57 protein-coding genes and 2 riboswitches (3 of these 59 only partly in view) are annotated in these 54,968 nt (G+C 69.6%); of the genes, 28 read left to right on the forward strand and 29 right to left on the reverse strand.

Features of this window, described 5'->3' with window-relative positions; genetic code table 11:
* Nucleotides 1-20, reverse strand: partial view of a hypothetical protein gene (locus APAU_RS00750; protein WP_006299733.1) — the beginning only. 895 nt of this gene lie to the left of the window's left edge; 20 of the gene's 915 nt are visible here — the first part of the coding sequence; the start codon lies at nt 18-20; the stop codon falls past the left edge of the window.
* Nucleotides 1-697 carry the 5' portion of a precorrin-2 C(20)-methyltransferase gene (locus APAU_RS00755; protein WP_040345228.1) on the reverse strand. 8 nt of this gene lie to the left of the window's left edge, so 697 of the gene's 705 nt are visible here — the first part of the coding sequence; its start codon is at nt 695-697; its stop codon lies off the left edge, out of view. The genes APAU_RS00750 and APAU_RS00755 overlap by 28 nt, the downstream gene beginning before the upstream one ends.
* Before the next feature lie 144 nt (nt 698-841).
* Nucleotides 842-965: riboswitch (cobalamin riboswitch) on the reverse strand.
* Nucleotides 966-1,299: 334 nt separating this feature from the next.
* On the opposite strand from APAU_RS00755, the gene APAU_RS00760 reads away from it, so the two are divergent.
* Nucleotides 1,300-3,789 (forward strand): M14 family zinc carboxypeptidase, encoded by a 2,490-nt coding sequence (locus tag APAU_RS00760; RefSeq protein WP_006299735.1) that lies wholly within the window; start codon nt 1,300-1,302, stop codon nt 3,787-3,789.
* Nucleotides 3,790-3,879: 90 nt separating this feature from the next.
* On the opposite strand, the gene APAU_RS00765 is transcribed toward APAU_RS00760, so the two are convergent.
* From APAU_RS00765 to APAU_RS12340, 10 genes are all read right to left on the reverse strand, one after another.
* A complete protein-coding gene (locus APAU_RS00765) occupies nt 3,880-6,432 on the reverse strand; it encodes a precorrin-6A/cobalt-precorrin-6A reductase (protein WP_006299736.1) in 2,553 nt (850 codons plus the stop codon).
* Nucleotides 6,429-7,202, reverse strand: coding sequence for a precorrin-4 C(11)-methyltransferase (gene cobM, locus APAU_RS00770; RefSeq protein WP_006299737.1), 774 nt, complete (start codon nt 7,200-7,202; stop codon nt 6,429-6,431). The genes APAU_RS00765 and cobM overlap by 4 nt, the downstream gene beginning before the upstream one ends.
* Nucleotides 7,199-8,488: a precorrin-6y C5,15-methyltransferase (decarboxylating) subunit CbiE gene (gene cbiE / locus APAU_RS00775; RefSeq protein WP_006299738.1), complete on the reverse strand. Its 1,290-nt coding sequence runs from the start codon at nt 8,486-8,488 to the stop codon at nt 7,199-7,201. The genes cobM and cbiE overlap by 4 nt, the downstream gene beginning before the upstream one ends.
* On the reverse strand, nt 8,485-9,603 hold the full coding sequence (gene cbiD, locus APAU_RS00780) for a cobalt-precorrin-5B (C(1))-methyltransferase CbiD (RefSeq protein WP_006299739.1): 1,119 nt from the start codon (nt 9,601-9,603) through the stop codon (nt 8,485-8,487). Before cbiD ends, cbiE begins: the two co-directional genes overlap by 4 nt.
* Nucleotides 9,600-10,622 carry an ABC transporter substrate-binding protein gene (locus tag APAU_RS00785; protein WP_006299740.1) on the reverse strand — a complete coding sequence of 341 codons (1,023 nt, stop codon included), beginning with the start codon at nt 10,620-10,622 and terminating at the stop codon, nt 9,600-9,602. Before APAU_RS00785 ends, cbiD begins: the two co-directional genes overlap by 4 nt.
* Before the next feature lie 74 nt (nt 10,623-10,696).
* A complete protein-coding gene (locus tag APAU_RS00790; protein ID WP_006299741.1) occupies nt 10,697-11,599 on the reverse strand; it encodes a sirohydrochlorin cobaltochelatase in 903 nt (300 codons plus the stop codon).
* Between the two features lie 107 nt (nt 11,600-11,706).
* Nucleotides 11,707-12,342, reverse strand: coding sequence for a precorrin-8X methylmutase (locus APAU_RS00795; RefSeq protein ID WP_006299742.1), 636 nt, complete (start codon nt 12,340-12,342; stop codon nt 11,707-11,709).
* A gap of 134 nt (nt 12,343-12,476) precedes the next feature.
* Nucleotides 12,477-12,598: riboswitch (cobalamin riboswitch) on the reverse strand.
* 39 nt (nt 12,599-12,637) lie between these two features.
* A complete protein-coding gene (locus APAU_RS00800; RefSeq protein WP_006299743.1) occupies nt 12,638-13,444 on the reverse strand; it encodes a ZIP family metal transporter in 807 nt (268 codons plus the stop codon).
* 62 nt (nt 13,445-13,506) lie between these two features.
* On the reverse strand, nt 13,507-14,376 hold the full coding sequence (locus APAU_RS00805) for a metal ABC transporter solute-binding protein, Zn/Mn family (RefSeq protein ID WP_006299744.1): 870 nt from the start codon (nt 14,374-14,376) through the stop codon (nt 13,507-13,509).
* Nucleotides 14,376-14,879, reverse strand: coding sequence for a Fur family transcriptional regulator (locus tag APAU_RS12340; RefSeq protein WP_006299745.1), 504 nt, complete (start codon nt 14,877-14,879; stop codon nt 14,376-14,378). The genes APAU_RS00805 and APAU_RS12340 overlap by 1 nt, the downstream gene beginning before the upstream one ends.
* A 150-nt stretch (nt 14,880-15,029) precedes the next feature.
* On the opposite strand from APAU_RS12340, the gene APAU_RS00815 reads away from it, so the two are divergent.
* The 3 genes from APAU_RS00815 to APAU_RS14455 all read left to right on the forward strand — a co-directional run bounded on the left by APAU_RS00815 (nt 15,030) and on the right by APAU_RS14455 (nt 19,400).
* Nucleotides 15,030-16,007: a threonine ammonia-lyase gene (locus APAU_RS00815; protein ID WP_006299746.1), complete on the forward strand. Its 978-nt coding sequence runs from the start codon at nt 15,030-15,032 to the stop codon at nt 16,005-16,007.
* A 124-nt stretch (nt 16,008-16,131) separates the two neighbouring features.
* Nucleotides 16,132-17,229: an ABC transporter substrate-binding protein gene (locus APAU_RS00820; RefSeq protein WP_006299747.1), complete on the forward strand. Its 1,098-nt coding sequence runs from the start codon at nt 16,132-16,134 to the stop codon at nt 17,227-17,229.
* Complete coding sequence (locus tag APAU_RS14455) at nt 17,226-19,400, forward strand: HD domain-containing phosphohydrolase (RefSeq protein WP_006299748.1); 2,175 nt, start codon at nt 17,226-17,228, stop codon at nt 19,398-19,400. The genes APAU_RS00820 and APAU_RS14455 overlap by 4 nt, the downstream gene beginning before the upstream one ends.
* Before the next feature lie 78 nt (nt 19,401-19,478).
* On the opposite strand, the gene APAU_RS13435 is transcribed toward APAU_RS14455, so the two are convergent.
* A complete protein-coding gene (locus APAU_RS13435; protein ID WP_198004018.1) occupies nt 19,479-19,655 on the reverse strand; it encodes a hypothetical protein in 177 nt (58 codons plus the stop codon).
* A 143-nt stretch (nt 19,656-19,798) separates the two neighbouring features.
* On the opposite strand from APAU_RS13435, the gene APAU_RS00830 reads away from it, so the two are divergent.
* Both APAU_RS00830 and APAU_RS00835 read left to right on the forward strand, forming a co-directional pair.
* Nucleotides 19,799-21,040, forward strand: a complete 1,242-nt coding sequence (locus APAU_RS00830) for a right-handed parallel beta-helix repeat-containing protein (protein ID WP_006299750.1) — start codon at nt 19,799-19,801, stop codon at nt 21,038-21,040.
* A gap of 157 nt (nt 21,041-21,197) precedes the next feature.
* Nucleotides 21,198-21,695, forward strand: coding sequence for a rubrerythrin family protein (locus tag APAU_RS00835; RefSeq protein ID WP_006299751.1), 498 nt, complete (start codon nt 21,198-21,200; stop codon nt 21,693-21,695).
* Nucleotides 21,696-21,804: 109 nt separating this feature from the next.
* On the opposite strand, the gene APAU_RS00840 is transcribed toward APAU_RS00835, so the two are convergent.
* Both APAU_RS00840 and APAU_RS00845 read right to left on the reverse strand, forming a co-directional pair.
* Nucleotides 21,805-22,635, reverse strand: a complete 831-nt coding sequence (locus tag APAU_RS00840) for a UDP-2,3-diacylglucosamine diphosphatase (protein WP_006299752.1) — start codon at nt 22,633-22,635, stop codon at nt 21,805-21,807.
* Nucleotides 22,632-23,780 (reverse strand): MGDG synthase family glycosyltransferase, encoded by a 1,149-nt coding sequence (locus APAU_RS00845; RefSeq protein WP_006299753.1) that lies wholly within the window; start codon nt 23,778-23,780, stop codon nt 22,632-22,634. Before APAU_RS00845 ends, APAU_RS00840 begins: the two co-directional genes overlap by 4 nt.
* Nucleotides 23,781-23,968: 188 nt before the next feature.
* Here APAU_RS00845 and APAU_RS14460 point away from each other — a divergent pair, with 188 nt between their 5' ends.
* The 3 genes from APAU_RS14460 (at nt 23,969) to arcD (ending at nt 28,585) form a co-directional block, all read left to right on the forward strand.
* Nucleotides 23,969-25,606, forward strand: coding sequence for a methyl-accepting chemotaxis protein (locus tag APAU_RS14460; RefSeq protein ID WP_006299754.1), 1,638 nt, complete (start codon nt 23,969-23,971; stop codon nt 25,604-25,606).
* 261 nt (nt 25,607-25,867) lie between these two features.
* Entirely contained in the window at nt 25,868-27,073 is a 1,206-nt protein-coding gene (arcA, locus tag APAU_RS00855) for an arginine deiminase (RefSeq protein WP_269490204.1), read from the forward strand.
* 90 nt (nt 27,074-27,163) lie between these two features.
* A complete protein-coding gene (arcD, locus tag APAU_RS00860; protein ID WP_006299756.1) occupies nt 27,164-28,585 on the forward strand; it encodes an arginine-ornithine antiporter in 1,422 nt (473 codons plus the stop codon).
* A gap of 86 nt (nt 28,586-28,671) precedes the next feature.
* Here the strand turns inward: arcD and APAU_RS00865 are convergent, their stop codons facing one another.
* Complete coding sequence (locus tag APAU_RS00865) at nt 28,672-29,100, reverse strand: DUF1036 domain-containing protein (RefSeq protein ID WP_006299757.1); 429 nt, start codon at nt 29,098-29,100, stop codon at nt 28,672-28,674.
* A gap of 309 nt (nt 29,101-29,409) precedes the next feature.
* Here APAU_RS00865 and APAU_RS13165 point away from each other — a divergent pair, with 309 nt between their 5' ends.
* Together APAU_RS13165 and APAU_RS13170 are read left to right on the forward strand one after the other, a co-directional pair.
* Nucleotides 29,410-29,856, forward strand: a complete 447-nt coding sequence (locus tag APAU_RS13165) for an AbrB/MazE/SpoVT family DNA-binding domain-containing protein (RefSeq protein WP_156789387.1) — start codon at nt 29,410-29,412, stop codon at nt 29,854-29,856.
* Between the two features lie 281 nt (nt 29,857-30,137).
* Nucleotides 30,138-30,461, forward strand: coding sequence for a hypothetical protein (locus tag APAU_RS13170; protein WP_156789388.1), 324 nt, complete (start codon nt 30,138-30,140; stop codon nt 30,459-30,461).
* 2 nt (nt 30,462-30,463) lie between these two features.
* Here the strand turns inward: APAU_RS13170 and APAU_RS00870 are convergent, their stop codons facing one another.
* Nucleotides 30,464-30,973: a DUF1036 domain-containing protein gene (locus APAU_RS00870; protein ID WP_006299758.1), complete on the reverse strand. Its 510-nt coding sequence runs from the start codon at nt 30,971-30,973 to the stop codon at nt 30,464-30,466.
* A gap of 200 nt (nt 30,974-31,173) precedes the next feature.
* Here APAU_RS00870 and APAU_RS00875 point away from each other — a divergent pair, with 200 nt between their 5' ends.
* Nucleotides 31,174-32,862 carry an FAD-dependent oxidoreductase gene (locus APAU_RS00875; protein ID WP_006299759.1) on the forward strand — a complete coding sequence of 563 codons (1,689 nt, stop codon included), beginning with the start codon at nt 31,174-31,176 and terminating at the stop codon, nt 32,860-32,862.
* Between the two features lie 65 nt (nt 32,863-32,927).
* Here the strand turns inward: APAU_RS00875 and APAU_RS00880 are convergent, their stop codons facing one another.
* The 5 genes from APAU_RS00880 to nudC form a co-directional block, all read right to left on the reverse strand.
* Nucleotides 32,928-33,374: an Lrp/AsnC family transcriptional regulator gene (locus APAU_RS00880; protein WP_006299760.1), complete on the reverse strand. Its 447-nt coding sequence runs from the start codon at nt 33,372-33,374 to the stop codon at nt 32,928-32,930.
* Nucleotides 33,375-33,447: 73 nt separating this feature from the next.
* Nucleotides 33,448-34,218, reverse strand: a complete 771-nt coding sequence (locus APAU_RS00885) for a sulfite exporter TauE/SafE family protein (RefSeq protein WP_006299761.1) — start codon at nt 34,216-34,218, stop codon at nt 33,448-33,450.
* A 62-nt stretch (nt 34,219-34,280) separates the two neighbouring features.
* Nucleotides 34,281-34,511 (reverse strand): TlpA family protein disulfide reductase, encoded by a 231-nt coding sequence (locus APAU_RS00890; RefSeq protein WP_040344790.1) that lies wholly within the window; start codon nt 34,509-34,511, stop codon nt 34,281-34,283.
* Between the two features lie 78 nt (nt 34,512-34,589).
* Nucleotides 34,590-34,769: a hypothetical protein gene (locus APAU_RS00895; protein ID WP_006299763.1), complete on the reverse strand. Its 180-nt coding sequence runs from the start codon at nt 34,767-34,769 to the stop codon at nt 34,590-34,592.
* Between the two features lie 74 nt (nt 34,770-34,843).
* Nucleotides 34,844-35,629, reverse strand: a complete 786-nt coding sequence (nudC, locus tag APAU_RS00900) for an NAD(+) diphosphatase (RefSeq protein ID WP_006299764.1) — start codon at nt 35,627-35,629, stop codon at nt 34,844-34,846.
* A gap of 72 nt (nt 35,630-35,701) precedes the next feature.
* On the opposite strand from nudC, the gene APAU_RS00905 reads away from it, so the two are divergent.
* From APAU_RS00905 to dapF, 5 genes are all read left to right on the forward strand, one after another.
* Nucleotides 35,702-36,202, forward strand: coding sequence for a hypothetical protein (locus tag APAU_RS00905; protein ID WP_006299765.1), 501 nt, complete (start codon nt 35,702-35,704; stop codon nt 36,200-36,202).
* Nucleotides 36,203-36,265: 63 nt separating this feature from the next.
* On the forward strand, nt 36,266-37,114 hold the full coding sequence (gene speE, locus APAU_RS00910; RefSeq protein WP_006299766.1) for a polyamine aminopropyltransferase: 849 nt from the start codon (nt 36,266-36,268) through the stop codon (nt 37,112-37,114).
* 4 nt (nt 37,115-37,118) lie between these two features.
* Nucleotides 37,119-40,034 (forward strand): cobyric acid synthase, encoded by a 2,916-nt coding sequence (locus APAU_RS12350; protein ID WP_006299767.1) that lies wholly within the window; start codon nt 37,119-37,121, stop codon nt 40,032-40,034.
* Nucleotides 40,031-40,438 (forward strand): translation initiation factor, encoded by a 408-nt coding sequence (locus APAU_RS00920; protein ID WP_006299768.1) that lies wholly within the window; start codon nt 40,031-40,033, stop codon nt 40,436-40,438. The genes APAU_RS12350 and APAU_RS00920 overlap by 4 nt, the downstream gene beginning before the upstream one ends.
* Before the next feature lie 5 nt (nt 40,439-40,443).
* Nucleotides 40,444-41,277, forward strand: a complete 834-nt coding sequence (dapF, locus tag APAU_RS00925; protein ID WP_006299769.1) for a diaminopimelate epimerase — start codon at nt 40,444-40,446, stop codon at nt 41,275-41,277.
* Here dapF and APAU_RS00930 read toward each other — a convergent pair.
* Nucleotides 41,274-42,239: a potassium channel family protein gene (locus APAU_RS00930; RefSeq protein ID WP_006299770.1), complete on the reverse strand. Its 966-nt coding sequence runs from the start codon at nt 42,237-42,239 to the stop codon at nt 41,274-41,276. The two genes, dapF and APAU_RS00930, sit on opposite strands and share 4 nt — an antisense overlap.
* A gap of 156 nt (nt 42,240-42,395) precedes the next feature.
* Between APAU_RS00930 and xth the strand changes: the two genes are divergently transcribed.
* From xth to APAU_RS00950, 4 genes are all read left to right on the forward strand, one after another.
* On the forward strand, nt 42,396-43,181 hold the full coding sequence (xth, locus tag APAU_RS00935) for an exodeoxyribonuclease III (RefSeq protein WP_006299771.1): 786 nt from the start codon (nt 42,396-42,398) through the stop codon (nt 43,179-43,181).
* A complete protein-coding gene (locus tag APAU_RS14465) occupies nt 43,178-44,050 on the forward strand; it encodes a GHMP family kinase ATP-binding protein (RefSeq protein ID WP_006299772.1) in 873 nt (290 codons plus the stop codon). The genes xth and APAU_RS14465 overlap by 4 nt, the downstream gene beginning before the upstream one ends.
* Before the next feature lie 62 nt (nt 44,051-44,112).
* Nucleotides 44,113-44,724, forward strand: coding sequence for a zinc ribbon domain-containing protein (locus tag APAU_RS00945; protein WP_006299773.1), 612 nt, complete (start codon nt 44,113-44,115; stop codon nt 44,722-44,724).
* 22 nt (nt 44,725-44,746) lie between these two features.
* Nucleotides 44,747-45,181 (forward strand): lysozyme inhibitor LprI family protein, encoded by a 435-nt coding sequence (locus APAU_RS00950; RefSeq protein WP_006299774.1) that lies wholly within the window; start codon nt 44,747-44,749, stop codon nt 45,179-45,181.
* Between the two features lie 266 nt (nt 45,182-45,447).
* Here the strand turns inward: APAU_RS00950 and APAU_RS13440 are convergent, their stop codons facing one another.
* The 5 genes from APAU_RS13440 to APAU_RS00975 all read right to left on the reverse strand — a co-directional run bounded on the left by APAU_RS13440 (nt 45,448) and on the right by APAU_RS00975 (nt 48,792).
* A complete protein-coding gene (locus tag APAU_RS13440) occupies nt 45,448-45,636 on the reverse strand; it encodes a hypothetical protein (protein ID WP_198004019.1) in 189 nt (62 codons plus the stop codon).
* Between the two features lie 133 nt (nt 45,637-45,769).
* Complete coding sequence (locus tag APAU_RS00960; RefSeq protein WP_006299775.1) at nt 45,770-46,045, reverse strand: type II toxin-antitoxin system TacA family antitoxin; 276 nt, start codon at nt 46,043-46,045, stop codon at nt 45,770-45,772.
* Nucleotides 46,046-46,118: 73 nt separating this feature from the next.
* The gene (locus APAU_RS00965; RefSeq protein ID WP_006299776.1) at nt 46,119-46,454 is read right to left on the reverse strand and encodes a PH domain-containing protein; all 336 of its coding nucleotides are present in this window, start codon (nt 46,452-46,454) and stop codon (nt 46,119-46,121) included.
* 122 nt (nt 46,455-46,576) lie between these two features.
* Nucleotides 46,577-48,484, reverse strand: coding sequence for a DNA topoisomerase (ATP-hydrolyzing) subunit B (gyrB, locus tag APAU_RS00970; protein ID WP_006299777.1), 1,908 nt, complete (start codon nt 48,482-48,484; stop codon nt 46,577-46,579).
* A gap of 74 nt (nt 48,485-48,558) precedes the next feature.
* Nucleotides 48,559-48,792 (reverse strand): hypothetical protein, encoded by a 234-nt coding sequence (locus tag APAU_RS00975; protein ID WP_006299778.1) that lies wholly within the window; start codon nt 48,790-48,792, stop codon nt 48,559-48,561.
* A 187-nt stretch (nt 48,793-48,979) separates the two neighbouring features.
* Here APAU_RS00975 and APAU_RS00980 point away from each other — a divergent pair, with 187 nt between their 5' ends.
* The gene (locus APAU_RS00980) at nt 48,980-50,155 is read left to right on the forward strand and encodes a glycosyltransferase family protein (protein ID WP_006299779.1); all 1,176 of its coding nucleotides are present in this window, start codon (nt 48,980-48,982) and stop codon (nt 50,153-50,155) included.
* A complete protein-coding gene (locus APAU_RS13175) occupies nt 50,152-50,604 on the forward strand; it encodes a YhcH/YjgK/YiaL family protein (RefSeq protein WP_006299780.1) in 453 nt (150 codons plus the stop codon). The genes APAU_RS00980 and APAU_RS13175 overlap by 4 nt, the downstream gene beginning before the upstream one ends.
* Nucleotides 50,605-50,614: 10 nt before the next feature.
* Here the strand turns inward: APAU_RS13175 and APAU_RS00990 are convergent, their stop codons facing one another.
* On the reverse strand, nt 50,615-51,166 hold the full coding sequence (locus APAU_RS00990; RefSeq protein WP_006299781.1) for a macro domain-containing protein: 552 nt from the start codon (nt 51,164-51,166) through the stop codon (nt 50,615-50,617).
* Nucleotides 51,167-51,330: 164 nt separating this feature from the next.
* Between APAU_RS00990 and APAU_RS14470 the strand changes: the two genes are divergently transcribed.
* From APAU_RS14470 to APAU_RS01010, 5 genes are all read left to right on the forward strand, one after another.
* Nucleotides 51,331-52,059, forward strand: coding sequence for a Rossmann-like domain-containing protein (locus tag APAU_RS14470; protein ID WP_006299782.1), 729 nt, complete (start codon nt 51,331-51,333; stop codon nt 52,057-52,059).
* Nucleotides 52,060-52,181: 122 nt separating this feature from the next.
* Complete coding sequence (locus tag APAU_RS01000) at nt 52,182-52,733, forward strand: DUF6305 family protein (RefSeq protein WP_006299783.1); 552 nt, start codon at nt 52,182-52,184, stop codon at nt 52,731-52,733.
* Between the two features lie 9 nt (nt 52,734-52,742).
* A complete protein-coding gene (locus APAU_RS01005) occupies nt 52,743-54,041 on the forward strand; it encodes an SLC13 family permease (protein WP_006299784.1) in 1,299 nt (432 codons plus the stop codon).
* A gap of 14 nt (nt 54,042-54,055) precedes the next feature.
* Nucleotides 54,056-54,202, forward strand: coding sequence for a hypothetical protein (locus APAU_RS13180; RefSeq protein WP_006299785.1), 147 nt, complete (start codon nt 54,056-54,058; stop codon nt 54,200-54,202).
* 10 nt (nt 54,203-54,212) lie between these two features.
* Nucleotides 54,213-54,968 carry the 5' portion of a succinylglutamate desuccinylase/aspartoacylase family protein gene (locus tag APAU_RS01010; protein WP_006299786.1) on the forward strand. Its footprint extends 393 nt past the window's final position, so 756 of the gene's 1,149 nt are visible here — the first part of the coding sequence; its start codon is at nt 54,213-54,215; the stop codon falls past the right edge of the window.

Below are 54,968 nucleotides of genomic sequence, written 5' to 3' on the forward strand. Positions count from 1 at the left end.
TCCGGCCAGGAGATCGCCACAGCAGCAGCACCGAGAGGTAGTCCTCCGTGGGCAGGATCGCCTCGGGCCCCGAAACCGTCCGCTCCTCCGGCAGCCCCGCCCGATGGACCCGCACCGTCCGGGCCCAGGGCCCCGTGGCGCGGACCAGCTCGGGAAGGCGTTCCCGGAGGGCCGAGGGCTTGTACAGCGCCGCCGCGTCCGCCCCCGACAGGGCCTCGGTCAGCCTGTCGAAGGGGGCGCTGGCGGGAGCCACCAGAAAGGACTCCTCCCCCATGGCCAGGAAGGAGCGGGCGGAACAGGCCGCCAGGGAGTGGGCGGAAAGCCCCGGCACCAAGCGCAGCTCCAGGTCCGGCCGGCTGGCCCGCCACACGTCGAAGAGGCTTCCCACGGTGGCGTAGAGGGCCGCGTCGCCGATCACCGGCAGGGCGACGGACCGGACCCCCTCGAGGAGGGGAGCCAGGGTCGCGAGCTGGGCCTTCAGGGCCTCGTCCCGCTCCTCCGGCACCCCGGACATGGGGAACACCAGGGGGTGAAGGGGGGCCTCCAGGTGGCGGCGTACTACCGAACCGGCCACGCTGGTTCGGCCGGGGGCGGAGAGGGGTTCCAGCAGCAGGTCCGCCTCCCGAAGCACGCGGAGGGCCTTGAGGGTGACGAGTTCCGGGTCGCCGGGGCCGACGCCCACGCCGTACAGGATCATCAGGGGATCCCCTTTCGGGGGACCTTCGGGAAGGGGGGACACCGGAGCCTCCGGTCCGAGAGGATGAGGAGGACGAAGGGGGACGGGAATGCCGCTGCCGGTGGGCCCTGCCCTCGCAGGTCCCGGTTCCATGACGCCGCGGGCCGGTCTCCTGGCTCCCGTTCCTCCTACTCCCGCGCCTTCCCGGGGGGGGACCCCAGTGGCATCCGTGCGGTTTCGTCCCGGTCACAGTGGCGGGGCCGCTCCGGCTTCGGATCCCGGATTCCCGTGCCCCCGGCGGTTCGTGGTCGGGGAGATTATAGCACCCTGGAGGACGGGGGGCCCCTGCGGGGAGGCTCCCTCACCGCCTAAGGTCCCGGAAGAAACAGGGACAAAAGATCCGTTTCCTGACTGGCCAAGGGAAGGAGTATTTGCAATACTGTGCAAGGAAGGGAGCTGTTCTCCTCTGTCCTTCTTTCGTGGGAAGAAGCACCGCCATGACGCATGAATCGTTTCATGAAAGGGGGGGTGAGGCTTCGTCCTGGGTCTTCGGGGGTACGAGCGGCGCAGTCGGTTCGGATCGGCGGTTTGGAAAAAGAGAACGGCAAAGGAGAGGTGAGTTCATGTCCCGCTTCGTAAGGCGTCTTCTCGCGGCGACCCTTGGGGTCTTCATCCTGGCGGTTCCCGCCCTGGCGGCCCCCGTCCGCTCCCTTCCCCGGGACGGCTTCGGGGCTCCGGGAGCGGGGGACTCGCAGCAGCAGATCCTCCAGATCCTCCGGCAGGGCAAGGGCGCGATCCCCACGACCCCCTACGGAGGGGTCAACATCGCCAGCGACCCCGTCCTGGCGAAGCTGCTTTACCCGGACGTGGTGAAGAACTGGTTCGACGGCAAGGTGGCGGGGATCACCCTCCAAACCCCTGCCTTCACCAGCAACCACGGTTCGGACGTGCAGGGCCAGGTGGGCTGGAACACCACCCAGGAGGAGCTGCTGGGCTTCCTGAACAACCTGCCCAAGAGCAACATGCGGGTGCAGATCGTGGCGGAGTTTGCCGCCAAGACCAGCGCCGGGGCGGTGGAGCAGACCTTCAAGCTCCCCCTGGCGGTATTCAGCAAGCCCCCGGTCTTCGACCCGGCGGACCTGAAGGCCTTGGGCAAGCCCGTGGTCTACCTCCAGGCCATGATCCACGGGGACGAGCACAGCGGCGGCGAGGCCATGCTGGCCCTGGCCCAGAAGCTGGCCACGGACGAACTCCGCGTCCTGGACAAGATCTCCGTGGTCATGATCCCCCGGTTCAACGTGGACGGGGCCTGGCGCTACACCCGGGGCACCAACACCGCCAACCCCGTGTGGGGACAGCCGGAGCTGTCCAGGGGCTTCGACCAGAACCGGGACCACACCAGCTTCTCCTCTCCCATCACCCGGACGATCCACACGGTGGTGAACGCCTACCGTCCCGACGTGTGCATCGACTGCCACGAGATGGGCTACGGCTTCAACCGGGAGTCCTCCGGAGGCACGTCCCTGGGCTATCGGGACTTCTACCTCTTCGACCTGGTGACCCTCATCGCCCACCCCGCCAACGTCCCCGCCTCCGTGACCGCCCTGAACCGGCAGCTGGAGTCGGGCATCGCCCAGGACCTCCGCTCCCGGGGGTTGAACTGGGACTATTACTTCTACGGCTGGGCCTCCCGCCAGGTGTCCGCGGACGTCCTCTCCACGGACCTGTCCACCCTGATCTCCGGGGAGGTGGACGTCACCACGGAACTCATGGAGGGCCCCCCCGACGAGGCCATGACGGACTCCGCCCTGAGCCTGAAGCCTGCGGTGAGCATGCTCTTCGAGACCCGATCCCCCAAGGTCCTCCCCAACTACAAGACCCGGGTGTACGCCCACCTGTCCGCTCTGGAGTCGGTACTTCGCCAGGTGGCGGCTCGTCCCGACACCTACCGGGACACCGTGGCGGCGGCCCGGGCGGCGGTGGCAGCCCAGGGAGCGGCCCCCGGCGCGGGGAACGACCTGATCCTGTGGGTGCGCCAGAAGACCATGGTCTCTCCGGATCAGGCGGTGCTCTCCTTCAACGCCGCCCACACCCAGGTGGCCCCGGGCACCCTGAAGATGAACAAGTCCTACCGCAACGACCAGCTGACGCCGGTGAAGTCCGTGGCGCGCCCCTACGCCTACATCCTCTCCGGGGACATGGGGGCGGTGGCGGAGCGGCTGACCTGCACGGGGGTGACGGTGCGCCGTCTCACCCAGGCGACCTCGGTTCCCGTGGAGGCCTACCGCATCGACGAAGTGGTGAACGACGACGACCCGGCCCTGGACATGGAGCACCGGGGCACGGACTACTTCCCCTGGAACGGGACCATCACCAAGGTCATCAACGGCGTCACCGCCTCCAGCCGGACCGTGACCTTCCCCGCCGGGTCCTACGTGGTCACCCTGGATCAGCCCTCCGCGAACCCGGCGGCCCTGGCCCTGGAGCCTCTGGCGAACCGGAACCTGGGGAACTACTGGCTCACCATGAACGCCCTGGGCAAGAGCACCGCGGGCTTCGTCCCCGTGACGGTGGGAGGGGAGTATCCCGTCTACCGCTGCATGAGCGTCCTCTCCCTCCCGGCGGAGGCCCTGTCCGTGGCCCGTCCCTTCCTGGACGGCGCCGTCGTGGCCTCCTGTCTGCCCCTGGGCTCCGCGGAGCTGGCTCCTCTGAACAAGACCGCCCTGGGGAGCAAGGAGGTGCGCTTCGGCTACTTCTTCACCGCCGAGGCGACGGACCAGCCCGGGCAGAAGCCTGCGGGCTTCGACCTGGTCCTCCCGAAGGAAGGGAACGGCTACACCCTGGAAACGTGGTATCTCTACGACTGGGTTCAGGGGACCTTCGTCCCCGCCACCCCCGTCGCGTCGACCAGCGGGGCCCGGACGGTCCGGGTGGAGGGCAACGCCCTGGACGCATCGGGGCGGGTCCTGGCGGTGGCCACGGGGGTGATCCCCACGATCACCCACACCCCCACTCCGGGACATCGGAGCAGCGGCGGCTGCGACGCCGGGGCGTTCCCGGCGGTGGCGGTGCTCCTGGTCCTGGCCCCGGTGGCCTTCCTGCGGCGTAGGTAATTCGCCCCTGCGGGCACGACAGTGGCGACACGAAGCGGGGAGCCCCGGTGGTTTCGGGGCTCCCCGCTTTTCGGTCCGAGGAGGAGTGCTTCAGGCGAAGGGCTGCTCCACCCGGTTGTCCAGGTGGTCCAGCAGGTCCGTCGTCAGGGCCGCGGGGGTGGAGAAGGACGTCCCCACGGCGGGAGGGGGGGTGAGCACCACCAGGGGGATGCCCCGGCTTCGGGCCGCCCGGGCCTTGGCCTCCATGCCCCCCGGGGCGCCGCTGGCCTTGGAGACCAGGGCCCGGGCCCCCGACTCCTCCAGGAGGGCCCGAAGGGAACCCTCGTCCCCCGGGCCCCACTGGCAGAGGACCTCCCGGGGTTCCAGCCCCGTCGCCAGGGCGGCGTCCAGGCTTTCCGGCGTGGGGAGGACCCGGGCCAGGAGACGGCGGTTCTGGGCCTTCAGGGGGGGCACCAGGCGGGGCAGCAGGCGCACCCCCAGGGTCAGGACGAGGAGGTCCCCCGGCCGGGTGCTCTCCAGAAGCCGGGCCAGCAGGGCCTCCGGGGAGGCCACCGCCAGGGCCCCTTCGGGCACGGGGGTGGGGCGTCGCAGGACCCAAAGGGGCAGCCCCGTCCGCCGAGCCGCGATTCGGAAGGCCTGATGGGCCTCCTGGGCGAAGGGATGGGCCGCGTCCACCAGGGCCGCCAGGCCGGCCCGCTTCCGGTCCTCCAGCAGGAGGATCCAGGCGGGGGTGTCCCGGCGTCCCACCAGGGGGACGACCCCCTGGGGCACCGTGACGAGCCCCGTCTCCTCCGCCACCGAGGCTCCCACCCGAAGCCCCCGGTCCCGGAGCCGTTCCGCCACCTCCCGGGCCTCGGAGGTGCCCCCCAGCACCAGCACGTCCAGGGGGTCCTGGGGGAGGGCGGGTTCCCGGACCTCTTCGGAGCCGTAGCCTCGCCGGTCCAGCCACAGGCCCTTCCAGGGCTCCACCCCCTCCCCGGGGAGGACCACCAGGGTGCGCATGTCCACCCGATCTTCCGTCAGCGCCTCCAGGGGGAGGGCCTCCACCGTCTGGTCCGGCCGGTCCACGTCCCGGCAGAGGAGCGCCGTGGGCCTGCGGCGGAAGGCGCGGCGCACCGCCGCCAGCTTCGTCCCCAGGTCCCGGCGCACGGGGTTGTAGAGCACCGTGGTGAGTCCCCCCGCCGCTGCGGCCTCCAGGGCGCGCTCCACCGAGGACCAGGGCTGGAGGTAGTCCGAGAGGGAGAGGAGGCAGAGCCCGTTGGTGTAGGGAGCCCCCAGGAGGGTTCCCGCCCGCTGGGCCGCGGTGATCCCCGGCACCACCCGCACCGGGACCCGATCGGCCCCCAGGCGGAGGGCCAGGGCGGCCAGGCCGAAGAGGATGGGGTCGCCGCCGCACACCAGGGCCACCCGGTGCCCCCTTTCTGCCAGGTCCAGGGCCCGACGGACCCGATCCTCCTCCTCCCCCATGGCGTAGCGCTCCACGTGCCGTCCCTCGGTGCAGGCCGGGGGCAGCAGGTCCACGTAGAGGCGGTATCCCACCACCGCGTCCGCCCCCTCCAGGGCGGACCGGGCCTCCTGGGTGAGGCACTCCGCCGACCCGGGGCCGGTTCCCACCACCGCCAGGCTTCCCCGGGGAGCGGGAAAGGGGATGCGGGAGAGGGCCACCGTCACCCCGTCCCGGATCAGGCGGGGCCCCAGGGGAGAGCCCAGGGCGGCGGCGCAGGGCTCCGCCACCCCGGGGACGTGGAAGTGCCGCTGCGCCGCGGAGGGGGAGAAGGGCCCCTCCTGGGCCCGCAGGGTCTCCGGGGAAAGGGGGCTCAGGGGCAGCCCCAGGGTCCGGGCGGCCTCCTCCAGCCCCGGTTCCTGGGCCTTGGCCTCCAGGGTGGCCAGGGCTCCCAGGGCCTCCCGCAGGAAGGGGCCTCCGGGGGCCTCCTCCAGGGCACCGTCCAGGGCCTCCAGGAGGGCGTCCCGTTTCGCCCCCCGGCGGCACCCCACCCCCGCCCCCAGCAGGGGGGGCACCAACTGGATCGCCCCCTCGGGGAGGGGGATACGCCGGGGGGACACCAGCACCCGGGCTCCCTCCGGGGCGGCCACGGGCCGGGCTCCGAAGGGCAGGGGGAGGGGGCTTGCCAGGGGGTCCTCGGAGAAGGGCGCCAGGAGGGGGTCGATCCACCAGGGAAGGGACCCCTGATCCAGGAGGGAGCGCAGAAGCCCCGGGAGGGCCTCCCGGCCCCGGAGGGACAGTCCGTGGCGACGGGCCCAGCGGTCCGGGGCCGTCAGGCCCCGGCGGTCCGTGGAGGTGGTGGGGATCCACCCCGCCCCCAGCAGGGCGGCGCAGCGTTGGGCCAGGTCCGCCCCGCCTCCCAGGTGGCCCCCCGCCACGGCCAGCACGGTTCCCCCGTCCTCGGAGACGCAGAGCACCGTCGGGTCCGTGGCCTTGTCCCGCAGCAGGGGGCCCGCAGCCCGCACCGCCACCGGCAGGGATCCCACCAGGATCAGGGCCCCCGCCCCGTCCCAGAGTTCCCGAAAGCGACCCTGGAGGGAGCCGGGCTCCAGGGGAAGGGCGGTTCCCCCCAGCCCCCGGGCGATCTGTTCCCCCAGGGCCGAGGCGGCGGGGGCGTGGAGCACGTAGAGGGGCTTCACCGGGGTTCCTCCCCCCGGCGGTGTCCGTGGGCGAAGGCGGGGTGGTAGAGGAGGCTTCGGGCGTCCCCCGGGTCCAGGCAGCGTCCGATCACCAGCAGGGCGTGGCGCCGGATCCCCGCTTCCTCCAGGGAGGCCGCCAGGTTTTCCAGGGTGGTGCGTCCCACCCTCTGGTCCGGCCAGGTGGCCCGGTAGACCCAGGCGGCGGGGGTGTCCGGGGAAAGCCCCCCCTTCAGACAGGAAGCCGTCACAGCGGCGGCGTGCTCCGCCGAGAGGAACACCGCCAGGGTGGCTCCCGTGGCGGCCAGGGCCGTCAGGGATTCCTCCTCCCGCACGGGGGTGCGCCCCGGCGCCCGGGTGCAGATCAGGGTCTGGGTCCCCCCGGGGACGGTGTACTCCACCCCCAGGGCCGCTGCGGCGCCCTGGAGGCTGGAGACCCCCGGAACGATCCGAACCCGGATCCCCCGGTCCTCCAGCAGACGGATCTGCTCCCCGATGGCCCCGTAGAGGCTCGGGTCCCCCGTGTGGAGGCGCACCACCCGTTTTCCGTCCCGGGCGGCTTCCGTCAGCAGGTCCACCTGTTCCTCCAGAGAGAGGGGGGCGGAGTCGGCCAGGCGGGCGTTCTCGCGGCAGCAGGCCAGGATCTCCCGGTTCACCAGGCTTCCCGCGTAGAGCACCAGGTCCGCCTCCTCCAGGAGGCGGCGGCCCTTGAGGGTGAGCAGCTCCGGGTCCCCGGGGCCGGCTCCGACGATGTGGATGCAGGGTTCCTTCAAGGCAGATCCCCCCAGATCAGGTCCACCGGGTTCAGGGCGGAGGGGGTCCAGTGGGGACCCAGCCTGCGGCCTTCCGCGGCGGCGATGCGCCAGAAGCCTGTCTCCAGGCCCCGGCGTTCCAGATGTTCCAGCGTTCGCGGCGCCGTGGCAAGCCCCAGGGAGGCCACCACGATCCTTCCCTTCGGGGTCAGGCGGGCCAGGGTCCCGTCCAGCACCCCCTCCAGGTCCGGGCCGTGTCCCCCCACGAAGGCCCCCTGAAAGGGAGGCTCCTCCAGGTCGACCAGGGCCTCCGGGGCGCTTCCCGCCACCAGGCGGACCTGATCCCCCAGCCCCAGTCGCTCCAGGTGGCGGGCCGCCAGGTCCCGGGCTTCCGGGTTTCGCTCCAGGGAGACCACCCGGCTCCCGGCGCGGGCCAGCTCCGCCGTGACCCCCCCGGTGCCCGTGCCGATCTCCAGGATCCGGGATCCCTCCAGGGGGGCCAGAAGGGCCAGGACCAGCCCCCGGAGGGGGGCCTTGGTGAGGGGCACTCCGGGGTGGCGCAGGAAGTCCCCGTCGGGCAGGAGGCCCCGGCGGGGGCAGGGCGTCCTGCCGGGAAGGGGACCGGAGGGGGCGGCCCCACCCGCCTCGGGTCGGGGGGGCTCCGGGGGGGCCAGCCAGAGCAGCCCCAGGCGACCCCGGAAGGGGTTGCGGCGCAGCTCCCCCAGGGTCCCCCGAAAGACCTGCTCCCGGGGGGTCCCCAGGTCCCAGCCCAGGGCGGCGGGGAGGCCTTGAAGCCCCGCTTCCTCCGCAAGCCACGCCAGCTGCTCCGGCACCTCCGGGGCGGCCCCCAGCAGCAGCGCCGCCCCTCCGGGGGCCGTCGCCGCGGCCCGGAGGTCCTGGGGGTCCGGCAGGGCCCGGCCGTGGAGGGACCGGGTGGCGGTGCGTTCCCAGGGGAGGCCCAGCCGGGCCGCCAGGAGCTGGAGGCAGGAGATCCCCGGCAGGGAGCGAACCCGGGGGCCGAAGGCCTCCCGGAGGCGACGCGCCAGGCTGTAGAACCCCGGATCGCCGCTCACCAGCACCCCCACGGGCCCCGGGGCGTCCTCCACCAGTCCCGGCAGGTCCGCAAGCCGGGGGGGGAGGGGGCGGCGGTCCTGCCCCGGGGCGAGGGGAAGCAGCTCCAGGTGTCGGGGGTCTCCGAAGAGGGTGCGCAGGGAGAGGGCCAGGTCCGCCGCCGCAGGGGGAAGCCAGCGGGGATCCCCCGGCCCCATGCCCAGGACCAGGACGGCGTTTTCCGGGTGGTCGGTCACGGTCGTTCCTCCTCCTCCGGCCCCCGGCGCAGGGACGCCGTCAGGGCCTCCACGTCCCCCCACCGGGCCAGTTCCCGGCGGGGGAGGGCGAAGACCACGCAGGCCACGCGTTCCGCGGTCCCGCAGATCCGGGCGGCGGAGGCGGCGGCCCGGTGGGCGGTCTCCTCCAGGGCCTTGCGTCCCGGTTCGGTCTCCAGGAGGGCGCAGGCCGCCTCGTCGGCGGTGTTGGCCTCCAGGACCCGACGCACCTCCTCAGGGGAGGCCCCGTGCAGGGCCGCGTAGGCCCCCAGAGCCTCCAGGCGCCCGTCGCTTCGGGCGCTGTGGGTGTCCCGGGACCCTGCGGCGAGCTTGGCGAACTTCCCCACCTGTCCCACCAGAAGCAGCTCCCGAAACCCCAGGTCCGCCGCCGCTGCCAGGGCCTCTCCGGCGAAGTTGCTCATCCCCACCAGGGGACCCTCCGGAACCCCCAGGGATCGGGCCATCTCCCGACCGTAGTTTCCCGGCACCAGACAGACCGCCCGGCGCCCCTCCGCCGCCAGCACCGACAGCTCCGCCCGGAGGGTGGCGGTGAGGGCGGGCTCGCTCATGGGGCGCACCACTCCCTGGGTTCCCAGCACCGAAAGTCCCCCCTCCACCCCCAGGCGGGGGTTGAAGGTGCGGGCCGCCACCTCCTCTCCTCCGGGGATGGAGAGGACCACCCGGACCCCCAATCCCGGGGGCAGTTCCCCGCGAAGGTGCTCCTCCAGCATCCTTCGGGGGGTGGGGTTGATGGCCCGTTCCCCCACGGGCACGGGCAGCCCGGGGCGGGTGACCACCCCGATGCCCTCCCCCGCCTCCAGGAGGATCTCCCCTCCCGGGACGAGGGCGACTCGGGCCACCACCGCCAGGCCGTGGGTCACGTCCGGGTCGTCCCCCCCGTCCTTCACCACCCAGGCCTCCGCCCCCCCGGGCACCGCCCGGCAGCCCCCCAGGGGGATGGAGAGGACCCCGCCCCCGGGCAGGCGGACGGAGACCCGGAGGGTCGGCCGGGCCAAAAGCCACCGCACCGCCCCCAGGGCGGCGGCGACCGCGGCGGTTCCGGTGGTGAAGCCCCAGCGGAGGGAGGGGGTCGTCACGGCTTGGCCTTCCCGCCCTCCCGGGCCCCGTCCACCAGGGACTCCAGCAGGGCCAGGGCCTTGGGGAGGCGCAGCACCGAGGGACGGGAGACGAAGGCCTCCGGCACGTCTCGGACCCGACCGGCCCGCACCGCCTCCAGGGCGGACAGCCGGGGGTCCCGGGCCAGCTCCGAGGCGGGGAGGGCGTTCATGGCCCCCTGCTGCACCAGCACCAGGCGCAGGCGGTTTCCCAGCCCCAGGAGGCGTTCGTCCCCGAAGGAGGCCACGGCGCTGCCCGGGGAGAGGGGCCGGGCGTCAGAGGCCAGGTTCTCCGCCCCCGCCGCCTCAAGGAGCCGGTCCGCCCAGCAGCCGGGGGAGCAGGTGGTGAGGGTTCGAGCGGTGGTCACCAGGAAGACCCCCGGTCGGGGCTCGCTTTGGTGTCTGCGGCGTGCCCGGTCCGTGAGGGCCACGGTGCGTTCCCCCACGCGCCGGGCCTCGGCGGTCCGTCCCGTCAGGGCCCCCAGGCGGTTCAGGTAGGAGGCGAGGTTCCCCCATGCCGGGGGCTCCAGCACCGCCACGGGGATGTGGAATCGCTCCAGCTGTCCCAAAAGCTGGGGCTGCATCTGGAGCTGCAGGGGGCGCAGCACCACCAGGTCGGGGCGCAGGGCCAGGAGGGCCTCCACGTCGGGCTTCAGGGGCAGGCGTCTTGCCGGTCCCGCCCAGGCGGAGTCGTCGGCGGCGCTGACCCCCGCCAGTTGCCCCTTGGCCCCGAGGGCCACCAGGTTCTCCGTGTGGGCGACGTAGAGGGAGACGATGCGGGAGGCGGGGCGGGGGAGGGTCACGGTGCGCCCCGCGTCGTCCCGGACCCGGAGGGCCGCCGCCCCGGTCCCGGGCAGCAGGACCAGCAGCAGGGATAGGAGGACCAGTACAGGAAGTCCCCGGAGGAGGAAGTCTCCTGGGTCGGGGGAATCATCCACAGGAGTGGACAACTTGGTGGACAACTCCGTCGGTGCTGTGGGGAGGTTGTGGATAAGGGTCATGGTCCGTCGACTCCTTCAGGGAACCAGGCGCTCCGGGCCCCCGGGCGTCGTCGCCTCGGGGGCCCGGAGGGTTTTTAAAACGCCTTCTTCGCCGCTTCCTTCAGATGCTCCAGCATCAGGGCCCGCACCTCCGGGTTCTGGCCGAAGCCCTGGAGGACCGTGTCCACCCGGAAGCCCATCTTGGTGAGCTGACTCTTCCAGGAGTCCTCCTCCGGTCCCGCCATGTCGTTGTGGGCGTGGTCCCCCGCCACCAGCATGGCGGGCACCAGGGTGACCCGCCGGACCCCCAGGGCCTGGAGGCGGGCGACCAGGTCGTCGAAGGAGGGGGTGCCCTCCACGGTGCCCACCAGCAGTTTGGGGCTGATGCGGTTCAGCACCGTCTGGAGGCGGGAGTAGGCCCCGTTGGCGGGATGGGGGGTTCCGTGGCCCATGAAGACCACCGCCCCGTCCTGGAGGCGCTTGCCGTAGGTCCGGTTCAGCGCCGCCGCCAGGCGGTCGAAGTCCTCGTCGGACCAGAGGAGGGGACGGCTCAGGGCGATGCCCCGGAAGCCCGTCTTGCCCTCGTCGCGCCCCAGTTGGTCGAAGCAGCGCACGATGGTCCCCAGGTCCTCGTACTCCTCCCCGGGGATCACGTGGGTGGACAGGATGGCCACATGGGTGAACCCGTCGGCGTGGAGCTTCGCCAGGGCCACCAGGGGATCGTCGATGATCTGCCCCTGCTTGGCCAGCTTGCGCATGATGATCCGGGAGGTGTAGGCCACCCGGACCTCCGTGCCCGGGAAGGCCTGCTTCACCGAATCCAGGGTGGCGGCGATGGCCGCCTGTCCCTCGGGCATGGAGCTGCCGAAGGAGACCAGCAGCACCGCGGGCTTGGCGGGGGTTTCCTTGGACGACGAGGCCATGCAGGCACCTCCCAGGGCGAAAAGCAGGGTCAGGGCCAGGGCCCAGACCGGGGCGAGGGTTCGGATCTTGGTCAACGAAGACGCCTCCTTCCAGATGCGGTTGCGGGGTGCCCCGAAGAGCGGGTCCGGGCCGAGGCGCCTTCGGTCCGGGGGGCGGGACGGGTACGCGGGTGGGCGGAGGATTAGGGAGAAGGGGCCTCCCCTGCCAGGCGAAGCAGGGCGTTGCAGGCGGCGGCGCAGAGGTTCGACCCCCCCCGGGGACCCGAGAGGACCACGCAGGGCAGGCCCGAGGCCAACAGGGCCCGCTTGCTCTCCGCCGCCCCCACGAAGCCCACGGGGAAGGCGCAGACGAAGTCCACCGGGGCTCCCGCCTCCGCCCGCTCCAGAAGCCGGAAGAGGGCGGTGGGGGCGTTGCCGAAGGCGTAGAGGCGCACCCCCTGGTCCGCCGCCAGGTCCACCGCCGCCATGGCCCGGGTGACCAGGGCCTCCTCGCTGCGGCGGCGCACCTCCGGATCGTGGATGGCCGCCAGGGGGTGCAGGCCGAGGCGTTCCGTCAGGGGGCGGGAGAGGCCCGACCGCACCATCTCCACGTCGCAGAAGAGCGGTCCCCCCCGGCGCAGGGCCTCGACGCCCCGCCGGACCCCTTCCGGGGAACTCCGAAGCAGGGAGGCCAGGGAGAAGTCCGCCCCCGCGTGGACCACCCGTTCCGCCACCGGGCGAAGCTGCGGTTCCAGGGCGTAGGAGTCCAGCACGGAGCGGATGAGCCCCAGGCTGGTCTCCTCGATGGACTGAGGGTCCCTGCAGTAGGCGAAGGGCATGCCGTCGTCTCCCTTCCATGGCCGAAAGTAAAAGAGGCCGCCGCCTTGCGGCGACGGCCCCACCCAGACGGGAAGAAGTTCCCGACAGGAGGCGCCCGCCCGCGCAGGCCTTCCTTCCCGAACCTTGCGCGAACCGGTCTCCTGGCTTCCGTTCCTCCTACTCCCGCGCCTTCCCGGGGGGTGCCCCCGGTGGCTCCTCTGCGGTTTCGTCCCGGTCACAGTGGCGGGGCCGCTCCGGCGTCTCACCGGATTCCCGTGCGTTCGCGCGGCGCTGTTCCCGGGCATTGTACCACCATCAGCCCAGAGCCACGTCCAGGACCATCATGACCACGAAGCCCGCCACCAGGCCCAGGGTGGCCTGGTCCCCGTTGCCCGCGGACTGGGACTCCGGGACCACCTCTTCCACCACCACGAAGACCATGGCCCCGGCGGCGAAGGCCAGGGCGTAGGGCAGCAGGGGACGGGCCAGCTGCACCAGCAGGGCCCCCAACAGGGCGAAGAGGGGTTCCACCACCGCGGAGAGCTGGCCGTAAAGGAAGGATTTCCCCGGGGACAGCCCCTCCCGGCGCAGGGGCAGGGAGACCGCCAGCCCCTCGGGGAAGTTCTGCAGCCCGATCCCCAGGGCCAGGGCGACCGCCCCGGCCAGGGAGGCGGAGGCGAGGCTTCCCACGGCCCCGAAGGCCACCCCCACCGCCAGCCCCTCGGGGATGTTGTGGAGGGTGATGGCCAGGACCAACAGGGTGGTGCGCTTCCAGTGGGTGGGGAGCCCTTCGGGGGAACCGTCCTTCAGAGCGGGGTGGAGGTGGGGGAGGAGGGTGTCCAGCCCCCGCAGGGCCAGAGCTCCCAGGGAGAACCCTGCGGCGGGGGGCAGCCAGCCCGGAAGACCCAGCTCCTCGGAAAGCTCGATGGCCGGAGCCAGGAGGGACCAGAAGCTGGCGGCCAGCATCACTCCCCCCGCGAACCCCAGCATCACGTCCAGGGTCAGGCGGGAGGGGTTGCGGCGCAGGAACACCAGGGCAGCCCCGGCGGCGGTGACCCCCCAGGTGAACAACCCCGCCAGCAGGGCCTGGAGGGGAGGGGAAAGATCGACGAGGTTCGACACGGCGGCACCTCCTCGGGTGAGTCTGAAAGGAGTTTAGCCCATCCCGAGGAGTCGAGGAAAGGTCAGTCCAGGGCCTCCCGGAAGATCCGGGCCTGACGGCGCAGGTTCCCCAGCCAGTCCTCCGCCAGGGGGTCCGCCTTCACCACCCGGGCGTTCAGTGCCTCCGCCAGCGTGGCGGCGCTCCTCGCGGAGATCTGGGGCTGCAGGAAGAGCACCTTGACCTTCAGTTCCCGCCCCCGGTCGATGAGGGCCTTCATCTGGGCGGGTTTGGGCTCCTTTCCCTCCACCTCTACCGCCACCTGGCGGAGGCCGTAGTCCCGGCAGAAGTACCCCCAGGCGGGGTGGAACACCATCAGGGTCATGCCCTTGCGGGGGGCCAGGAGAGACGAGAGGTCCCGGTCCAGCTCCCGAATCTCCCGGGACAGGGCCTCGGCGTTGCGGCGGTACGTCGCCGCCCCGGCAGGGTCCAGGGAGATCAGGCCGTCCCGGAGGTTGCGCACCATCTTCAGGCCGTTGCGGGGGGAAAGCCAGATGTGGGGGTCCAGGTTTTCCGGGCGGGTCCCTGCCTCCCCCGCGCCCTCGTGGCCGTGTTCCTCCATGGGGATGCGGAGGATGCCCCGGTCCGCCGGGATCACCGCCAGGGACGGGGCTGTCCGGACGACCCGGTCCAGAAGGGCTTTCTCGAAGGGCATACCCAGGGAGAAGCACCCCGCTGCCCGGGAAAGCTCCGCCATGAGGCGGGGGCGAGGTTCGAAGGTGTGGGGGTCCGCCCCCGGGGGCACCAACACGGACACGGCCACCCGGTTTCCTCCCACCCGCTCCGCCAGGTACTTCAGGGGAGGGATGGGGACGAAAACCCTAAGGGGGGCTGCCGCGGCGGGAAGGCACAGGGCCAGGACCAGGCAGAGGGCGCAGAAGAGACGACGACGCATCAGGGGTGGTTCCTCCTCTCGGACACAGGGGCTTCCGGGATCGGTTCGACCGCGTCGCCCCCGGAGGCGGCGCAGCGGGGGCACAGCCCCGTCAGGGTGGTCAGGGCCCCCTCCACCACGAAGCCTCGGCGCTTGAGGGACCGGACGGCGGGGTCCTCGGCGGGGGGGGGATCGGTGACGCAGAAGAGGTCGCCGCAACGGCGGCAGGAGAAATGAGAGTGGGGCGGGTTGTGGGGGCAGGCCTTCTCGAAGGCCCGCCCCGTCCCGAAGGTCCCCTCCCCCCCGGGACAGGGGATCTCCCGGATCAGTCCCACGTCGGCCAGGCGGTGGAGAAACCGGTAGACCGTGGCGGCGTCCGCTCCCAGGGAAGGGCAGGCGGCCTCCAGGTCTCCGGCGGTGAAGGGTCCCGGGGAGAGGAGGATCCAGGACAGCAGGGCCACCCTCTGGGGGGTGGCCCGCAGCCCCCGTTGCTTCAGCAGGGTGAGGGGGTCGCAGCGTTCCATGGGGGGGAGGATAGATCAGTTGCGAGAGATTTGCAAGTAGCCCCCAGTGGGGGCGACCATGAGGAAATCTCCAGGCTGTGTTACGATTGCAGAAAAGAAGGGATGCGACCATCCCCCGTCGTCCCGTCGCGTCCGCAAGGAGGAAACCCCATGGTCCTGTCGCCCACCGTCACCGACGTCCTGCTGGCCCGTCGCTTCCTTCAGGGACGGGTCCGCCGCACCCCCCTGGAGAAGTCCTTCCCCCTGAGCGACCGCACGGGAGCGGAGGTCCTGATCAAGTGGGAGAACCATCAGCTCACGGGGTCCTTCAAGCTCCGCGGGGCCCTGAACCGGGTCTGCGCCCTCACGGCAGAGGAGCGGGACCGGGGGGTGGTGACCGCCTCTTCGGGAAACCATGCCCAGGGCGTGGCCACCGCTGCGGCGATGTTCCGCGTCCGGGCGGTGATCTTCGTTCCCGGGGGGTGCCCGGAGACGAAGAGGCAGGCCATCCGCTACCGGGGAGGGGATTGGGTGGACCTCCGGGTGGTGGGGACGGTGTACGACGAGGCGGAGGAGGCGGCCAAGGACTTCGCCCGGACGGAAGGCTGCACGTATGTTTCCGCCTACGAGGATCTCCTGGTGGCCTCGGGGCAGGGAACCCTGGGTCTGGAGATGCTGGAGGACGAGCCGGAGCTGGACGACCTGGTGGTCCCCATCAGCGGAGGGGGTCTCATCTCCGGGGTGACCGCGGCGGCCTGCGCCCTGCGGCCGGGCATTCGGATCTACGGGGTGCACGCGGCCACCAACCCCAGCTGGGAGGAAGCCTGGCGCCGGGGTCGGGTGGTGCCCGTGGAGGAAGGGGCCACCCTGGCGGACGCCCTCTCCGGGGCGGCGTCCCAGCCCCTCTTCGAGTTCCTGCGCCCCCGCCTGGCGGGGCTGGTGGCGGTGACGGAGGAGGAGATCGGACGCGCCATGGCCTGGCTGCATCGCCACCACCACCAGGTGGTGGAGGGGGGCGGCGCCGTGGGGGTGGCGGCCCTGCTGGCGGAGCGGCTGGACGTGGCGGGGCGTCGGGTGGGGGTGGTGGTGTCCGGAGGCAACGTGGACGACCGCCGCCTGGTCCCCCTGCTGAATCCGGAAGGAGACTGAACGACCCGGGAGGCCGCCGGAAGGGGGCCTCCCCTTTTCGATCCCTGCCCGAGGCGTACGTCCTGGGTGTCCCGTCCTGTCGCCGGATCAACAATCTCTCGTTTCGGGGAAGGTGGATCGGTTCGTGAAACCGAAAATCCTCTTGGCCTTGTTCGGGTTGCTCCTGCTGGGCTTCATCGCCGTGGCCCTTCGCCCCGCCCCCGTGGTGGTGGCCCTGTGGTTCGAGGGCTCCGGGAGCGGTGCCGGACTGGGGAGCAAGGTGCAGCATGCGGTGCTCCAGGCGCTGGACTACCGCAACCAGACGGCCCGTCGGCTGGTCCCCTATCGATACGTTCCCGTGGTGCTCACGGGACTACCGGAGGAGGCGGCCTTGGAACGCATCCGTTCCTCCGGGGCGGTGGTGGTCCTCGGAGGGGCCACCTCCAGCTTCACGGGGCGCATCTCCGGTCTCCTGGAGCGGCGGGGCATTCCCTGTATCTCCCCTACCGCCAACTCCCCCATCCTGGCTCGAAGCGGAGACCTGCTCTTCCGCTACACCGGACCCTCCGGGGGGGAGGCGGCAGGAGCCCTGGCCCGCCTGCGGGGGGACTTCTCCCGGTACGTGGCGGTCCTGGATCGGAGCAACCCGGTCTACGGGGTGCCCCAGCTTGCGGGGTTCGCCACGGGGTTGGGGATCTCCCCCCAGCGGGTCCTGGAGGTGGAGGGGACGCAGGACCTGGAGTCGGTGCTGGGGGTCCTGGCCTCGGGGCTATACGACGGGGCGGTGTTCTTCCTCCCCGCCTTTCTCACGGGGGTCTACGCCCAGCGCATCGCCGAGGCCCACCCGAAGATGACCCTCTGGACCTCCGACTGGGGGGTCACGGAGCGCTCCGCCGCCCTGGCGGGACCGGGGGTCCGCAACCTGATCTCCGCGGTGTTCTTCCCCCCCCGCTTTCCCGACCCGAACCACCCCTTCCTGGTCTTCCTGGGTCGGCGCTACAGCGCCGTCCTGGACCCCTCGGTGCTGGACCCGGGGTACGGAGCCGTGGCCATGCTGGACGGGGCGGTGCAGCTGGGGGGCTCCACCTCCAAGGGGGTGCTTCGGGGGTTGCAGGCCCTGCAGTACGTGGAGGGCCTCACGGGGACCTTCCCGGTGGACGCGGCGGGGGACGTGCAGCTTCCCCTGGTGCCCGTGACGCTTCGGGACGGTCACTGGGCCCCCCTGGAGGGGCAACGACGATGAAGCGGGAGTCCTTCCATCGGATCTCCCGGCGCTGGGCCCTCCTCTTCGGGGGGGTGGGGTTCCTCCTCTTCCTCCTGCAGGGGGGGCTTCTCTTCCACAACGGTCTGGAGGAGCGAACCAAGGACGGGGACGCCCTGCTGCTGGCGGCCACCCATTCCTTCTCCCTGACCCTGGAAGGGGAGCTGGACCGGGCCTCCTTCCTGGCGGCGGCCCCGGAGCGCTTCGCCTCCCTGGCGGGGGAACTGTCTCTCTTCGCCCGCCTGGAGGGGGACCGGCTGGTGCAGGTGATCCGGGGACACCTGCCCCGGGGTTTCCGCCTGCCAGGGCGGGCGGGCATGACGGATCGCTGGGTCATCTCGGACCTCCTCAACCCCGACGGGGTCCCCCAGTTCGTCACCGTCCGCACCTTCCAGGGGAACGACTACCTCCTGGGGGTGCGCCTCAACACCTCCGGGCTGGAACCCTTCGCGGACGAGAACGTGGCCCCCTTCCTGACGGACCCCCGGGGAGCCCTCCTGTGGCACGACCCCCGGGACCCCTCGGGCCTCGGCGTTCCCCTGGACCACCGGGGCTGGCTGGACCGGGAGGTGCTGGAGGCCCGGACGTGGAAGGAGATTCCCCTCTCCACGGGGCGATCCGTCTGGGCCCGCACCCAGGGGGTGGAGGGCGCCCGTATTTCCGTGCTCATCCCCGTGGCCTCCGTCCTGGGGGAGGCGATGCGGTTCGTCTATCCCGCCCTGCTGCTCCTCGCCCTCATGGGGGGGCTCCTGCTGGCCTTTCGGCGGCTCTGGAACCGCCAGGTCCTCCCGGAATTCCGCGGACTGCTGGATCTCTCCCAGGTCCTGGAATCCCGCCTGGCGGTGGCCCGGGACCCCGAGGAGGTCTCCGCCTCCATCGACGACCTCTCCAAGGACGTGCAGGAACGCCTGGACGCCTGCCGCATGGAGGAGGCCCACTCCGTGCTGGCCAGCCTCCTGCGGGCCCTGCGGGTGCTGTGGCGGCAGCAGGAGGAGATCAACGCCTTCGGGGAGGAGGTGTCCGCCATGAACGCCTCCCTGGAGGAGTCCAACGAGTTCCTGCGGAAGCGGGAGCAGATCTGGGGGCAGACCCTCCGGGTGGCCCGGCTGGTGAAGGGGACCCACCAGGCCCGGGAGGAGGTGGCCCACATCGCCGAGACCATCAAGGACATGCTGGGAGCCTTCGGGGTGGTGGTGGACCGGCTGGAGGGGGACAAGCTGGTTCCCCAGGCCTGGAGCGGCTACGAGGAGGGCCTTCCCCCGGAGCCCGTGAAGGTGGCGGACTCCCTCATCGGTCGGGCGGTGCGGGAGGGACTGGTGTGGGCGGAGGACGTGCGCCAGACCCCAGGGTACCTGACCCTGCACGATTCCGTCGCCAGCGAGGTGGCCCTGGGTCTGGTGCACATGGGGCGGGCGGTGGGGGGGCTCACGGTGAGCTTCCAGGAACGCCGCCCCCGGGACGAGGCTCTGCTGGAGACCCTCACCCCCGTGGCGTCGGTGCTGGCGGGGTATCTGGACGCCAGCCGGGCCCAGCAGGAGGTGCGAGATTCCTACGACTACCTGGCCCGGAAGCTCCAGGAGATCACGGGGATCTACCACAACGAGACGGAGCAGCACCTGGAGCGCATCGGAGCCTACTGCTCCCGCATCGCCCGGGACCTGGGGCGGGAGCAGCGGGACGTGGAGGATCTGGCCCTCTTCGCCCGGCTCCACGACATGGGCAAGCTCAAGGTCCCTCAGGAGATCCTCACCAAGCCCGGAGCCCTCTCGGAGGAGGAGTTCCGGACCATCCAACGGCACACCCTCTGGGGGGCGGAGATCATCGGGGACGCGGCGTGGCTTGCCATGGCCCGGCGCATCTGCCTCACCCACCACGAGAAATGGGACGGCACGGGATACCCCTTCGGCCTTTCGGGGGAGCAGATCCCCTGGGAGGGGCGCATCGTGGCCCTGGCGGACGTGTACGACGCCCTGCGCTCTCCCCGGTCCTACAAGCCCGGCCTGCCCCACGACGAGGTGGTGCGGACGATCCTCCGGGGCAACGACCGCACGAGGCCGGACCACTTCGCCCCGGAGGTGCTCCAGTGGTTCCAGGAAAACCACGACGTGATGGACGCCCTGTACGACCGCTACCAGGACCTGCCCCTCGGGTAGGGGCGAATCAGGGGGGAAGAAACGAAGGCGGGAGCCTCGGAGCGATCCGGGGCTCCCGCCGCAAGGGCTGGGGGTGCGTCAGCCCTCGACGTTGAGGTTGTTGCCGATGCCCATGCTTCCCAGGAGCTGGCCGAGCATGTCCTTTTGGAGATCCGCGCTGGTCTTGAGGATCTTGGAAGCCACGGCGTACTGGATGTTCACCTGCTGCGCCGCAGCCACGGACTGTTGCACTCCCGCCACAAGGTCCACGAGCATCACCTCCTTGCACCCCACGTCCCTTGGGTATCGGCTCTCTTGCAGCGTTTCGGGATGACCTCCTCCGCCATTTGACGGATCGGGCGCAAACCCGGAGAATGGCCCTGGGCCCGGCTACGAAGCGGCCCCGAGGAGGTTTTTTCATGAAGACCCTTCCGGCGCGACTGCGCGCCCTGACCTGTGCCGCCGCCCTTCTTGCGGCGGGGGTCGTTCCCGCCCAGGGGGCGGTGCTTTCCGTCACCAGCCCCGGGGACTCGGGCCCCGGCACCCTCCGCCAGGCCCTGGCGGACGCGGACGGGGACGCGCAGCTCGACACGGTGCGTTTCCAGCTTTCCGACAAGGCCACTCTCACCCTCACCTCCGGACAGATCCGGGTGAAGTACCCCGTGCAGATCGAGGGCCCCGGCGCGGAGCGCCTGACCCTCTCCGCCGGAAACCGTTCCCGCATCCTGGCCTTCGACGCCACCGCGGCGGGCTCCTCCCTCTCCGGACTCACCCTCCGGGAGGGGAAGACCTCCGGTTTCGACTACGGCGGGGCGGTGATGGCGGAGGGAGCCATCACCGTGACGGACTGCGTGCTGCGCAACAACAGCGCCTTCGCCGGGGGCGCCCTTTCGGGGCGGGACCGGGTGACGGCCCTGGGGTGCGTCTTCCTGGCCAACCAGGCCTCCCGGGAGGGAGGCGCCCTGCTGGTGCAGGGCGGCGCGGGGGTGGACCTGCGCCGCTGCCTCTTCCTGGGGAACTCCGCCGCCACCGACGGAGGGGCGATCTCCGCCCGCAACGTCTCCCTGGTCCAGGCCCTGGACACCGCCTTCTCGGGGAACCGGGCCACGGGCATGGGGGGCGGGGCGTACCTCTACAACGACAACCTCGTCCGGGTGGACAACTGCACCTTCTACGACAACGGCGGCACCTCCGCCACCGGAGGGGCCTTCTTCGCCGACGCCTCCCCCTCCGTGGTGGTCAACAGTCTCTTCTGGCAGAACCAGCGGGACGCCCTGGGGTGGAACGGCACCATCCCCTCCGTGACCTACTCCTTCCTGCCGGGGTGGCACGGGATCGGGGCGGGGAACCTCACCTCCTCGGGCCTGGAGCCGAAGCTCCGGAACCCCAAGGGGCCCGACGGCACCGCGGGCACGGCGGACGACGACCTGCGCCTGCTCTCCGGGTCCCCCTGCTTGAACGTGGGCAGCAACGTCTCGGTCACGGAGACCCTGGACCTGGGGGGAGAGGCGCGCATTCAGGAGTCGGTGGTGGACATGGGGGCCTACGAAGGGGCCCACGGCGGCTCCGGCTCCAGCGGAGGGGGCGGCTGCTCCGCCCTAGGAACCCCCTGGGGGCTGGTCCTCCTGGTTCTGCCGCTCCTCTTCCTGCGGCGGCGCTGAGGGAGCGCCTCTCCAAAAAGGAACGCCACGGGGCCCTGGAGGGCCCCGTTTTTCATGGGTTCCCTCCCTGCGACGGTGCGGGGGTTGACAAGGGGGGGCGATTCTTGTAGTTTGAAACCGTTCCAAATAAAAGGATTCCGGGAGGTAGGAGAACACCATGTCCAAAACCCAGCAGAACCTCGCCGCCGCTTTCGCCGGAGAGTCCCAGGCGAACCGCAAGTACCTGGCCTTCGCCGCCGTGGCGGAGAAGGAAGGGCATCGACAGGCCGCGAAGATGTTCCGGGCCGCCGCGGAGGCGGAGACCCTGCACGCCCACGCCCACCTGAAGGCCCTGGGGGGCATCGGAGACACCGCGGCGAACCTCCGTGCGGCGGTGGGAGGGGAGACCTACGAGTTCCAGGAGATGTATCCCCCCTTCATCGAGGAGGCCAAGGCGGAGGGTCGGGCCGACGCGGTGCGCACCTTTTCCCTGGCCAACGAGGCGGAGAAGGTCCACGCGGCCCTGTACCAGCAGGTCCTGGACAACCTGGGGACCGACGACGGGGAGGACTTCTTCGTCTGTACCGTCTGCGGCCACGTCCACAAGGGGACGGAGGCTCCCGAGGAGTGCCCCATCTGCCACGCCAAGAAGCAGATCTACAGGAAGGTCGATTAGCCGGTCCCTCCGGGGAGGGAGAACGGAGCGGGGGGCCCGGAGTTCCGGGCCCCCCGCTCGTTGGGAGGAAGGAGAGGAGAAGTCCTCGGGCAGGAAGGCGAAGGAGGTTCTAGGCGTATTCCGACCAGACCCCGGAAGGGGCGACCTGGGAGAGGGGCGTTTCGGGAAGCACCAGTTCCCCCCCGGCAGTGACCCGGGGGAGATCCTCCGGGGGGAAGGGCCAGGAGAGCACCTCCAGCCTTCCGTCGGGGTGCTCCGCCAGGGCGGTGCAGCTCTCCACCCAGTCGCCGCAGTTGGCGTACACCAGGTTTTCCGTCTCCATCAGGGCGGCGGAGTGGATGTGGCCGCAGATCACCCCGTCGGCCCCGGCGCGTCGGGCCTCCCGGGCCAGGGCGTTCTGGTAGTCCCCCATGAAGCTCACCGCGTCCTTCACGCGCCCCTTCATGTACTGGGAGAGGGACCAGTAGGGCATCCCCATGCGGCGCCGCACCGCCCAAAGCCCCTTGTTGAGCCACAAGGCCAGGTCGTAGGCCACGTCGCCGCACCGGGCCAGCCAGGCCTGGGCCTGCACCACCCCGTCGAACTCGTCCCCGTGCACCACCAGGTAGCGCCGGCCGTCCGCGCCTCGGTGGGTGGCCTGCTTCGTCAGGAGGATGTTCCCGAAGGACGTGCCGTCGAAGGCGTCCAGGAAGGCGTCGTGGTTTCCCGTGATGTAGGTGGTCCGCACCCGACGGGACAGCTTCAGGAGCTTGCGGATCACGTCGTTGTGGGACTGGGGCCAGCAGGGGTTTCGGCGGAGCTTCCACCCGTCCACGATGTCCCCCACCAGGTAGAGCTGCTGGCAGGTCACCTCTCCCAGGAAGCCCAGGAGGGCCTCCGTGTGGCACCAACGGGTTCCCAGGTGGAGGTCCGAGAGGAAGAGGGTCCGGTAGCTTCTCATGCCCCCACCGCCTCCGGGAGCTTCTGGGCGATACGGGGAAGGCCGGGAAGCCGGAAGTCCTCCTCCAGGGCCTGGGCGATGTTGCGGGCCGCCTCGGGCCGGGCCGCGGCCAGGGCACGCCCGGAGGCCCGGATCACCCGGCTCGGGTCCTCCCGGTACCAGGCGATCCTTCGGGCCACCCCCTTCGCCTCCGTCTCCAGGTGTCCCGCCCCGACGCTCTCCAGGTAGCGGGCGTTGAGGGTCTCCTGAAGGGGGATGGGGGAGGTGAGCACCAGGGGCAGCCCCGCGCAGAGGGCCTCGCTGGCCACCAGTCCTCCCGGCTTGGTCACCAGGAGGTCCGCCTCCCTCATCCGCTGGGGGAGGTCCGAGGCGTAGCCGATGCGGGTCAGGTCCAGGAGGGGGGAGGGGCGGTAGTCCCGGAGCTTTTCCAGGAGGCTCCGGCTTCGTCCCGCCACCAGGCAGACCCGCAGGGGGATTCCCAGGCCCCCCAGGGTTTCCAGCATCCGAAGGACCTGTCGTTCCGGGATGGAGCTGGCGCAGAAGAGGACCCGTAGGGGCGAGGCGGGGCCGGGGCGGCGCAGGTTCCGGTGGAGTTCCCGAAAGGCCCGGCGCACGGGGATGCCGGTGACGCGGATCCGCTCCGGCGGCACCCGGTGGTCCGCAAGCTGCTGGGCCACGGAGGTGCTGGCGCAGAAGTAGCGGTCCACCTCCGGGTGCACCCAGAAGCGATGGAGGCCGAAGTCGGTGACGCAGACGGAGAGGCGCCCCCGGTAGAGTCCCTCCGCCCGAAGGCGGGCCAGCAGGGGCAGGGGAAGGAAGTGGGTGCAGAGGATCTCCCGGAAGGGGTTGTCCTCCACGAAGCGGCGGAAGGGTTCCAGGACGCCGGTGGAGACCCGGTCCAGGACCCGTACCAGGGCGCTTTCCTCCCTCAGCCGATCCGTGACGCGGTACACCGCCTCGCAGGGCCGGTGGGCCCGTTCCCCCAGGGTCTCGTAGCCTCGGGAGACGAGGGCCCGAAACCAGGAAGGGGCGAACCCCAGAAGATCCACCAGAGCCGCGGGAGCCGAAAGGGCCTCCCGAATCGCCAGGGCCGCGCTGCGGTGTCCGTTTCCCGCCTGAGCGTAGAGCACCCCCAAGGGCTGCATGGGCCTCCTCCTTTCCTCATCCTGCGGTGTCAGGGTAGCGGAGGTCCCTTACGGGGGCATCACAGCTTCCTTGCCCCCGGGGAACGATCAAAAGCTTTTTTACAGAAAAATCTTTCGTACTTGTCCGCTCCCGGCCCCTCGGGCTAGGCTCAGGTCCGAAGACGAAGACCACGAGGAGGAACGATGTCATGTCCCTGCGCGCGAAGCTCCTGGCTCCCCTTGTCCTGGCGGCGGCCCTTCCGGCCCTTTCCCTGGCCCTCTCCCTCATCCACCCGGGAGGGGGTCTTCCGAGATCCTTCCAGATGGGGCTGGCTTTCCTGGGGCTTTTGCTCCTCCCCGGGGCCTGGGTCTACTACGGGAGGACCCTGCTGTCCCCCCTGCGAGCCTTGGAGGAGGCCGCGGAGGGTCTCTCCCAGGGGGGCGGCGACCTGAACCGCCGAATCCCCGGGGCAGGGGGAGACGAGCTGGGCCGGACCGCCGGGGCCTTCAACGGCTTTCTGGAAAGCCTTCGGAGAGCCCTGAACGTCTCCACCGGGGCCTTCCGGGACGGGGCCTTCCACTCTTCCCACGTGAACCGGGAGCTGGGGGCCTTCGTGGAGTCCCTTCGAGGCATGGACGCCACCCTCCGGGAGGGGCAGGAGGGGGTGGAACGGATCACCGGGGCCATGGAGGAGCAGGCCGCGGGGATCGAGGAGCTTTCCGCCACCGGCCAGACCCTGGCGCAGATGGCGGAGGACCTGAACCGCACCGCCGGGACCATCGCCCAGGAGGCGGAGGAGGGGCGGGCCTCCCTGTCGGGGGTGGAGGAATCCCTGGCGTCCCTTCGCGAGCGCATGGAGGAGCTGGGCTCTCTCTCCAAGGGACTTTCGGAGCGGGCCGGGGGGATCCACCAGGTGGTCCGGATGATCACGGAGATCGCGGACCAGACGAACCTGCTGGCCCTGAACGCCGCCATCGAGGCGGCCCGGGCGGGAGAGGCGGGACGGGGTTTCGCGGTGGTGGCGGACGAGGTCCGTTCCCTGGCGGAGGAGAGCCGGAAGGCCGCGGCCTCCATCGGCGAGAGCCTGCGGGACCTGGTCTCGGGGGTGGAGGATTCCTCCCGGGAGGTTCTGGCCATGGGAGGGCAGGTGGACCGCCTCTCGGAGCGGAGCTCCGTCTCCTCCCGCACCATCGGGACCATCCTGGAACAGGTGACGGGGCTTGGGGATCTCTCCCAGAACGTGGCGGCCAGCGCCCAGGAGCAGGGGGCTTCGGTGCACGAGATGGCCGAGGCCGCCCAGAGCGTGACCCAGGAGGCCACGGCCCTTTCGGAGCGCATGGCCGGCCTGGTGGAGACCATGGAAGCCATGGGGGAGGTGGCCGGGGAGCTGGGGCAGGAGATGGCGTCCCTCTCCGGCCAGTCCACCCGGGTGCTGGAGTCCCTGGGAAGTTACCGGATCCTCTCCGACGGGGAGCTGGCGGCGGTGTTCGACGGGGCGGTGGAGGCCCACGGGAAGTGGATGGAGGGGCTGGAGCGCCTCGCCCGGGGAGAGCGGGTCTCCCTGGAGACGGACGGACACCGCTGCCGGTTCGGCCTGGTGTACCACTCCACCCCCGCTCCCGGGGGTATGGATCGGGAGTGGAGGGAGATCGACGGCCTCCATCAGGAGCTGCACCGGCTGGCCCACCGGGTGGAGCAGGCCCGGAAGGAAGGGGACGGAGGAGCCCTGGAGGAGACGCTGCGGAAGGCCCGCACCCTGAGCGGGGACCTGACCGTCCGGTTCCGGACCTTGGCGGAGGGGCTGCGGGGGGCCGGTCGGGGCGGGATTCCCGCCCTTCGCGGGTAGGTCGGGTTGTGAAGGGAACCTTGCGGGAAGCCGCCGTTCCCGGGTTCTTCCCCCAGGGTCCCTCGGGAGACCTGACGAGAGAAGATTGGAAAGTGTCCTTCTCCCTGGAACCGTAGGTTTCGGGGGCCCGGGGCGAGGGGATAAAAATAAACTTATTGACAAGAACGGTTTATTTGCTAGGCTAGGGGGTGCCCTCGTTTCGTGCATCCAGGGGCAATCTATTCTTTCGAAGGAGGAATCCCCTTGAGACCCTCGCCTCTTATGGTATCGTCCGAGATCGGACGATTGAGATCGGTGCTGCTGCACCGGCCGGGGAAGGAAGTGGAGAACCTGACCCCGGACCTGATGGACCGGCTCCTCTTCGACGACATCCCCTACCTGGAGATCGCCCGGCAGGAACACGACGCCTTCGCCAAGATCCTCACCGATCGGGGTGTGGAGGTGCTCTACCTGGAAGACCTGGCCGCGGAGGCCCTGGAGGACCGGGAGGTCCGGGGCCGCTTCGTGGAGGATTTCCTGGCGGAGGGACACATCCCCGGAGAGGGAACCAAGGCGGCCCTGCGGGAACTCTTCCTGGGCCTGCCGGTCCGGGAGATGGTGGACCGCATGATGGCGGGGGTGCGACGAACCGAGGTCCCCCAGGGACGATCCCGATCCCTGGCGGACCGACTCGACACGGACAACCCCTTCGCCGTCGACCCCCTTCCCAACCTCTACTTCACCCGCGACCCCTTCGCCACCATCGGAACCGGCATCACCCTGAACCACATGCGCACCGAGACCCGCAACCGCGAGACCCTCTTCGCCCAATACATCTTCCGGCACCACCCCCGCTTCCGTGACTGCACCATCCCCCTCTGGTTCGACCGCCACGAGACCACCTCCCTGGAGGGAGGGGACGAGCTCATCCTGAGCCCCGAGGCCCTGGCCATCGGGATTTCCCAGAGGACCGACGCCGCCTCGGTGGAGATGCTGGCGAGGCGGATCTTCCAGGACGGCCAGACCTTCCAGACCGTGTTGGCCTTCAACATCCCCAAGAAACGGGCCTTCATGCACCTGGACACGGTGTTCACCATGGTGGACCGGGACAAGTTCACCATCCATCCGGAAATCGAAGGACCTCTTCAGGTCTTTTCTCTCACCCGCCGGGGGCAGGACGTGCACATCGAGGAAGAGCACGCCACCCTGGAGGACGTCCTCAAGCGCACCCTGGGGCTGGATCGGGTGACCCTGATCCGCTGCGCCGGGAGCGACCCCGTGGATGCGCCCCGGGAGCAGTGGAACGACGGTTCCAACACCCTGGCCATCGCCCCCGGGGAGGTGGTGGTGTACTCCCGGAACTACGTCACCAACCGGATCCTCCAGGAGAACGGGATCACCACCCACGTGATGCCCAGCTCCGAACTCTCCCGGGGTCGGGGCGGTCCCCGCTGCATGAGCATGCCCCTGGTGCGGGACGCGGTCTAGACAGGACGTGGCCCTCCCGGGGGGCCCCCGGGAGGTTTCGGGGCGCCGGTTTCTCCGACGCCCCGGATCGGGAAAGGCAGGTCAACGGATATGTCGGAAGACAAGAAACTCGGCTTCTTCGCGTTGGTGGCGTTGGTGGTGGGGTCCATGATCGGCGGCGGGGTCTTCAGCCTCCCCTCCGACATGGCCCAAGGGGCCCATCCCGGAGCCATCCTCCTGGGATGGCTCATCACCGGGGTGGGCATGATCACCCTGGCCCTGGCGTACCAGAACCTGTCCCTGCGCAAGCCCGAGCTGGACGGGGGGGTGTACAGCTACGCCAAGGCGGGCTTCGGGGACTTCGTGGGCTTCAACTCCGCCTGGGGCTACTGGCTCAGCGCGTGGCTGGGCAACGTGGCCTACGTCACCCTGCTCTTCGGGGCCATCAGCTACTTCATCCCCGCCTTCGGAGACCAGAAGTTCGCCGTGGCGGGGGCCTCCGTGGTCATCTGGGGCATCCACTTCCTGGTGCTCCGGGGGGTGCGGGAGGCGGCCATCGTCAACCTGGTCACCACGGTGGCGAAGCTGGTGCCTCTGCTGGTGTTCCTGGCCTTCATCCTCCTGGCCTTCAAGGCGGACCTCTTCCGGGCGGACTTCTGGGGAACCGGGGGCGCCTTCCAGTGGGGCCAGGTGATGGAGCAGGTGCGCAGCACCATGATGGTCACCCTGTGGGTCTTCATCGGCATCGAGGGGGCCGTGGTGGTCTCCGGCCGGGCGAAGGAGCGCCGGGACGTGGGGGCCGCCACGGTGGTGGGCCTCCTGGGCACCCTGGCCATCTACGTGCTCATCTCCGCGGTCTCCCTGGGGGTCCTGCCCCGGGAGCAGCTCACGAAGCTGGACAACCCCACCACGGCCTACATCCTGGAGGCGGTGGTGGGTCCCTGGGGGGCCACCCTGATCAACCTGGGGCTCATCGTCTCCCTCCTGGGGGCCACCCTGGGCTGGACCCTGCTGGCGGCGGAGATCCCCTTCGTGGCCGCCAAGGACGGGGTGCTCCCCAAGCTCTTCGCCGGGGAGAACGAAAAGGGATCCCCCAAGAACTCCCTGTGGATCACCAACGGGCTCATCCAGCTCTTCCTGGTGATCACCCTCTTCTCCGAGAGTACCTACCAGGCCCTCTACACCATCGCCAGCGCCGCCATCCTGGTGCCCTACCTCTTCAGCGCCCTCTACCAGCTGAAGCTGGCGGTGACCGGAGAGGCCTACGGGCCCCAGGAAAGCCGGGGCAGGGACACCTTCCTGGGCCTGGTGGCGTCGGTGTACGCCCTGTGGCTCATCTACGCCGCGGGGCTGGAGTACCTGCTCATGTGCGCCATCCTCTACGCCCCCGGGGCCTTCTTCTACTGGAAGGCGAAGAACGAGGCGGGACAGAAGGCCTTCCGCCCCTTCGAGACCCTGGTCATGGGGGGGCTCGTGGCGGCGGCGGTCGTCGCCCTGGTGCTGATGCAGCGAGGGGTCATCAGCCCCCTCTAGGTCAGCCGGAACGGCGCTTCGCAATGCCGACGAGGGGGGCCCATGCGGGCCCCCCTCGTCGCGCGTCTCCCCGGAGCGGATCCGGTCTACTTGTCGAACTGGACGTAGAAGAGTCCCTTGTCGTCCACCTCGCAGATGGAGAAGAGGACCTGCACCGGATCGGTCCCGGCGGGCTTGCGGTTTCCCAGGGTCCTGAACTTTCCGTCCACCACCCAGAGGGTGACGGCGTCCTTCTCCCCCCGGCCGTCCCAGACCGCGTCATCCGTTCCCTCGGCGTAGACGTAGAGGTAGCGGTTGGTCGTCTCGATGCCCTTCAGCGTGGAGAGTTCCCCGGGTTCGAAGACCCACCATCCCTCGGTGACCCACTGCTTCTGAGGGTTCAGGTAGTGCACCGCCACCGAGAGGGTCTGGCCGGAGCGGTTGGAGATCTGGATGGGCACGGAGGCTCCCCATGCCGCCGTGGACAGGACGCAGAGGCAGAGGGTCAGGCAGAGGCGTTTCCAGACGTGGCGCACGGTCATTCCCCCTCGGTCTGTCTCCTCCCCCGGGGGGTGAGGAATTTAGAAGGGGGAACATGGAGCTTGTTGATAGAGATAGAAAGGGTGGTATAATAAGTTCATTAAATTAATAAACTTTGGGGGGTGGTGTGTTTGTCGAAGTGGTTGGCTGCGGTGTGTCTCGTGCTATTTCTGTCTGGAAGTGCCTTTTCTGCGGAACCGTTCCATGTCAATTACAGTTTGACTAATTGTAAGTCGTACGATGAAAAAGATGGAGCCAGAGAGGTGTCGAATGAGGGGTCAAAGATTATTGTAAAATCAAAGAATATGAGTTGGAGCGATACTTCAACTATGCCGAAAGAGACGAGGAATTTGAATGAGTGGGAAGTCGGGGTGACCGTAGTTGACTGTAACGGTGCGTATTTTGGTTTGGAGATCGGAAATGCGGACGTGTCAATTGGTTTCGATATCAACACGGCAGGTGAGTATAGTATAACAGCGCAGCACATTGGGAGCCAGTCAAAGGTGGTCAAATGGGGGAATTCGCAGAGCATTCACTTACCAGCGAGGCTTGTAGCTAAATATAATTTAGTTACCTCTAGGTTCGTCGGAAAAATCAATGATCTTGAGGTTGTGTCTATTGAAGCCGCGAATTTTCCTAGTTTGCCTCGTTTTGTGACTGTTACCGAAGTGGGCATTTCAACTCGAACAATGTGGTGTGATTCACATAAGTGGGCGTTATATAAAGATTTTACAGTGGATGCATCGCGGTAGCAGCGCTTTTCGCAAAAATTGCCATTTGTATAGAAAGAGGCTGATCGATATGAAAAAAATACTTGGTGATTTCTTGTCTCTTGTCCTTGGCTTTGGTTGTGAATGTACCTTGTGTTTGTGGGGCGACGAGTTTCATTGACGGGGTTTGGGACTATTCGGGATCAGGCTCTCTTGCTGGAATTCCATGTTAAGTCAGACGGGTTTATGCTATGGCCACGGAATCCAGCGCGAATGGAGTCGTGTATATAGTTAATTATTCCGCATAATATGCTATTTACGACATGAACGGCAAGGAAGTTGTAACAAAAACAGAAACATACGATAAAAGGAAACTAAATGGTGGAATTCAAATAATAAACAATGAATGGCACTTGTCGAGAGACTCAATAGAAACGGATGGTCGATTTACAAGTAATACTCCGGGTGCTGTTAGAAGGCATGGTTATGCTTCGGGGTATGTTCTGGATATGACATACACTATGACAAAGCGAAATAGCAGTGGGGGTGAAAGCAGTGGTGGCGGCGGGTGTGGTGTTTATGGCAATTCTGGGTTTGTATCCCTGATGATTGCGCCTGTTCTATTGATGTTAAAGCTATTTAGGTAATTTCATGTTGTAAATGGACGATTACGGGCAAGGGGGGGGAGAGCCCCTCCTTTGCCCGTTTGTGGCAACGGAATTACCCGCTCTACTTGTTGAACTGGACGTAGAAGAGTCCCTTGTCGTCCACCATCGCAGATGGAGAAGAGGACCTGTACCGGATCGGTCCCGGCGGGCTTGCGGTTCCCCAGGGTCTTGAACTTTCCGTCCACCACCCAGAGGGTGACGGCGTCCTTTTCCCCCCGGCCGTCCCAGACCGCGTCATCCGTTCCCTCGGCGTAGACGTAGAGGTAGCGGTTGGTCGTCTCGATGCCCTTCAGCGTGGAGAGTTCCCCGGGTTCGAAGACCCACCATCCCTCGGTGACCCACTGCTTCTGAGGGTTCAGGTAGTGCACCGCCACCGAGAGGGTCTGGCCGGAGCGGTTGGAGACCTGGATGGGCACGGAGGCTCCCCATGCCGCCGTGGACAGGACGCAGAGGCAGAGGGTCAGGCAGAGGCGTTTCCAGACGAGGCGCACGGTCATTCCCCCTCGGTCTGTCTCCTCCTTCGGAAGAGGGGAGACGGGATGGCATCATTCTACCAGGTTTTCTCGTCTTCCCTGTCCCTCTTTACCGCTGCCCCCATGATACCGAAAGGGGTTTACTTTTCGCTTTACAGGGGGAGCCTGTTGTTATACCCTTTTGGGTATCAAGAGACGCATGGAGGAGGCGGTGGAGGATGGGCAAGAACGTGTTGGTGGTGGGGGGCGTGGCCTGCGGGGCCAAGGTGGCGGCTCGACTTCGGCGGCTGGACCCGGAGAGGACGATCCGCATCCTGGAGAAGGGGGACACCCTGAGCTATGCCGCCTGCGGCCTGCCCTTCCTGGTGGGAGGGACGGTGCCGGAGCTGAAGGACCTGATCACCACCCCCGTGGGGGTGGTGCGGGATGCCCACTTCTTCCGGGCGGTGAAGGACGTGGAGGTGCTCACGGGGCACCTGGCCACCCGGATCGACCGGGCCGCCAGGGTGGTGACCGCCGTGGAGACCGCCACAGGGGAGGAGAAGTCCTTCCCCTACGATCAGCTGGTCCTGGCCACCGGGGCCTCCCCGGTCCTGCCTCCCCTCCCCGGGGCGGATCTGCCCGGTGTGACCCCCCTGTGGAACCCCTCCGACGCCCTTTCCATGAAGCAGGCCCTGGACGCGGGGTCCGTGCGGGAGGCGGTGGTGGTGGGGGCCGGACTGGTGGGGCTGGAGGCGGCGGAGGCTCTGGTGGAGCGGGGGGTGAAGGTGACGGTGGTGGAGCTGCTGGGGCACCCCCTGGCGGCCCTGCTGGACCGGGACTTCGGCGCTCTCATGGCCCAGGCCCTTCGGGCGGCGGGGGTGGACTTCCGTTCCGGCACCCGGGTGACGGGCTTCGAGGGGGAGAAGGGGGTCCTCTCGGGGGTGCGCGTGGAAGGGGAGGTGATCCCCGCCCAGCTGGCCCTGGTGGCCGTGGGGGTCCGACCCAACGTGCAGCTGGCCCGGGACGCGGGGCTGGAGATCGGCGCCCTGGGGGGAATCCTGGTGGACCGCCAGGGACGTACCTCCGACCCGGACATCTTCGCCGGGGGGGACTGCGTCCAGACCTTCCACGCCCTCACGGGGGCCACGGTGAGGCAGCCCATGGGCTCCACCGCCAACCGGCAGGGGCGGGTCATCGCGGACAACCTGGCGGGGTTGGACACGCCCTTCGGCGGGGTGCTGGGCACCGCGGTGCTGCGTTTCGGGAAGACCACCGCAGGGCGCACGGGGCTTTCGGAGGAGGCGGCCCGGGAGGCGGGCTTCGACCCCGTGGGGGTCACGGTCACCAACGCGGACATCCCCCACTTCATGCCCGGCTCCGCCCCCCTGGTGCTGCGTCTCCTGGCGGATCGGTCCACCCGCCGTCTCCTGGGGGCCCAGGTGTTCGGCCCCGGCCGGGGGGACAAGCGTCTGGACGTGCTGGCCACGGCCTGCGCCTGCGGGGCCACGGTGGACGTGCTGGCGGACGTGGACCTGGCCTATGCTCCCCCCTTCTCCTCCGCTCTGGACGTGGTGACCCACGGGGCCAACGCCCTGCGCAACAAGCTGGACGGGCGCATGGACTCCTGTTCCCCCTCGGAGCTTCGGGAAAGGCTGGAGGAGGGGGCGGTGCTGCTGGACGTGCGTTCCCCGTCGGAACGAAAGGAGCAGGGCACGCTGCCCTACGACGGGGTGGTCTCCATCCCCCTGGGACAGCTGGCGTCGCGGGCGGAGGAGCTGCCCCGGGATCGGGAGATCGTGGCGTTCTGCAAGATCTCCGTGCGGGGCTGGGACGCCGTGGGGATCCTGAAGGGCAAGGGGTTCCGCCGGATCTCGGTGCTGGAGGGAGGGGTGGTGGGCTGGCCCTACGGGCTGGTCCGGGAGTAGCCCCCCCGGGCTTCGGGCGGAAGTAAGGAGAGGCGAGGCCTTGGGGTCCCGCCTCTCCTTTTCCGTTAGAGCCGCAGGCCGCCCTTGCGGCTTTTGTAACGCTTGAGGATCATGTGGGTCTGGACCCGGGTGATGCCCTTGAGGGAGTAGATGCGCTCCAGGACGAACCGCTCCAGGTCCTCCATGTCCCGCAGCAGGGCGTGCATGTGGAGGGTGCTGGAGCCCGTCATGAGGTAGAGGTTCTCCACCGTGTCCTCCTGCGCCAGGGTCCGGGCGATGTTGTCCAGGTGGAAGGGTTCCACGTCGATCTCGAAGAAGGCGGAGACGTGTTTTCCCGTGGCCTCGGGGCTGATGGTGATGGTGAAGTTCTCGATGATCCCCTCGCCCCGCAGCTTGTCGATGCGCTCCTTGATGCTCACCCGGGTGAGGCCGTACTTGCGTCCCAGCTCGGCGTAGCTGATCCGACCTTCCGAAGTCAGGTCCTCCAGCAGTTTCCTGTCCAGGGCGTCCATGTTCTTCCTCCTCCTCGCGGTGCGTCGTCTGAGGGCAATGATACCCGAAGGAAGGATCCCTTACAAAGGCCCCTTACAAACCGTTGAACCACCCGGGGGCTTGCCAGAGCATCTGCAGGGCGCTGGCCCCTGCGGCGAGCCCCAGGGCCCGGCGGATCCAGGGGTTCCCCTTGCTCACCGAGGCCCGGGCTCCCAGGACGGCCCCCACCATGCTCCCTCCCGCCAGGACCAGTCCCACAGGGAGGTTCACCAGGTCCGCCCGGAGGAAGAGGGCCAGGCTGGCCAGGGTGTAGCACCCCACCAGGACGGTGCGGACCCCGTTGCTGCGCACCAGATCCATCCCCCCCGCCCCCACCAGGGCCCAGGAGAGGACGATCCCCACCCCCGCCTGGAGGAAGCCCCCGTAGGCCCCCGCGAGGAAGAGGGCGGCGAAGACCCCTGCGGGGGAGGCGGGGGTGTGGCGGGGGGTCTCCCAGAGGGAGGGGCGGAAGAGCAGGGAGAGGGCCAGGAGGAGGATGATCGCCCCCGCCACCGGGGACAGGGCCTCCCGGGGGAGGCGCAGCACCCCCAGGGTCCCGCAGAGGGCTCCCAGGGTGGCGGGGACGGCCAGGCGGAAGGCCCGGCGCAGGGGGAGCAGCCCTTCGCGCCGGAAGGCCCAGGCTCCGGCGACGCTCTGGAGGAGGATGGCCACCCGATTGGTGCCGTTGGCCACCGCGAGATCCAGCCCCAGCAGGGTCAGCAGGGGGAGGGTGAGCAGGGTGCCCCCGGCGGCCAGGGTGTTCAGAAACCCGGAGAGGACCCCCAGCAGGAAGATCCCCGCCAGGATCCAGGGAGAAGGGAGCATGAGAGACCTCCTTGGGGAGTCCGTGCCCCCCTCCGAAGGGCGCATCGGCCCTCCGGGGGGAGTCAGCGGAGGACCTTGTCCAGCTCCCGGGTCAGTTCCTCCTTGGACATGAGCCCCAGGAAGGTGCGGACCACCTTGCCCTTCCGGTCCGTCAGGACGCTGAAGGGGACCCCCTCCACGGCGAAGGCCTCGTAGAGAGCGTCCTTGGCGTCCCGGTAGCCCGGGATGGAGGGGACCTTCCACCGGGCCAGCATGGCGCGGGAGAGGACCTTGGGAGATCCCGAGGGGGTCACCCCCAGGACGGTCAGCTTCGCGGGGGGGTAGGAGGAGCGCAGGGATTCGAGCAGGACCAGCTCGTCTCGGCAGTAGGGTCAGGTGGGGGTGAAGAAGACCAGCAGGGCGGGTTTGCCCGCCAGGGAGGCCGTGGAGAGGGCCACTCCCTCTCCCAGGGGCTCCAGGGTGGCCTGAGGCAGGGTCTTGGGGGCCGCCCAGGCCAGGGAGGCCAGGGTCAGGAGCAACCATACCGCGAGGGGAAGCCTGCTTCGTTTCATGGGGGCCCTCCTTTCGAAACGGCGAAGGATTTTAGACACCATAGCTTGCCCCGCCGGGGTGCGCAAGGGGGAAACTACCGAGGGGCCGTCCCGTGCCGGGCGAGGAACCGATCGATGAGCCTCCGGGAGAGGCTCACGGAGGGGGGGATCTCGGGCAGATCCTCCGGGGCGTACCAGCCCGCGTCGGCGATCTCCTCCTCCTGGAGGCGGATCTCCCCTCCCGTCCAGGTGGCCTCGAAGCCCACCATGAGGGAGTGGGGGAAGGGCCAGGGCTGGCTGGCCACGTAGCGCACCCCCGTCACCTCCAGGCCCACCTCCTCCCGCACCTCCCGGTGCACCGTCTCCTCCAGGCTCTCCCCGGGCTCCACGAACCCCGCCAGGACGCTGTACCGCCCCGGGGGAAAGTGGTGTCCCCGGGCCAGGAGGAGCCGACCCTCCCGCACCACCGAGACCAGGATGGCCGGACTCACCAGGGGGTAGTGCAGCTCCCCGCAGGCGGGGCAGACCCGGGCCCGCTCCGCGGGATGGTCCGCCAGGGGGGTGCCGCAGCGGCCGCAGAACCGGACGGTGCGGCTCCAGTGGCGCAGGTGGAAGGCCCGTCCCGCCCGGAAGAACGCCTCCTCCCCCAGCACCGCCCAGAGGGAGCGCAGGTCCGCGCCCCTCCACCCCTCCGGAAGGGGGGCACCGGGGTCCATCTCCCGCCACCCGTCCCGGTCCTCCTGGGGGTGGGGGTGCAGGAGCCCCCGAAGGGGCGTCAGGTCCTCCTCCCGGGGCAGCCGTTCCGTCCCGGCTCCCTCCCGCCGCAGCAGCACTTCGTCGCCCCGAAAGACCAGAGGAAGAGCTTTTTCCGTTCCTTCCAAGACACCCTCTCCCTTCTCGTTCCTCCGAGGTATTCTTGTGCCAGGGCACCCATGACGCAAGGGGGGACGGACATGAGACGAACCGTGGGCATCCTGGCGCTGGTCGTTCTGGTGGCGGCCTGGGGGGCGGCCTGGGGCGCCCCTTCCCTGGAGAACGTCCTGGCCCTTCAGACCCTGGCCTTCCCCCTGGGGGAGACGGAGGCCCAGATCCGCCGGAACCTGGGGACTCCGGCCCGGACCCAGGTCCGGACCCTGAGCAACCCCCACGACCCTCGGTTCACCGACCGGATCACCCGGCTGGTCTACCCGAGCCTGACGGTGGAGGTCTTCCGGGCGGGGTACGACGGGCGGGAGTTCGTCACGGAACTCACCCTCACCTCCCCCAAACACCGTCTCCGGGGAGGTCTGGGGGTGGGGAGTTCCCGGACGGAGGCCCTCCGGTTCTTGGGGCCTCCCCACGCCCGGGACGGGGAGACGGACGTGTGGACCACCGAGTCGGAGTACCAGGAGCTGCGCCTGGAGTACCGCAAGGGCCGGATCTCCCAGATGCAGTTCCTCTCCTTTCCGGACTAGGGAGGCCCGTCCCCGCCCCTCGGGGTAGAATGGGGCCAGTTTGAACCCGGAGGAGGATGCCCCGTGGAGACCTACCCGAAGCGGACCAACGACCTGTGGCTCACGGAAGCCCAGACGGAAAACCTGCACCTGAGCCTGCGCGCCACCGACGTGCTGCGTCACGTCCGGACCCCCTACCAGGACCTGTTGGTGATCCGCACCCTGGAGTACGGCAACGTGATGGTCCTGGACGGGGCCATCCAGGTGACGGAGCGGGACGAGTTCTGCTACCACGAGATGATGGCCCACGTGGCCCTCTGCGCCCACCCGGACCCGAAGCGGGTCCTCATCGTGGGGGGGGGCGACGGGGGGTCCCTGCGGGAGGTGCTGCGCCACCCGGGGGTGGAGGAGGCCTTTCTGGTGGACATCGACGAGGAGGTCATCCGGGCCTCCCGGGACTTTTTCCCGACCCTGAGCTGCGCCATGGACGACCCTCGTGCCCGGGTGCTCCCCATGGACGCCCTGAAGTTCATCGAGGAGCACCGGGACGAGTTCGACCTGGTGATCGTGGACAGCACCGACCCGGTGGAGTTCGCCGCGGGGCTCTTCGAGGCCCCCTTCTACGGCAACGTGGCCCGATCTCTCCGGGACCGGGGCTTCGTGGTCTGCCAGACCGAATCCCCCTTCTCGGACACGGGGGTGGTGCGGGAGGCCCTGGCGGCGCTGCGCCAGGTCTTCCCGGTGGTGCGCCTCTGCACGGGCTTCATGCCCACCTACCCCACGGGCTTCTGGACCTACGGGGTGGGCACCAAGGGGCCGGATCCCTCCCGCCCCCTGCGCCCCGCCCCGGAGGGTACCCGCTACTACTCTTCGGAGGTGCACGCCGCCGCCTTCGCCCTGCCCCCCTTCCTGAAGGAGTGGGTGGGGGCCTAGACCCATGGCCCGGGGCTTCGTCCTGGCAGCCCCCGCCAGCGGGGCGGGGAAGACCACCCTGGCTTCGGCGCTGATCCTGGCGCTGCGCCGCCGGGGGCAGACGGTTCAGCCCTTCAAGGTGGGGCCGGACTACATCGATCCCTCCTTCCTCTCCCTGGCGGCGGGACGCCCCTGCGGCAACCTGGACGGTTTCCTCACCCCCCGGCTGCTCCCCTGGATCGTGGAGGAGGAGTCCCGGGGGGCGGACCTGATCGCCCTGGAGGGGGTCATGGGGCTTTACGACGGTCTGGGGCCCGAGGGGCTCTACTCCACCGCCTGGGTGGCCCGGGAGCTTGCCCTGCCGGTGGTGTTGGCCGTGGACGCCTCCGCCTCCGCCACCAGCGTGGCCGCCCTGGTGCACGGCTTTGCCTCCCTCCCCGGGGCTCCGGAGGTGGCGGGGGTGCTGGCCAACCGGGTCTCGGGACCCCGGCATGGGGACCTGGTGCGGGAGGCCCTGGCCCAGTTTTCCTGTCCCCCCCTGCTGGGGTGGGTCCCCCCCCTGGAGGAGACCCTTCCCTCCCGGCACCTGGGGTTGGTGCAGGCCTTCGAGCGCGCCGCCACGGGGGAGGTTCTGGAGCGGGTTGCCTCGGTCCTGGAGGACTCCGTGGACCTGGAGGCCCTGGTGCGCCTCTGCCGGGAGCCCCGGGGGGCGGCGGTCCCCCCTGTTTTCCCGGAGCCGGTGCGGACCCCCGACGGTTCCCCCCTGGTGCTGGCGGTGGCCCGGGACGAGGCCTTCTCCTTCCTCTACCGGGAGTCCCTGGCCTGCCTGGAGGCCCTGGGGGCCACCCTGGCCCCCTTCAGCCCCCTGCGGGACGAGGCCCTGCCCGAGGGGACCCGGGGGGTCTACCTCCCCGGGGGCTACCCGGAGGAGCACCTGGACGAGCTGGCGGCCAACGAGCCCCTTCTGGCGGCTTTGCGGACCGCCCATGCCTCGGGAGCCTCCTTCTACGGGGAGTGCGGGGGGATGATGTTCCTGGCCCGCACCCTGACGGACCGGGTGGGACGCACCGCCCCCTTGGCGGGGCTGCTGGACCTGGAGATCTCCTTCCGAAGGCGCCTCTTTCGGTTCGGCTACGTGACCTGCACCGCCCGGGAGGACACCCTGCTGTTTCCCGCCGGGGCCTCCTTCCCCGCCCACGAGTTCCACTACTCCCACGCGCAGGGGGAGGAGCCCCGGGCCTTCGACGTGCTCCGGGCCTCCGGGGGAGAGGGGTGGCGGGAGGGATACGCCCGTCCGGGCCTCCTGGCGGGGTACGGGCACGTGAACCTCCTGGCCTGTCCCGAGGCGGTGGCCCGGTGGCTTCGCGCCTCCGCCACCGCCCCCGGGGTGCATCCCCTTCCTTCCCCCCGACCCCGGAGGCGGGGCCGGGCCCTCATGGTCTGCGGCACCACCAGCGACGCGGGGAAGAGCTTCCTGGTCACGGGGCTCTGCCGCCTCTTCGCCCGGCGGGGCCTCAAGGTGGCTCCCTTCAAGGCCCAGAACATGGCCCTCAATGCCACCTCCGTCCCCGGGGGCGGGGAGATCGGCACCGCCCAGGCGGTGCAGGCGGAGGCCTGCGGCATCCCCCCGGAGGTGCGGCACAACCCGGTGCTCCTCAAGCCCCTGGGGGACTCCCGGAGCCAGGTGATCCTCCTGGGACGCCCCTGGAAGGAGGCCCCGGCCCGGGAATACCACCGGGACCTGAGCGGACACGCCTTCCGGGTGGCCCGGGAGGCCCTGGAGGGGCTGCTTTCGGAGAACGACCTGGTGGTGATGGAGGGGGCGGGAAGCCCCGCGGAGATGAACCTCTACCCCCACGACATCGTGAACCTCCGGGCCGCCCGGGCGGCCCGTGCCCCGGTGATCCTGGCGGGGGACATCGAGCGGGGAGGGGTGCTGGCCTCCCTGTGCGGCACCCTGGAGGTGCTGCCCCAGGAGGACCGGGGGCTCGTGGCCGCCCTGGTGGTGAACCGTTTCCGGGGGGATCCGACCCTCTTCGACGAGGGGGTGCGGTTTCTGGAGGAGCGCACCCGGCGGCCCGTCCTGGGGGTGCTCCCCTACGACCCCTCCCTGCGCCTGCCCGCAGAGGACAGCCTGAACCGGAAGGATCTGGGGGAGGGTCCCCTGAGGGTGGCGGTCGTGGCGCTTCCCCACCTGGCCAATTTCACGGACTTCGACGCCCTGGGGGAGGAAGGGTGCCGGGTGGTCTTCGCGGAGCGTCCCTCGGACCTGGCGGGGGCGGACCTGGTCGTCCTGCCGGGCACCAAGACCACCTTCGCGGATCTGCGCTGGCTGCGGGAGCGGGGCTTCGGCGAGGCCATCGAAGCCGCGGCGGACCGGGGAATCCCCGTGTGGGGCATCTGCGGGGGGTACCAGATGCTGGGGCGGATCCTCCGGGATCCCGAGGGGATCGAAGAGGCCGGGGAGGTGCCCGGCCTGGGCCTTCTGCCCGTGGAGACGGTCTTCGGGGAGCCCAAGGTGGCAGATCTCGCAGAGGGCCGGATGGAGGCGGGAGCGGGCTGGTTTGGGGCGCTGCGGGGCGGAGGGGTCTCGGGCTACGAGATCCACGCGGGGCGCACCGCGCCGTTGGGTGACCTGCCGGAGGGGGCGGGCTTTCCCCTGTGGACCCTGAAAAGGGGGGGCTGGGAGATCCCCGACGGAGCCTGGGCCCGGGAGGGCCGGGTCTTCGGGGGCTACCTCCACGGAGCGGCGGACCATCCCTTCTTCCGGCGAGGGCTGCTGAACTTCCTTCGCGCCTCCAAGGGGCTGCCCCCCCTGGAAGGCTTCGCCCCCACGGGGGCGGAGCTGCGCCTCGCCCGGTACGATCGCCTGGCGGACTTCCTGGAGGCTCATCTGGACATGAAGAGGCTGGAAGGCCTGATGGAGGAGGGAGGACGATGAAGCGACCCCGAAAGGAACGGGTCCCCCTGGAGGATCCGGGGACCTTCGGTCTCTCCCTGGGGGAGATCCTGCGCGGTCCCGGGTCGGAGGCGCCTCCTCCCGCTCCGTCCGCCCCCCCGGTTCGGGAGGAATCCCCCCCCGCACCGGGGGCGTCTCGGTCGGGGTTCGGCAAGGTGACCCTCCAGCGTCAGAGCAAGGGGCGAGGGGGGCACCCCGTCACCGTGGCGGTTTTGGAACCCCCCCCGGGAAACCTGGAGGAGCTGGCGAAGCGGCTGCGCAAGGCCCTGGGGTGCGGGGCTCGGGTGGAGGAGGGGCGGCTGGTGCTGCAGGGGGATCTGGTGGACCGGGCGAAGGCCTGGTTCGAGGCCGCCGGGGCGACCCGGGTGGTGGTGTCGGGGAGGTAGGTTTCGTGGCGGGACTGCATTTCTGGAAGGTCCACGGCAACGGCAACGACTTCGTGATCCTGGACGACCGCACCGGGGAAGTCTCCCGGGGACGGGACCTCCCCTCCCTGACGGTGCGGGCCTGTGCCCGCAAGACCGGCCTGGGGGCGGACGGGGTCCTGCTGATCCAGGAGGGACAGGAGGGGGACCTCTTCCGCATGAGGCTCTTCAACGCCGACGGCTCGGAGGGGGAGATGTGCGGCAACGGGGCGCGGTGTTTCGCCCGGATGCTCCACCGCCTGGGCCTGGCGGGGACGGAGCCGGTCTTCCTCACGGGTCTGGGGCCCGTGACCGCCCGGGTGGAGGGGGAGCGGGTGCGCCTGGAGATGGGGGAGATCGACCTGGAGGAGGCTTGGTTCGACGAGCCCCTGGAAGACCGGGACCTTCCTCCGGGAACGCGGTGGTCCTTCCTCCATGTGGGGGTGCCCCACGCGGTGCTGTGGGCGGACTCCTGGCAGGACGTCTCGGAGGGGACCCTGCGGTGGATCGGCAAGAAGTACCGCCACCACCCCCGTTGCCCCCAGGGGGCCAACGTGAACTTCGCCGCCCCGGAGGAGGGGGCCCTGCGGGTGCGCACCTACGAGCGGGGGGTGGAGGACTTCACCGACTCCTGCGGCACCGGGTCCTGCGCCTGCGGGGTGGTGGCGGTGCTCCGGGGAGGCCCCTCCCCGGTGGAGGTGCGCACCCCCGGAGGGATCCAACAGGTGGGGTGCCGCATCCGGGGAGACAAGGCCGTCCTCTCCCTGGCCGGGGCGGCGGTGTTCGTGGCGGAGGGGGTCTGGGAGACCGAGGGAGCCTAGGCGGGGCCGGAGATCAGGCGCCGCAGCTCTCCCATGTGGTCCTGTTTGCAGAGGATGAAGAGCTCGTCTCCTCCCTGGAGGCGATAGTCTCCCGGGGGGTTGTAGCGGGATTGGTCGTCCCGGGCGATGGCCAGCACCAGCACGTCCAGGGTGCGACGCAGGTCCGCCTCCGCCAGGGTCTTCCCCGCCAGGGGGCTGTCCGCCGCCAGGCGCAGGGAATCGAACTCCAGGTCCAGCTTGCGGGTGGTGTCCGCAAGGGCGTGGAGGAACTCCGTCATCTTGGGCTTGGTGGCCACGGCGGCGATGGCGGTGGCTCCCGTGAGCACCGGGTTGATCACCTTGTCCGCCCCCGCCCGGTAGAGCACCGTGGCCGCGTGGGGGTCGTTGGCCCGGGCCACGATGCGCAGGTCCTTCTTCTGGGCCCGGGCGCAGAGCACCACGTACACGTTGTCCGCGTCGTTGTCCAGGGTGGCCACCAGCCCCTGGGCCTTCTCGACGCGGGTCATCCTCAGGGTCTCTTCGTCCGTGGCGCTGCCGTGGACCACGTTCCATCCCCGATCCAGGGCGGCCTGGCAGGCCGTTTCGTCCACCTCCACCGCCACGAAGGGGACCCGGTCCTCGGTGAAATGGATCCCCACCTGGGTCCCCACACGCCCCAGCCCGCACAGCACCCAGTGTCCCGAGAGCTTGTCCAACACCCGATCCCTCCTCCGTCCCAGGGCCACCAGCACCCGGTCCACCAGAAAATAGTGGGTCAGTTGTCCCACCGCGAACCCCATGACCCCGAAGCCCGTCAGGATCAGGGCCACCATGAAGAGCTTGCCCTCGGGGGTCAGGTTCGGGGGAGCCTCGAAGCCCACCGTGGCCAGAGTGGTGATGGTGTAGAACATCGCGTCCACCCAGGACAGCCCCAGCAGAAGCTTCATCCCCACGATGCCGCAGAGCAGCACCAGGAAGAGCACCCAGACGCAGTAGACGGTCTTTTTTCTCGCGTGGTCCAGGTCGGTCGTGGCGACCCCTCCTCCTCGTGGTCCCGCGCTTCCCCGAGGCCCCCCGGTGCCTTGTCAGCGATGCGGCAGCCTTTACAATGGGTCCAGCATCCAAGGGGGCGTGAGACCGTGTCCATTTTCAAAGTCGCAAGCTTCAACGTCAACTCCGTGAAAACCCGGCTGCCCATCCTGGAGCGCTGGCTGGGGGAGGACCCGGTGGACGTGCTGTGCCTTCAGGAGACTAAGGTGCAGGACCCGGACTTTCCGGTCTCCGCCTTCCGGGACCTGGGGTACCACGTGGCCTTCCGGGGCATGAAGAGCTACAACGGCGTGGCAGTGGCGAGCCGGGAGGAGCCCGACGAGGTTGCCTTCGGCTTCGGGGACGGGGAGGAGCCCGATGACGGGCCCCGGGTGGCCCGGGTCCGCTTCGGGGACCTGACGGTCCTCAACACCTACGTCCCCCAGGGGAAGGCCCTGGAGCATCCGGATTTCCTCTACAAACTGCGGTTCTTCGAGCGGGTTCTGGCCCTCCTGGAGAGGCACTGCCGGGAGGCGGACCCGGTGCTCTGGACGGGGGACCTCAACGTGGCGCCCACGGACCGGGACGTGACCCACCCGGAGAACAAGCGGGACCACGTGTGCTTCCACCGGGACGTGCAGCGGGCCTTCCGGGACGTCCTGTCCTGGGGGCTGGAGGACGTGTACCGCAAGCATCGCCCCGGGGACGGGGAGTTCTCCTTCTGGGACTACCGGGTTCGGGACTCCCTGGCCCGAAACATCGGCTGGCGCATCGACCACCTCCTGGCCAGCCCGCCCCTGGCGGAGCGTTCCGTGGACGCCTACGCGGTGCGGGAGCTTCGGGCCCAGGAGCGCCCCTCGGACCACACCGCCGTGGTGGGGGTGTTCCGCCGATGAACCGGGTCGCCTGTTCCCTCCCCGGGACCGTGGGAGAATGGGTCCAGGGCTGGATCCTCCCCGAGGGGGAGGCCCTGGTGAGCCTGGTGGTGCAGTGGCGGGGGCAGGTGCGCCTCCGGTCCGGCCCGGACGGGGCCGCCAAGCTGCCCCCCAAGGCCTACCGGGCCCTGCGCCTGGCCCGGGAGCGCTTCTCCCTGGGAGGGGTTCGGGTGGAGGTGGACAACCCCCTGCGTCCCGCCCTGGGCCTGGGGACCTCCACCATGGACGTGGGGGGGATCCTGGCCGGGGCCGCCGTCCTGGCGGGACAGCCCCTGATCCCGGAGGACCTCTTCCGTCTCTGCTGCGAGATCGAACCCTCCGACGGCACCATGTTTCCCCGCCTCGCCCTGGTGGACCACCTCAAGGGGACCCTGGTGGAGACCCTCCCGGACCCCCCGGATCTGCACCTGGCGGTGCTGCTGCCCTTCCGCACCCTGGACACGGAGGCCTACCGAAAGGACCGGGCGGTGATGAACGCCGTCCGGTCCCGATCGGCCCGGCACGTCAAGGCCTACCGCATCCTCAAGGACGGGCTCCTGGCGGGGGACGCCCGCAAGGTGGCCGCCGCCGCCACCCTCTCCGCCATCCTCCAGCAGGCGGTGATGCCCCGGGAGGAATGGCCCCTGCTTTTGGGGGCCTGCCGGGAGTGCCGGGGCCTGGGGATCGCGGTGGCCCACTCCGGCACCGCCAGCGCCGTGCTCTTCCCCGACGCCTCGGGGGCGGAATGTGCCGCCCGCTGGTTCAGGTCCCGCTGGGACCTGGGAGAGATCGCCTGCGTGCCCGTTTCCGGTGGAGGCGTGGAGGTCCAAGAGGAACCGGATCCCGCCTAAACCCCGCAAACCCTGCCCCGGGGTGCGCCCCGGGCGAGAACGCCTTCGAGGAGGTATTTCCCATGAGCCGAACCTGTCCGCGCTGCCAGGGGACGGTGGAGGATTCCGCCGTCTTCTGTCCCTCCTGCGGTTCCCCCCTGGGAACCGTCCCCCCTCCCCCTCCGGGGGAGATCCCCGCTCCACCCGTCTCCACCCCCCGGGAGGAGGCGCCTCCGGTGGAGCGGGGGGTCTTCAAGCGGGTCTCCCTGCTGGTCATGGTCCTGCTCTCCGTCGTCACCCTGGGGATCTACTCCGGGGTCTGGCTCTACCTGCGCCGGGAGGCCTTCAACCGCCTCTCCCCCACGATCCGGCTGGAAGAGCCCCTCGTCTGGGGGGTCCTGGGGCTGAGCGTCCTCAACGCCGCCTTCTCCTTTTCCGATGCGGCCTGCCGTTTCGGGGAGTCCAGCTTCCTGAGTTCCCTGCTCTCCCTGGGCAGCTTCGTCCTCATGGTGGTGGTGGCCTTCCGCCTGCGGGCCATGCTGCGGGACTACGCCCGGCGTCGGGACCCCAGCAGCCTGGCGGCGGAGCAGGTGGCCCGTTCGGGCCTGTGGACCTTCCTCTTCAGCTTCCTCTACATCCAGCACCACCTGAACCGCCTCATCGACGCGGGGTTGGTGGACACCCCCCCGAACTGACGGGAGGAAGGGAGAGGGGACCATGAGACCACGCATCGCCTTCGGGGCCCTGATCCTCCTGGGTCTGCTGCTGGGCACCGCCTGGGGGGCTCCCAAGGTGCACCCCATCGACGGGGCCTACCAGAAGGATCTGGCCCGGGACAGCTCCACCGCGGGCACCGTGGAGGCGTCGAACCGGGCCGCCGCCAAGTGGGACCGGGAACTGAACCGGGTGTACAAGGCCCTGATGGCACAGATGGGCCCGGAGGCGCGACAGAAGCTCCAGGCCTCCCAGCGCCGGTGGCTGGCCTATCGGGACGCGGAGCGGACGGCGGTGGGGGCCATGGCGGGAGACCTGTACGAACAGAACGAGGGCGGCACCCTCTGGGGCATGGTCGCCGCCGTTCGGTCCATGGAGATCCTCCGGGCCCGAGCCCTGGAGCTGACGGAGTACCTGGACCTGTACACGGGACCGTGAGGGGCACCGCGTCGAGGCGTTGCGGCTTTGTGGGACCAAGATCTTAGGGTTTGAGGTGGGGTCTAGCGGTTGGAGTTGCGGGACCCTTCAGAATCGGGACGAAGGGCCTCCCAGGTGACCAGGGGCAGAAAGAGCGTCTCGGGCCGTTGGAGCAGGGGAAGAAAACCGTGATGGCGGTAAAAGCGTGCTCCCTCGCCGTCCTTTGCCTGAACCACCAGGGCATGGACGGCGATGCTCGGGGCACAGACTCGGTCCAACGCATCCGCCTATAGGGCGGCCCCCAGGCCTTGACCCTGGAACCGGTGGTCCACCGCCAGACGACCCAGGAGAGCTGCAGGAACGAGGGGATAGAGGGGAAGTCCTCGGCGCGTCTTTTCGGGAAGGTCCGTCAGGAGGATCCCGGTGGCCGCCAGGGTGTAGAAGCCTACGATCCGATCCTCCCCCTCCAGGGCCACGTAGCAGGCGCTCCCCCGCTTCGCTGGTCCTGCGTCGCTTGGCGTTGCAGGTAACGGTCCAGAACGTCCATCCCGCAGGAAAAGGATTTTCGGTCCTGTCCTTTTTCGAGGAGGGTCACCCGAAAGGCAGGGGTCACCCTTCCGTCAGGAGCCGCTTTCGGTGATCCCGAGCCCTTCTCAGTGCCGGCGCAGCCTGGGGAGGGGCCATCAGGGCTTCGGCGAAGCGGCGCTGATCCTCCCGGGAGAGGCGCAGAAGGGTGGCATCCTCGACGGTCTGCTGGGCCGCCACCCTTGCGGCGGTCACCACGAAGTCCGTCACGGTGCTTCCTCGGAGGGCCGCAGCCTGCTTGATGAGGCTATGGACATCCGGGTCGATGCGAGCTTCCAGGCGTGCCCTCGTCGCCGTCATGGAAATCCCCTCCTTTGGAGGCCATCATGCGGCAGTTTGCCGTATGATGGCAAGGCTTGGCCTCCCGTCGGTTCTACCGCAGCAGCCCCCGGACCCCCTCCGGGTCGGGGATGCCCGGGGCGACGATCTCGTACCCCTCCGTGGCGGAGGCTCCCACGAGGAGGGTGCCCACCCCCAGGAGGCGGTCCACCAGGGAGCGGCGGATCTCCACGGTGCGGATGTTGCGCAGCAGCACCTCCGTGGAGGCCGTGTTCAGGATCCCCTCCTCCAGGGATACCGCGTCGTCCGTCACCACCAGGCGGAGGGAAAAGCGCCTCCACAGGAGGACGAACAGGGGGATCACCAGCCAGGACAGGAGCCAGAGCTTCCAGTAGCTTCGCCAGGCGGGGCGGATGGTTCGGACGGTCATGGGCGCGTTCCTCCCGGGTTCGACGATTTTCTCCAGAATACACGAGGGGAGGTCCTTTTCGCGGAAAAGGCCTCCCCTCGGTTGTTCCGTCCCGGAGCTTCGTCCCCGAGAAAACGGTTTGCCTAGATGTCCAGGTTCCGCACTTCCTTGGCGTGGGTCTCGATGAACTCCCGCCGGGGTTCCACCGCGTCCCCCATGAGGATGCCGAAGAGTTCGTCGGCGGTGACGGCGTCGTCCACCTCCACCCGTTTGATGATGCGGTTCGCCGGGTCCATGGTGGTCTCCCAGAGCTGTTCCGGGTTCATCTCCCCCAGCCCCTTGTACCGCTGCACGGAGACCCGCTTGGATGCCTTGTCGGTGAGGGTCTTCAGCTCCTTGTCGGAGAAGCAGTAGTGCACCGTCTTGCCCTCCTGCACCCGATAGAGGGGGGGCTGGGCCACGTAGAGGTGTCCGTTCTCGATGATCTGGGGCATGTAGCGGAAGAAGAGGGTGAGCAGCAGGGTGCGGATGTGCGCCCCGTCCACGTCCGCGTCCGCCATGAGGAAGATCTTGTGGTACCGCAGCTTGGCGTAGTCGAAGTCGTCCCCCACGCCGCAGCCCAGGGCCTGGATGATGGTGCGCACCATCTCGTTGGAGAGGATCTTGTCCAGCCGGGCCCGCTCCACGTTGAGGATCTTCCCCCGAAGGGGGAGGATGGCCTGGAAGCTCCGGTTGCGGCCCATCTTGGCGCTGCCCCCGGCGGATTCCCCCTCCACGATGTAGACTTCGCACTCCTCGGGGTTGCGGTTGGAGCAGTCCGCCAGCTTGCCCGGCAGGTCCAGGCCGCTCATGGCGGACTTGCGGCGCACCAGGTCCCGGGCCTTCTTGGCGGCCTCCCGGGCCTGTCGGGCCCGGACGGCCTTGTCCACCACGGGCTTGAGGATGTCCGCTCGCTCCTCCAGGAGAGCCTTGAGTCCCTCGTAGACCACCGAGTCCACGATGCCCTTCACGTCCCCGTTGCCCAGCTTGGTCTTGGTCTGTCCCTCGAACTGGGGCTCCAGGAGCTTCACGGACACCACCGCCGTGAGGCCCTCCTTCAGGTCGTCCCCGGTGAAGTTGGGGTCCTTGTCCTTGAGGATCTTCTCCTTCCGGGCCTGGTCGTTCACCGCCCGGGTGAGGGCGGTGCGGAAGCCCGAGACGTGGGTGCCCCCCTCCACGGTGTTGATGAGGTTGGCGAAGGCGAAGACCCGCTCCAGGTAGGTGTCGTTGTACTGGAGGGCCACGTCCACCACCACGTTGTCCTTTTCTCCCCGCACCACCACCGGAGGTTTGAAGAGGACCTCCTTGCCCCGGTTCAGGTACTCCGCGAAGGAGGCAATGCCCCCCTCGAAGTGGTAGTGCTTCTCCAGGATGGGGTCCTGGCGCAGGTCCTGGAAGTGGATGGTGATGCCCGGGTTGAGGAAGGCCAGCTCCCGCAGACGTCCCAGGAGGGTCTCGGAGGAGAAGTCCAGGGTGGAGAAGATCTCCTCGTCCGGCATGAACTGGACCTTGGTGCCCCGGCGGTCCGTGTCCTCCCCCGTCTGGAGTTCCGTCACCGCAGCGCCCCGCTCGAAGCGCTGCCGGTGCTCCCGGCCATTGCGCCAGATGGTGACCTCCAGCCATTCCGAGAGGGCGTTGACCACCGAGACCCCCACGCCGTGGAGGCCTCCGGAGACCTGGTAGGCCTTCTTGTCGAACTTGGCCCCCGCATGGAGCACCGTGAGGACCACCTCTGCGGCGGACTTGCCCGTGGCGGCGTGGATCTCCGTGGGGATGCCCCGGCCGTTGTCCACCACGGACACGCTGCCTTCGGGGTGGATGGTGACGTACACGGTGTCGCAGACTCCCGCCATGGCCTCGTCGATGGCGTTGTCCACCACTTCGTAGACCAGGTGGTGCAGGCCCCGGGGACCCTGGTCCCCGATGTACATGCCCGGGCGTTTGCGTACCGCCTCCAGGCCTTCGAGGACCTGGATGTCCTTTGCTGTGTATTGGGATGCCGGTGCTTCCATAGGGGTCTCTCCTTCGGTTCCGGTTTGCCCCGGTCCCTGGGGGCCGGGCTTGAAGGTCCCGCTTCGGGGCGGGATCAGGGGGACGAAAGGGGGTGGGAGGTTTCCCGGAGCCGCTCCATCAGGGCGTCCCTCTCCCGGCGGCCCTCCTCCCACAGGGCCCGGGATCGACGGGCCAGGGTGAGGGGGGTGAGGCCGGAGACCACCGAGGTGCGGTCCCGCAGCAGGATCTCCGTCCGGTTGCCCGATCGGACCAGGGCCACGATCTGGTTCAGGGAGACCAGGTCCTCCGTCCCAAGGGGTAGGAACATGGTCCCGCCTCCCTTCGTGCTTTGCTTTCCTTTGCGCGTCCACCAGCCAAACCTCCCAATTATAACATTCCCCCTCGTGTTATGATCCGAAGGATTCGCAAGGAAGGGGGGCAAGGCCCTGAGCGCTTTCCTGGATCTGTACATCACCGCCAATTCCCCCGGGGAGCTGGCGGGCTGGGCGGCCCCGGTGGCCGCGGCGCTGCGGCGGCTTTCGGAGAACCTGCGGGTGACCCTGGTCCTCCTGCCCTGCCAGTACGCCAGCGGGGGAGAGGTCCGGTTCGGCAGGACCCTTCCGGGGGTGGACCGGGTGCAGGGCTTCAAGTCCCTGATGTCCGAGCGTCCCTGGAAGGCCCTGGGGGAGGAGGTGGCGGGGGCTCCCGTGCGCCGGTCGGTGCTCCACCTGGGAGGGGACCTGGCCCTGTCCCTGCTGCTGGGGCGCGCCCTGGGAGCCCCGGTGGACGCCTTCGCCCTGCGGCCCCGTTGGCCGAAGCGGGTGCGGCGCTACTTCGTCCCGGACGAGCGCACCCTGGAGCGGTTCCTCAAGAAGGGAGTCCCCCCGGAAAAGCTGCGCCTGGTGGGACATCCCGCCTTCGACAGCGTGGAGGAACTGGATCCGGAGCCGGAGGTGCGCCGTCGCCTGGGCTTCTGGGTGGACGAGCCGGTGGCGGCGTTTCTGTGCGGCAGCCGCCCCTTCGAGGCGCTGCACGCCTTTCCCTTCTTCGTGGAGGCCGCCCGGCTGTTGGTGGGGCGGTTCCCGGAGCTTCAGATCCTCTTCCCCATGGCCCCCACCCTGGACCCGGAGCAGATCCTGGAGGCTCTGGAAAAGGCGGACATCTCCTGGCGGGGGCGGGTCCGTCCCCAGGAGGTGGAGCTGGACCCGGACCACTGGGCCCGGGTGGTGTGGGACAAGCCCCAGGAGGCCCTCTCCTGCTGCGACCTGGCGGTGGCGTTGCCGGGGACGAACAACCTTCAGGCGGTGGCCCTTCGGGTGCCCCTGCTGGTGGCGGTTCCCCTGAACCGGGCCTGGGAGATCCCCCTGGACGGGATGGCGGGGCACCTGCCCCTGTGGATCCCGGGCATGAAGACCCTGAAGAAGAAGCTCATCCTCCGCCGGAGCCGCAAGGTGGGCACCGTGAGCCTCCCCAACCGCCTGGCGGGTCTGCCGGTGGTGCCGGAACTCATCGGGGAGCTGACCCCGGAGCTGGTGGCCCAAGGGGCGGGGGAGCTGTACCAGGACCGGGAGGCCCAGCGGGAGATGATGGTCCGCTTCGCGGAGCTGGACCGGCGTTACCGGGGGGCTTCGTCCCTCATGGCCCGAGCGGTGCTGGAGGCGGGGGCGGAGGAAGAGGGGGAGGACGCATGATCCACGACCGGGTGGAGGGGTTCCGGTTCTACGGGGGGTTGGGACGCGGGCTCTTCCGGGCCCTGTCCCTGCTGGCCTCGGGGGAGGCGGCGGCTTTCCCGGAGGGGCGGCACGACCTGGGAGAGGGGCTTCTTGCGATTCACTCCCGTTACGTCCCCCGGGAGGCCGACGCGGAGCCCTACGAGACCCACCGGCGATACCTGGACGTGCAGGCGGTGCTGGCGGGAGGGGAGCGCATGGGGTATGCCCCCGCCTCCTCCCTGACGCCCCTCGGCCCCTACGACGAAGGGGAGGACTGCGTCCTCTACCGGGGAGAGGGCGCCTGGCTGCCCCTTCTGCCCGGTTGGTTCGCCGTCCTGGGGGTGCAGGACGCCCACCAGCCGGGGGTGTGCCTGCCCGGCTTCGGGGGAGAGGTGTGCAAGGTGGTGTTCAAGGTCCCCCTGACGTAGGGCCGAGGCCCTACGCGGGGGTCTTCTCGGCCTGCACCGTCTCCATGCCCGGGATGGGGCGGATGGACACCAGCACCACCCGGGGGTCCCGGTCCAACACCTCCAGAGCCTCGGCGATGTCGTCCGCCTCCAGGCCTCCGTCCCCCACTCCCGGGACGGGGAGGTACACCCGCTCCAACTTCTCCCGGTCCAGCAGTTTCAGGAGCTGTCGGGCGCTTCGGGCCACCATCACCGGGTCCGCCCGGCAGTGGTTCCCCGGCACCTCACTGTCCCAGGAGTACAGGTGCACCACGTCCGGGAGGGTCAGCTCGAAGGAGCAGGTCTTGGGCTTGGTGAAGAAGGCGATGATCCGGGGGGCCAGGAAGGCCACCTCCCCCCGCCCCTTCTGGATGCACTGCCCCAGCTTCTGGGGCAGATCCGGGCAGGTTCGGGCCATGGCCAAGGCGTTTCCTCGGTCCATCACCCCCGAACCGTCCTTGCGCTGAAACACCAGGCTCACGGTGACGCACACCGTCTCTCCCTGCTGCCAGAGTTCCACGATGTCCCGCTGCTCGATCTTCACGGGCTTCACCTCCCGACGTGGGGATCCGCGCCACCGGCTGTGGCGCATGATAGATTTGTATATATCGTATCACTTGCGGTCCGAAAAGAAAGAGGCGCAAGACGGTATCCTTAGGATCGGGTCCGAAGCTGGATTGTGGAAAGAGAGTGAAAGGAGGCGGTGTCGTGGGGATCCTGGAGGAACGGCTGTGGGGCCTTGCCCGAAAGCATGCGGAAGGTCGTCGGGTCCTGGAGGTGGTGCGCGGGGTGCGCTACACCGCCGCCCTGCTGGAGGGGGGGCGGCTGGGGCTGTCCTACAGCTACGCCCGGGCGGCGGCCCGGGGGGAGCGCTGCATGCCCCTGCTGATGGGGTTGCCCGTGGAGGCGGAAGCCCTGCTGGACCTGTCCACCTCGGAACACCTGGGGGACCGGGCGGTGGCGTTGGCGGTGGCCAACGGGGTGCTCCCCGTGGAGGGGGAACTCTCCGACGCCATGCCCCCGGTGGAGTCGGGGGAAGAGGTCCTGCTGGTGGGGTTCATGGAACCCCTGGCCCGGAGGCTGCGGGAGAAGGGGGTCCGAGTCTTCACCCTGGACGACCAGGAGAAGCAGGGCATCCCCCTGGATCGGGGGCTGGAGCTGGCGGTTCGGGTGGACCGGGTGGTCCTCACCGCGAGCGCCATCGCCAACCGCACCTGGGAGCGCTTCGTGGAGCGGGCCAAGGACTGCTGGGTGGTGGGACCCTCCACGCCCCTGTGTTGGGAGGTCTTCGCGGACACGTCGGTCTCCGCGGTGATGGGGCGCAGCGTCAAGCACGCCCCGGAGCTGCTCAAGGCGGTGTCCCGGGGGGCGGGGACCCGGCTCTTCGACCCCTTCACGGACCGGGTGCTCCTGTGCGCCAAGCGTCTGTGCGTCTGAGTCCTTCCCGCCGCCCGAGGGTCTGACCTCGGGGAGAACAAAGGGAACAAATCTGGCCCGCCCTTTCCGCCGCCTCTAGTCTTGGGAGGAACGATCATCCCTGGACAGGAGGCGGTTTTTTCATGCGAGGGTTCAAGAAGGTGTTCCTGGGGGCGGTTCTGGCTGCGGCCCTGGCGCTGCCCGCTCAGGCGGCGGAGGTGGCCCTCACCACCGTGGGGCAGAGCCCCGACGGCATGATGGTGAAGGTGATCCTCAAGAAGATGAAGGTGGACAACGACTACGACGCCATGATGAAGCCCGAAGCCCTGAAGGGACAGAAGGTGCTTCTGGCGGTGGTGGGGGGCAGCATGAAGGGGCTGGGGGCCGCGGGGATCGACAAGGAGCAGGAGAAGGCCCGGGGTGCCGCCCTGGTGGACGCCGCCCGCGCCAAGGGCATGAAGGTCCTGGTGCTGCACGTGGGGGGCAAGGGGCGTCGGGGGGAACTCTCGGACTTTCTGGCCACGGCGGTGACCCCCAAGGGGGACGCGGTGCTGGTGGTCAAGGGGGGCAACGACGACGGGTTCTTCACCAAGCTCAAGGGGAAGAACGCTCCCCTGACGACGGCCGATTCGGTGCAGAAGCTCCAGGCCCCTCTGGCGGAGATCCTCGCGGGCTGGGGCGTGGGGAAGCCCTAGGGCGGAGCCATGGACGCAAGCTGGTTCTGGCCCGAAGGGGCCCTGGCCCTGCTCATGGTGGGGGCCTTCGCCTTCGGGGCCTTCAGGCTCAAGCTGCCCATCGCCATCGCCATGTCCCTGGCGGCGGTGCTGGGCGCCCTGGCGGGGGGCTTCGGGGTACCCCTGCGGCACCTGGTGGAGGGGATGTTCGGCTACATCGACACCATCCTCATCATCGCCTGCGCCATGATCTTCATGAAGACGGTGCAGCACATCGGCCTGCTGGATGCCCTGGCGGCCTGGGGGATCCGGCGCTTTCGGGCCGTTCCCCTGATGCTGTGCGTCCTGGTGACTTTCCTGGTGATGCTTCCGGGGATGCTCACCGGGTCCTCCACCGCCGGGTGCCTCACCACGGGGGCCCTGGTGGCCCCGGTGCTCCTGCGCCTGGGGGTCTCCAAGACCCGGGCCGCCGCGGCCATCGCCATGGCGGCCATCTACGGGATGATCGCCCCTCCCATCGACATCCCGGTCATGATCATCGGCGGGGGCATCGACATGCCCTACGTGGGCTTCGCCCTGCCCCTGCTGCTGGCCACGATCCCCCTGGCCCTCTTCTCCTCCCTGTGGCTTCTCTACCCCGTCCTGCGCAAGGACGGGGATGTGGACGCGGCGGGGCTGGAGGCCGAACTGAGGCGGATGGAACGGACCCCCCTTTCCCCCAGGCTCTTCCTGCCCTTCGGGGTCCTGCTGGTCCTCATGGGAGGGGAACAGCTCTTCCCGGGGCGGTTCCCCAGCCTGGGGATGCCCCTCCAGTTTCTCCTGGCCTCGGCGGCGGGGCTGCTTCCCGGGGTGCGCTGCAACCCCCTGGAGGTGGCCACGGAGGCGGTGCGGGACGCCCTGCCGGTGCTGGGGATCCTCATGGGGGTGGGCATGTTCATCCAGGTGATGACCCTCACGGGGGTGCGGGGCTTCGTGGTGGTCTCCGCCCTGGCCATCCCGGCGTGGCTGCTCTACGCCAGCATCGCCACCACCATCCCCCTCTTCGGGGCGGTGTCCGCCTTCGGGGCCGCGTCGGTGCTGGGGGTGCCCTTCGTCCTGGCCCTGCTGGGAAAGGACCAGATCCTGGTGGCCTCCGCCCTGGCCCTCATCTCCGGCCTGGGGGACCTGATGCCCCCCACGGCCCTGGCGGGGATCTTCGCCGCCCAGGTGACGGGAGAGGAGGACTATTTCGCGGTGCTGCGGCACTGCGTGGTCCCCGGGGTCGCCACGGCGCTCTGGGGCATCGGCATGATCGTCTGGGCCAACCCGTTGGCGGCCCTGCTGCGCTAGGAGGAGCTTGTTCGATGATGACGTGGATCTACCTTGCCATCGTGGCGCTGGTCCTGATCCTTTCGGTCCGGTGCTGTCTCGCGGAGCGGGATTTCTGGAAGCAGGCCACCGCGGCGCTGGTGGTGGTGCCCCTGATCCTGCGGCTGCTGCTGCAGAAGTAGGGGGATCGCCATGACCTTCCCCCTGAAAGGAAGCCGCACCACCGCGCTGGCTCTTCTGCTGCTCTCCTGCGTCGTCTGCGTCCTGGCGGCCCGGGACTTCCGGAGCCTCTGGACCCCCGACCGGGTGGTCTCCGCCCCGGGGTTCCGGCAGGAGATGCTGTCCCGCTACTTCGAAGCCCTCAAGGGCACCCCCCTGGACACGCCGGTGTTCGTCCAGGAGGGAGCGGAGCCCGGGGGCACCCTCTTCGTCCTGGGGGGGACCCACCCCAACGAGCCCGCAGGGTACCTCACCGCGGTGACCCTGCTGGAGAACGTCCGGGTGACCAAGGGGCGGCTCCTGGTGGTGCCCTTCGGCAACGCCTCGGGGTTCACCCACAACCAGCCCCAGGAGGCGTCCCCCCAGCGGATCTCCTTTCCCCTGCCCGGCGGCGGGGTGCGGACCTTCCGCTACGGCTCCCGGGACATCAACAACATCGTCATGTGGCCCATCCCGGACATCTACATCCACAAAGCCTCGGGGCAGGCCCTGGCGGGGAACGAGAGCAAGAACCTGAACCGGGCCTATCCGGGGGACCCCGAGGGGACCCCCGCGGAAAAGCTGGCCTTCGGGATCATGGAGCTGCTGCGGAAGGAGAAGGTGGACCTGGCCTTCGACCTCCACGAGGCTTCCCCGGAGTACCCCGTGGTGGACGCCATCGTGGCCCACGAGAAGAGCATGGAGCTGGCGGCGGCTGCGGCCATGGACCTGAAGGAGCAGGGCATCGAG

Origin of the sequence: Aminomonas paucivorans DSM 12260, from assembly GCF_000165795.1 — a bacterium.
Lineage (GTDB): Bacteria > Synergistota > Synergistia > Synergistales > Synergistaceae > Aminomonas > Aminomonas paucivorans.

Coding starts and splice junctions, on each gene's coding strand:
- APAU_RS00760 (WP_006299735.1), top strand. CDS start 1,300: ATGTCCCGCTTCGTAAGGCGTCTTCTCGCGGCGACCCTTGGGGTCTTC.
- APAU_RS00785 (WP_006299740.1), bottom strand. CDS start 10,622: ATGACCCTTATCCACAACCTCCCCACAGCACCGACGGAGTTGTCCACC.
- APAU_RS00795 (WP_006299742.1), bottom strand. CDS start 12,342: ATGCCCTTCGCCTACTGCAGGGACCCTCAGTCCATCGAGGAGACCAGC.
- APAU_RS00805 (WP_006299744.1), bottom strand. CDS start 14,376: ATGCGTCGTCGTCTCTTCTGCGCCCTCTGCCTGGTCCTGGCCCTGTGC.
- APAU_RS12340 (WP_006299745.1), bottom strand. CDS start 14,879: ATGGAACGCTGCGACCCCCTCACCCTGCTGAAGCAACGGGGGCTGCGG.
- APAU_RS00815 (WP_006299746.1), top strand. CDS start 15,030: ATGGTCCTGTCGCCCACCGTCACCGACGTCCTGCTGGCCCGTCGCTTC.
- APAU_RS14455 (WP_006299748.1), top strand. CDS start 17,226: ATGAAGCGGGAGTCCTTCCATCGGATCTCCCGGCGCTGGGCCCTCCTC.
- APAU_RS13435 (WP_198004018.1), bottom strand. CDS start 19,655: ATGCTCGTGGACCTTGTGGCGGGAGTGCAACAGTCCGTGGCTGCGGCG.
- APAU_RS00830 (WP_006299750.1), top strand. CDS start 19,799: ATGAAGACCCTTCCGGCGCGACTGCGCGCCCTGACCTGTGCCGCCGCC.
- APAU_RS00835 (WP_006299751.1), top strand. CDS start 21,198: ATGTCCAAAACCCAGCAGAACCTCGCCGCCGCTTTCGCCGGAGAGTCC.
- APAU_RS00840 (WP_006299752.1), bottom strand. CDS start 22,635: ATGAGAAGCTACCGGACCCTCTTCCTCTCGGACCTCCACCTGGGAACC.
- APAU_RS00845 (WP_006299753.1), bottom strand. CDS start 23,780: ATGCAGCCCTTGGGGGTGCTCTACGCTCAGGCGGGAAACGGACACCGC.
- APAU_RS14460 (WP_006299754.1), top strand. CDS start 23,969: ATGTCCCTGCGCGCGAAGCTCCTGGCTCCCCTTGTCCTGGCGGCGGCC.
- arcA (WP_269490204.1), top strand. CDS start 25,868: ATGGTATCGTCCGAGATCGGACGATTGAGATCGGTGCTGCTGCACCGG.
- arcD (WP_006299756.1), top strand. CDS start 27,164: ATGTCGGAAGACAAGAAACTCGGCTTCTTCGCGTTGGTGGCGTTGGTG.
- APAU_RS13165 (WP_156789387.1), top strand. CDS start 29,410: ATGAGTTGGAGCGATACTTCAACTATGCCGAAAGAGACGAGGAATTTG.
- APAU_RS13170 (WP_156789388.1), top strand. CDS start 30,138: ATGAACGGCAAGGAAGTTGTAACAAAAACAGAAACATACGATAAAAGG.
- APAU_RS00875 (WP_006299759.1), top strand. CDS start 31,174: ATGGGCAAGAACGTGTTGGTGGTGGGGGGCGTGGCCTGCGGGGCCAAG.
- APAU_RS00880 (WP_006299760.1), bottom strand. CDS start 33,374: ATGGACGCCCTGGACAGGAAACTGCTGGAGGACCTGACTTCGGAAGGT.
- APAU_RS00885 (WP_006299761.1), bottom strand. CDS start 34,218: ATGCTCCCTTCTCCCTGGATCCTGGCGGGGATCTTCCTGCTGGGGGTC.
- APAU_RS00895 (WP_006299763.1), bottom strand. CDS start 34,769: ATGAAACGAAGCAGGCTTCCCCTCGCGGTATGGTTGCTCCTGACCCTG.
- APAU_RS00905 (WP_006299765.1), top strand. CDS start 35,702: ATGAGACGAACCGTGGGCATCCTGGCGCTGGTCGTTCTGGTGGCGGCC.
- APAU_RS12350 (WP_006299767.1), top strand. CDS start 37,119: ATGGCCCGGGGCTTCGTCCTGGCAGCCCCCGCCAGCGGGGCGGGGAAG.
- APAU_RS00920 (WP_006299768.1), top strand. CDS start 40,031: ATGAAGCGACCCCGAAAGGAACGGGTCCCCCTGGAGGATCCGGGGACC.
- APAU_RS14465 (WP_006299772.1), top strand. CDS start 43,178: ATGAACCGGGTCGCCTGTTCCCTCCCCGGGACCGTGGGAGAATGGGTC.
- APAU_RS00945 (WP_006299773.1), top strand. CDS start 44,113: ATGAGCCGAACCTGTCCGCGCTGCCAGGGGACGGTGGAGGATTCCGCC.
- APAU_RS00950 (WP_006299774.1), top strand. CDS start 44,747: ATGAGACCACGCATCGCCTTCGGGGCCCTGATCCTCCTGGGTCTGCTG.
- APAU_RS00960 (WP_006299775.1), bottom strand. CDS start 46,045: ATGACGGCGACGAGGGCACGCCTGGAAGCTCGCATCGACCCGGATGTC.
- APAU_RS00965 (WP_006299776.1), bottom strand. CDS start 46,454: ATGACCGTCCGAACCATCCGCCCCGCCTGGCGAAGCTACTGGAAGCTC.
- gyrB (WP_006299777.1), bottom strand. CDS start 48,484: ATGGAAGCACCGGCATCCCAATACACAGCAAAGGACATCCAGGTCCTC.
- APAU_RS00975 (WP_006299778.1), bottom strand. CDS start 48,792: ATGTTCCTACCCCTTGGGACGGAGGACCTGGTCTCCCTGAACCAGATC.
- APAU_RS13175 (WP_006299780.1), top strand. CDS start 50,152: ATGATCCACGACCGGGTGGAGGGGTTCCGGTTCTACGGGGGGTTGGGA.
- APAU_RS01000 (WP_006299783.1), top strand. CDS start 52,182: ATGCGAGGGTTCAAGAAGGTGTTCCTGGGGGCGGTTCTGGCTGCGGCC.
- APAU_RS01005 (WP_006299784.1), top strand. CDS start 52,743: ATGGACGCAAGCTGGTTCTGGCCCGAAGGGGCCCTGGCCCTGCTCATG.
- APAU_RS13180 (WP_006299785.1), top strand. CDS start 54,056: ATGATGACGTGGATCTACCTTGCCATCGTGGCGCTGGTCCTGATCCTT.